This window comes from Streptomyces sp. NPDC006335 (assembly GCF_040612795.1).
Classification (GTDB): Bacteria; Actinomycetota; Actinomycetes; order Streptomycetales; family Streptomycetaceae; genus Streptomyces.
Genome location: NZ_JBEXQX010000005.1, coordinates 340,014 through 397,684, shown reverse-complemented (window position 1 = coordinate 397,684; position 57,671 = coordinate 340,014). Strand labels below are relative to the sequence as shown.

Genomic DNA, 57,671 nt, shown 5'->3' with positions numbered 1-57,671 from the left:
AGGTCCCGTGGCGGCAAATCCCGTTGCGGACGCGGGGGCCCGACGGCAGGCTTCAAGCGCCCGCCGCCCCTCCCCCTGACGGAGACCCGCTTGTCCCTCGACATCACCCCGCTCGCCGATCCCCATCCCTCCGCCTCCAGCCGCCGTCTGGCCTGGCTGGCCTCCGGCGACGACGGTGTCCCGCTCGGGTCGGCCTTTCTGCGGCTGTTCACGAAGGAGGGGCAGGAGCACCTCGCCGAACTCGAGCTCGCGGTGCACGGCGCCGAGCGTCGGCAGGGCGTCGGAACCCGGCTTCTGGAGGCCGCCGTGGACGCGGCGAGGTCGGAGCGGCGGCGCTCGGTGATCGCGCAGGCCGTCCAGGGCTCCCCCGCCGACCTGTTCCTGGCCGCACGGGGTTTCCGACAGGTTCTGTCGCTCGTCTACGCCCGGCTCCCGCTGGCCGACGTCGACCGTGCCGCCCTCGATGCGCTCGTCGAAGTGCCCCACCCCGGCTACCGGTTGACCGAGTGGGAGGGCACCGTGCCGGACGCCCTGGCGCGCTCGTTCGCCGCGTCCCGACGCGCGATGGACGACATGCCGATGGAAGGGACGGACTTCGGCACGGTCGTCTGGGACGTGGACCGGGTGGTCGCGGCCGCGGAGGCCGTCGCCCGGCGCGGCGAGCTGTTGCACACCGTCGCCGTCCTGGACGCGTCGGACGGCGGTGTGGTCGGGTTCTCCGAACTGGTCGTGCCCGGCGACGGGTCGGGCGACGGCCAGCACTACGGCACCGCCGTACTCCCCGAACACCGTGGCCGGGGGCTCGCCCGCTGGATGAAGGCCGCGGCCGTCCGGCACGCCCTGGAACAGCACCCGGCGCTGTCCGGCCTGTGCACCGACACGGCGGAGAGCAACAGGCCGATGCTCGCCGTCAACGACTCGCTCGGATACCTGCCGACCCACAAGGCCGTGGAGTACCAGCTCGACCTGTGATCACCGGGTGGTTCACCGGGTCGCGGCCCGCAGTGCCGCCAGACCGTCGCGGCTGGACGGGTACCTGGGCGTCCAGCCCAGCTCCCGCTCGGCCTTCGCCGCCGACACCCGCATGCTCGACGAGAACATCGTGTGCACGTAGGCCATCGGCCTGGTCGTCCACAGCGGGACCGTCATCGGCCTCGGCACCCCGAACTCCGCCGCCACGCACAGCAGATGGGCCCGGAAGCCGAGCGGGTCACCGTCCACGACGTTGTACGCCTGCCCGGGGCGCCCGTGTTCCACGGCGGCGGCCACCGCGCGAGCCGCGTCCGTGAGCTCGATCCAGGGCAGGACCCGGCCGTGGTCGGCGGGGGCGGGCAGTCGCCGCTTGCGCAACAGGGGCAGGAGCGCCTCGGTGCCGCCGGGGCCGTAGAAGAGACCGAAACGGAGCGCGACTCCCTCCAACCCGGTGGCCTCGAAGGTGAGTTGTTCCTTGGTGCGCATGCCGGCGACGTGCCGTTCGAGCCGCGGGTCGGTGCCGCGCGGTCCGAAGGCGTCGTCCTCGGTGATCAGACGGTCGCCGAAGTCGCCGTAGCCGTACCCGAAGACCATCGACTCGCTGACGAAGCGGCGGGCCCCGGTGGCCCGGGCCGCCTCGATCAGGTGGGCGGTGCCCTCGATGCGCAGGGCGTCGGTGGCGTACATGTCACGATGGCGCATGGGCGCCCTGCGCAGGGCGGTCGCCGCGTGCACGACCGTGTCGAAGTGCTGTCCGTCCACGGCACGCAGCAGGGCGTCGCGGTCCATGAGGTCGGCCCGCACACCGTCGACCGCGGTCCGGCCGAGACCGGTGACCTTGTGGCCCGCGTCGGTCAGCGCCTTGGTGATGTGGCGCCCGAGAACGCCGCTCGCGCCCGCGAGGAGGATGTTCTGGTTCTGGTTCGTCGTCATACCGGTGCGACGGATCGGGCGGGTCGGGATGTGACATCGGGATCGCCGACCCGCGTCGACCCGTCCGGTTCTACGGCTGGTACACGTGCGGCTGCGTGATCGTCAGCGGCGCGAACCCGAGGCGTTCCAGGATGGGGCGGCTCGTGGCCATCGCGTCGACCTGGAGGTAGCGGTATCCGCGCTCCACGGCGGCGCGGGCGCGGTGGGCGACCAGGGCCCGGTAGATGCCACGGCCGCGCCAGCCCTCCACGGTGCCGCCGCCCCACAGGCCGGCGAAGCGGGTGCCTGGCACGAGCTCCATCCGGGCCGCGCTGACGGGCACGTCACCGGCGAGCGCGACGACCGCGACCACGGTGTCGGGGTCGTCCCGGAGGCGGGCGAGCAGTTGGTGCCGCAGCCGGGAGCTGTCGGTGCCGAAGGCCTTCTCGTGCACGTCCGCCACGAGGTCGACGCCCGTCCGGTCGGTGACCGGGAGGAAGCGGATCCCCTCGGGCGGCTCGACGTCCAGGGTGAGGTCGGCGGCCTCGGCGATCATCAGCGTCTCCTCGGGCTCGGGGGTGAACCCGGCCGCTCTCAGCCGCTGTCCGAGATCGACGGGCAGGTCGTGGCCGTACAGCTTCCACTCGAACTCGTGACCGAGCCCGGTGTAGTGGGCGATCTGCTCGGCGATCGCCTTGTCGGCGCTCGCTTCGTCGAGATCGGACCAGACGACGCCGTTCCAGCCGTGCTCGGCGGCGACCTGGCGGACCACCCCGCCCACCCGCTCCACACGCGCGCCGGGACCGTCCGGCTGTGCGCCTTCGCGCATGTCCCGGTCGAAGAGGGCGAGTACCGCAACATGATCCATGCGCTCACTCCATCACCCGGACGTCTGCACGGCAATGGCGTTTACGGCCGCCCGCCGCCACGCGCACCGCCGCCAGGTAGGCGCTCAGCGGGTCGCGGTTGCGGGCCGGCTGGTCGCGGTCGCGGGCCAGGCGATCGATCCGGGCCCCCTGGACGCGCCGCCCTTCGGACGCGCGCGACGCTGATCCAGACGGCGCTGATCGACGCCGTGGGCCCGGAGCGGGCGGGCCCGGCCGGACGGCACCGCCGCTGGTCACGGGGCCCTCGCAGTGACCGCTCAGGGCCCGCGAAAGGCGTTTCCGTCGAAGCGTCGGCACTCCTAAGCTCGTGCCATGGTCGTGAAGGAAACCGAACTGCCGTATCTGCGCCGCTGCGTCGAGCTGGCCACCGAGGCGCTGGAGGCCGGGGACGAACCGTTCGGCTCGGTCCTGGTGGGCGCCGGTGGCGAGATCCTCGCCGAGGACCACAACCGCGTGGCCTCCGGTGACCGCACCCGGCACCCCGAGTTCGAGCTGGCCCGCTGGTCGGCGGCGCACCTGACGCCCGAGGAGCGGGCCGCGGCCACCGTGTACACCTCCGGCGAGCACTGTCCGATGTGCGCCGCCGCGCACGCCTGGGTCGGCCTCGGACGCATCGTGTACGTCGCCTCGTCCGCGCAACTGGCCGAGTGGCTGGAACAGTTGGGCGTCCCGGCGCCACCGGTGCGGACCCTGCCGGTCGACGAGATCGCCCCCGGTGTGATCGTGGAGGGCCCGGTGCCCGAGTTCACCGAACGTGTACGACAGTTGCACCACCGGTTCCACCGCCGCTGACGGCGATCTCCCGGGATGCAGGCCGTCACCCCCGTGCCTACGATCGAGAGATCCCGGACCAGGTGGAAGACCCGGTCTCCTCCAGCGGTCAGTGGGGGGAGGCGCTCGCCTTGCAGTCGGCACGTCGGCCGACGGCCGCCCATCTCTCTCTGGTCGCCGTCGCCACGCTCCTCTACATGACGATCCCCGCCGCGCGCACACCGGTGTGGGCCCTGATCGGTCTCTCCGGTGTCTCCGCCGTGCTCGTCGGCATCCGGCTGCACCGGCCCGCCCACCGCTGGCCCTGGTGGGCGCTGGCGGCGGGCCTGTTCACCTTCACCACGGGCGACACGTACTACAACGTCATGGAGGTGTACTTCGACGCCTCCAACCCCTTCCCCTCCCCCGCCGACGCCAGCTACCTCGCCACCTATCCGCTCTTCGCGGCCGGCCTGTACGGCCTGATCCGCTACCGCTGGGCGAGCCACGACCTGCCCAGCCTGCTCGACGCCCTGATCTTCACCGCGGGCCTAGCCCTGCCCGTGTGGGTGTACCTGGTGCAGCCGCTCACCGAGGTCGAGGGCCTGACCTGGCAGCAGCGGGCCATCAGCATCGCCTACCCCCTCGGTGACGTGCTGGTCCTCGCCCTGCTGGCCCGGCTGCTGGCCCCCAGCCCGGTGGACGGACCCAACCGCTCGGTGCAGCTCCTGGTGGTCGGCACGCTGACCCTGCTCGGCTTCGACATCGCGTACGGCATCCTCCAGCTCAACTCCCTGTGGCAGGCCGGCACCCTGCTGGACGCCGGGTGGATCGTCTTCTACACCGCCTGGGGCCTGGCCGCGCTCCACCCGTCGATGGCGGCGCTCACCGCCGGCGTACCCCAGAAGCAAAGCTCCCTCCCGCCGCCCCACCGGCTCGTGGTGCTGGCGGCGGTCACCCTCATCGCCCCGGGGATGCTGCTGTACGAGGCGATCAGCAACAGCGCCCACCACGCGGCGGTGATCGGCGCCTTCTCGGCCGTGCTGTTCCTGCTGGTCATCCTGCGGCTGGCGGGCATGGTCGTGGCCCACCGGGGCGCCGTGGCCCGCGAACTGGCCCTGCGCCGGGCGGCCGGGTCCCTGGTCTCGGCGGTCCGGCAGCAGGACATCGTGCTGTCCTGCGAGGCGGCCGTCGGCATGCTCCTGGGGCCGACGGTCCGCCACCGGACCCTGCTGCTGTCGGCCGAGGAGGCCGCGCCCCTGCATCCGCGCGAGGCGCGCCGGGTGCCCCCCGCGGACCTGGGCCCCGACGTCGCGGCTCGGCTGGACGCACTGCCGGCCGTCCAGGTGTGTCCCATGACCTCGCCCGACCGCCCGGCCACCCAGGACCCCGGCGTGCTGCTGGTCGCCGGCCCTCCGGGCCCGCTCACCGAGACACGCGGCTCCCTGGAGATCCTCGCCTCCCACGCCGGGCTCGCCATGGAACGGGTTCTGCTGCGCCAGGAGGTGATCCGCCGGGAGAGCGAGGCCTACTTCCGCACCCTGGTCGGCAACACCTCCGACGTCATCCTGATCGTCGAGGACGACGACACCATCCGGTACGCCAGTCCCTCCGCCGCGGCCGTGTTCGGCACCGCGGACCTCCTCGGCGCGTCCCTGCCGGACCTGGTGGATCCCCGGGACCGGCGCCGGGCGGCCCGTGAGCTGACCGCCGTACGCGACCACGGGCCGCGCGTCTCGCACGACCACTGGTGGGTGCGGCACCGGTCCGGGCGGGTGGAGGTGGAGGTGCGGTGCAGCGACTTCCGGGACGAGCGGACCGTGGCCGGTCTGGTGGTCACCCTCCGCGACGTGACCGAGCAGCGCAGGCTGGAGCACGAGCTGACGCAGCGCGCCTTCCACGACTCGCTGACCGGTCTGCCCAACCGGACACTGCTGCTGGAGCGGATCGAACGCGCCCTGCTGCGCGGCCGCCGCGAGTCGTCCCTGACCTGTCTGCTCTTCATCGACCTGGACGACTTCAAGGAAGTCAACGACACCATGGGGCACTCGGCGGGCGACCACCTCCTGCTCGATGTCGGCAACCGGCTGACCCGCACCCTCAGGCGCACCGACACCGCGGCCCGGCTCGGCGGCGACGAGTTCGCCGTACTGATGGAGGACGCCCGGGAGCCGCTCGACGCCGAGCTGCTGGCGGCCCAGGTGGTGCAGACCCTGACCAGGCCGTTCGTGCTCGGCGACGAGTCGGTCACCGTGTCCGCCAGCGTGGGCGTGGCCACCGCCCGCGACAGCACCGACGCCGAGGAACTGCTCGGGCACGCCGACCTCGCGCTGTACGCGGCCAAGGCGGCGGGCAAACGGCAGTGGCGGCGCTACCGGCCGATGCTGCACGCGCGCATGGTCGAGCGGCACGACCTGCAGAGCCGGCTCGCCAAGGCGGTCGCCGCGCAGGAGTTCACCCTGCGCTACCAGCCCGTCGTGGACATCGACGCGGGCGAGCTGGTCGGCTTCGAGGCACTGGTGCGCTGGCCGCAAGCCCCGCACCAGCCCGTCTCGCCCGAGCAGTTCATCAGCCTGGCCGAGGAGACCGGGCACATCGCCCCACTGGGCTCGTGGGTGCTGGAGAACGCCGTGAACGACGTCGCGGGCCTGCAACAGCTCCCGGGGCCCGCGGCTCCGCCGTACGTGAGCGTGAACGTGTCCGCGCGGCAGTTCCGCGACGCCGGGTTCGTGGACCAGGTCGGCCGGGCGCTGCGGACGCCCGGGCTGGCCCCCGGGTCCCTCCAGCTGGAGCTGACGGAGACGGTGCTGCTGCGCCGGGACGCCCAGATCCAGGCGGTGCTCCAGGCCCTCAAGGAGCTGGGGGTGCACATCGCGGTCGACGACTTCGGCACGGGGTTCTCCTCGCTGCGCTACCTGCGGGACTTCCCCATCGACGTGGTGAAGATCGACAAGTCGTTCATCGACGACATCACGCGCGACGCCCGGCAGGTCGCCCTCGTCGAGGGCATCGTCCGTATCGCCGACACCCTGGGCCTGCAGGTGATCGCGGAGGGCATCGAGGATCCGTCGCAACGGGACATGCTGGCCGCGATGGGGTGCCGGTTCGGGCAGGGGTTCCTGTTCGCCCGGCCGATGACGGTCGAGCAGAGCGAGCGGGTGCTGCGCCAGGACGGCGGGCGCTTCACTCCGGGTGCCGGGGGCACGAACGGGCGCCCGGCCCGCCGTTCCGCGCCCTCGGCCGTCGCGGAGAAGCGCGCGGCGGACCTCGAGCACCTGCGGCGCACCAGTCCGATGAGCGACGCGGTCATCGACGAGGTGCGCGGCCGCCGCATCCGCTGCCGCGGGCACTGGCTCACCGACTTCGCCTCCTGCAACTACCTCGGCTTCGACTGGGACCCGGAGATCGCCGCCCGTATCGATCCCGAGGTGCAACGGTGGGGCACCCACCCCAGCTGGTCACGGCTGCTGGGCAGCCCGCAGCTGTATCCCGCGCTGGAGGAGCGCCTCGCCGCGCTGCTGGGCGCCCCCGACACCCTGCTGCTGCCGACGCTGACCCTCATCCACGCCTCGGTGATCCCGATCCTCGCCGACGGCGGTCACGTCTTCGTCGAGGCGAGCGCGCACCGGACGGTGTACGACGGCTGCGTGGTCGCCCGCGGCCAGGGCGCCACCCTGCACCGCTTCCACGCCGAACGGCCCGAGGAACTGGACGCGTTGCTCTCCTCGGTGCCCGCGCGCACCACCCGGCTGGTCTGCATGGACGGCGTGAACAGCATGACCGGCAACCTCCCCGACCTGCCCGTGCTGGCCGCGCTGTGCCGCGACCGGGGCGCGACGCTGTACGTCGACGACGCGCACGGCTTCGGGGTGATCGGGGAGCGCGCCCCCGACGAGCCGTGTCCGTACGGTCGGCGCGGCAACAGCGTGGTGCGGCACACCGGGGAGTCGTACGACGGAATCGTGCTGGCCGGCGGGTTCTCCAAGGCGTACTCGTCGCTGCTCGCGTTCCTCGCGCTGCCCGCCGACCTCAAGAACCGTCTCAAGACGACCGCGGCCCCCTATCTGTACTCGGGCCCCTCGCCCACGGCGTCGCTGGCCACCGCCCTGGCCGGGCTGGAGGTCAACGACCGCCGGGGGGACGCGCTGCGGGCCGACCTGTACCGCAAGACCGTTCGGGTGCTCGACCATCTCGCGGACCTCGACGTGAGCACCCTCAACAGAGACCGGCTGCCCATCGTGGAGATCCCCCTGGCCGACCCGTCCGACCTCGACGCGGTCGCCGCGTTCCTGTGGCAGGAGGGCATCTACGTGACGCTCGCCGCCCATCCGCTCGTGGCCCGCGACCGGGTCGGTTTCCGGGCGCAGATCACGGCGCTCAACTCCGACGAGGACATCGACCGGCTCAACGCCACGCTGACGGCGCTGGCGGAACGCTTCCGGCTGCGGCCGAGGACCTGAGGAGGTGGAGGCGGTGGTGATGACGCACAACGACGACGTGGACTGGGACCGCTGGCCGGTCGCCGACTATCTCGCCGAGAACTACCGGGAACTGCACCCCTCGGACGCCGCGGTGATCGCCCACCACTGCGCGTTCTACCGACGGCTGGCTCCGGGCGCGGTCGCACGCTCGGTGGAGTTCGGTGCCGGGCCCAACCTGTATCCGCTGATCCTCGCGTCCGCGGCGAGCCGTCACGTGGACGCCGTGGAGGCCGGCGCGGGCAACGTGGCCTATCTGCACCGGCAGATCGTGTGCGGTCCGGACGCGAGCTGGCTGCCGTTCCACGCACTGTGCCGGCGCCTCAATCCCGACCTGCCGAGGACCCTCGCGGGCTCGCTGGCACAGGTGCACGTCGTGCACGCGGACGTCCGGGACCTGGAGCCCGGCGGGTACGGGCTGGCGTCCATGCACTTCGTGGCCGAGGGGGCCACGGAGGACTTCGCCGAGTTCGCCGACTTCTGCCGTGCGTTCGCCCGCTGTGTGGTGCCGGGCGGGTACCTGGTGGCCGCGTTCATGGAGAACATGCCGACCTACCGCATCGGACCGACCTCGCGCTGGCCGGGCTGCCCGGTGTCCCCGGAGACCGTCACGGAGGTCTTCGCCCCCCTCACCCGGACACTGTCCGTCACCCGCGTCGACACCGACCCGACCCTGCCGGACTACGGGGACTCCGGGATGGTGCTGCTCACGGCGGTGACGGAGGCGCCGCAGCGGCGACGGTGACCGGGCACCGAAGGCAAGGCCACGTCCTGTGATCCCGCTCGTCCGGAGGCGGGTCGTCGGGGGGCCGCTTATCGTGATCGAGGGCGCCGATGGGCGTCCTGGGAGGCATGGATGCTCGCCAAGGTGACGAGGCGGCGATGCGCCGTGTCCGGCGCCGTGGGGCTGGCCCTGCTCGGCGCCGGGCTGCCGGCCGTGGCCGCGGACGGCTCGGGTCCGGACCTGTCGCGCTTCTACCGCCAGAAGATCAAGTGGTCGAAGTGCGTGGGCATGGAGACCCCGAAGGATCTGCAGTGCGGAAAGGTCACCGTTCCCCTCGACTACGCGAAGCCCCGCGCGGGCACCCTCGATCTGGCACTCGCGCGCTACCGGTCCACGGCCAAGCACAAGCGGGGTTCGGTGGTGCTGAACTTCGGCGGCCCGGGCGGCGCGGGCGTGCCCGCGCTCGCGGCCGGCGGCGACGACTTCATGGGCCTCACGGACGAGTACGACGTGGTGTCCTTCGATCCGCGCGGAGTGGGCAGGTCCTCGCCGGTGAGCTGCGGCGCCGGTACCGACGAGGCGCTGGCGGCCACCGACGACGAGACGGCCATAGCCCAGGATCCGCGGTCGGTGCTCGGGAGGTTGCGGGACGCGGCCGCCCAGTGCGCGAAGCACTCCGGGCCGGTGCTGCGGCACATCGGCACGGTGAACGTCTCGCGCGACCTGGACGTCATCCGCCAGGCCCTCGGCGACAAGAAGCTCAACTACCTCGGCTTCTCCTACGGGAGCCGGCTCGGGGCGGTGTACGCGGCCCAGTTCCCCAAGAAGGTCGGCCGGCTGGTGCTGGACGGTGTGGACACCCTGACCGAGCCCCTGGCCGAGCAGGGCGTGGCGGGCGCCGCCGGTCAGCAGACGGCGCTGGAGGACTTCGTCGACTGGTGCGTGAAGGACATCGCCTGTCCGTTCGGCACGGACGCGCGCGGTGCCCGGGAGCAGGTCCAACGGCTCGTGGCGTCGCTGGACGAGGACCCGGTGCCGACGGATTTCGGCCCGGCCTTCACCGGGCAGGACCTCGTGGGCGCCATCAGCCAGGCCCTCTACAGCGAGGATCTGTGGCCCTCGCTGGAGCGGGCGCTCGCCGAGCTCGTGGAGGACGGCGACACGACGGGGGTCCTCGGCTTCGCGGGCGGCGGCTCCGGTTTTCTCACCCGCGCGCGCCCGCCCTCCGACGACCCGACCGACACCCCCCTGTCCGACGTGGAGGACGTGCCCTTCGACAATCTTCCGGCGGCGCTGATGGCGGTCAACTGCGCGGACGATCCCGACCGCCCCGGCGCCGACCGGATCGCCAGGAACCTGACCCGGCTGCGCGCCGCCTACGAGCAGGCGTCCCCGGTGTTCGGGCGCTACCGGCTCACCGAGTACCTCATGTGCTACGGCCGCCCGAAGGGCACCGACTTCATCCGCGAGAAGGTCCGCGACGTCCGCACCCCGAAGATGCTGCTCGTCGGCACCCGCGGCGACCCGGCGACGCCGTACCGCTGGGCCGTGGAGACCGCGAAGCGCCTGGGTGACTCGGCCGTGGTCCTCGACAACAAGGGCGAGGGCCACACCGGTTACGGCTCCTCCAAGTGCGTGCACCGCAAGGTGGACGACTTCCTGCTGTACGGCACCCTCCCGCCGAACGGCAGCTCGTGCGGGGCCGAACGCGACGACTGAGCACCGCTCGTGCCACCGTCGCCCTGCCTCTACGGCTCCCAGTGCGCGAGCCGGTGCATCGCTGCCGCCGCGCCGGTGAAGCCGTCGTCGCCCAGCAGCTCGCGCAGGTCGGCGTTGAAGCGGTCGATCTCCGGCTGGGCGGCCCGCAGGGCCTCGGTTCCGGAGTCGGTCAACTCCAGTACGACGGCCCGGTGTTCGCGCGGGTGCGGGGTCTTGGTGACGAGACCCGCCGCGGTGAGCCGTCCCACCAGGCCGGTCACCGCCGACTCGCGCAGTCCGAGCGTACGGGCGAGCCCCTGCTGGGTGATGCCCGGCTCCTCCCGCACGGCGAACAGCGCGCCGAGCTGGGCCGTGGTGACCCCCGCCGCGGCCAGGCAGCGCCGGTCCGCGGTGGTGCGCAGGCGGTGGGCGGCCCGCTGGAGCAGGAAGTAGAGACGCTGGTCGTCGGGCTCGGACATGGGCCGATGTTGACAGACGCGCCCGGGGCGCGCCAGTCTCACTTCACCAGTGAAGTGAGGTGGAGAGATGACTCGGACCCTGGACCCGGAGCTCGCCCGGAAGGTGCTGGCCGCGCAGCCCTTCAGCAGGCTGGTCGGCGCCCGGCTGACCGCATTCGAGGAGGGCGGGGCGACACTCGAGTTCGACATCCGCGACGACCTGCTCCAGCAGCACGGCACCGTGCACGGCGGGGTGCTCGGCTACGCGGCGGACAACGCGCTCACCTTCGCGGCGGGCTCGGTGGCCGGCCCGGCGGTGACGACCGCCGGTTTCTCCATCGACTTCCTGCGGCCGGCCCGCGGTGAGGTGCTGCGGGCCCGCGCCCGGGTCGTACGGGCCGGCCGCACCCGCGTGGTGTGCCGGTGCGACCTCGCCACCGTGGACACCGACGGCGTCGAGACCCTGTGCGCGGTGGCCCAGGGCTCGATCGCCGTCCTCGAACCACTCCCCGCGTGAGCCGTCGAGCCGTCAGAACTCCACCGGGTCCCGCACGATCGGGCAGGTGCACCTTTCGGAGCGCTTGCCAGGGTCAGACGCCGATCCAGCCCGGCGCCAGGGCGACGACGCCGAGGTCGGCCCCGGCGATCGAGAGGGCAGAGGACAGCGAGCTCGCGCGGGGAGAACACCCGTCCGCTCTGCTCCCCCGCGGGCCAAGTTGCCCCAAATGCCCGATCGGCCGATCGGTCCTATGGTGCTGTTATGGAGCACGCACTCAGCCCTGCGACCCTCTCCGAACTGCGCCGCCCGCGCACCTATCCGGCGGTGTCCGTGCTGACGCCGACCCACCGCCGTGAACCCGAGAACGCCCAGGATCCGGTCCGGTTGCGCAATGTGGTGGCCGAGGCCAAGAAGCAGGTGGAAGCCGACCCGGCGGTACCCCGGGAGCGGCGCATCGACGTCGTCCGGCAGCTCGACCAGGCCCTCACCGAGATCGATCTGGCGCACGCCGAGGACGGACTGGTGATCTTCGCCGCGCCGGGCGAGCACCAGGTGTGGTCCCTGGCCCGTGCCGTTCCGGAGCGCGTGGTCCTCTCGGACACCTTCCTGACCCGCAACCTCGTCTCCGCCCAGGCCTCCGAGCGGCCGTTCTGGGTGCTGTCGGTCTCCGTGGACCGGGTCACGCTGTGGAACGGCGGGGTCGACCGCGTCACCGAGCACCGCGCCGACGGATTTCCACTGACGAGGACCCGTGAGAACTTCGACGCCGAGCGCCTGGAGCGGGTCGGAGACATGCCGAGCGCCTTCCGGGACGAGGACACGCGGCACTTCCTGCGGGACGCCGACACCGCGATCGCGGGGCTCCTGCGCGAGGACCCGCGGCCGCTGTACATCACGGGCGAGACCGGGGCCCTTTCCGCGCTGGACGACGTCGGCAGTGTCACCAAGGAAGCGGTGCACGTCCCGCACGGCGGCCTCGCGCACGGCACTCCGGACGCGGTGTGGCAGGCGGTCGGTCCCCTGATGGCCGACGAGGCCCGCAAGAGCACCGAGGCGGTGACCCGGGAGCTCGAATCGGCACGCGGGCGGCGGGCGTTCGCGGCCGGCGTCGACGAGATCTGGCAGAACGCCCGGGAGGGCCGGGTACGCCTGCTGGCCGTCGAGGAGAACTACCGGGTGACGGTCCGCGACGACGACGGCGACCACCTGGTCCCGGCCGAGAGCGGCGACCTCGACGCCCGCGAGGACATCGTGGACGAGATCGTCGAACAGTGCCTGGAGACGGGCGCAGAGGTCCGCTTCGTCCCGGACGGCACACTGGGCGGCGCCGACGGGATCGCGGGCGTGCTGCGGTACTGAACGGGAGGACGGCCACCGAGCCGTCGTACCCCGCTCAGACGCTTCCGAAGAGGGCGCTGAGCCCCCGTTCGACGGCCTCGTCGAGGTCTTCCTGCCCGGCGCCGACCACCGCGTAGGTCCGCAGCAGGAAGCTGCGCAGGGTCGGCGTCCGGAACTGGAGGAGGGCGAGGCCGTACGGCGAGTGGAACTCCACGACCGTGACGTCCGCGCCGCACGGCCAGATATGCACGTCCCCGCCGCCGGCCGGTCCACCCAGCCCCTCCGCCAGCAGGGCACGGGCGAAGGTCCAGGTCACCTCCTGCCCGTCCAGGCAGACCTCGGCCGGGAAGTCGACGCACACCGCCAACGGGTCGGTGGAGTCGTAGCGCAGCGTCGCGGAGACGGGCAGTTCCTGGTTCTCCGCGATGATCAGGCGGGCGCGGGCGAGCTGCTCGAAAGTCGTGTCCATGTTCTTAGGAGCACGCACCCACCCTTTGCATTACGGCCGAGCGGGATTAATTTATGTGACCTGCATCACACATGTGTCGTCAGGGTCCAGCTGCGCCAAACTCCTTAGAACACAGGACCGTCGAACACATAAATGAAGAGCGGCACGGCCAGCCCGCCGACCCACCAAGTCACGTACGCCGCCTACGACTTGAGGCATCGAACAGCGTAGACGACGTGCCCTGTACGACCGCTCCGCGAAGACTGTGGCATATGCCAGAAGCACCACCGTATCGTGTGTTGCCAAACCTCTTACAGCGCGTGGCGGCCTGTGCAACAGTCGTAACGGTCCCTCCGTCCCGCCTTGGCCGAACCGTCCCCGCATCGGAGTGCGTCATGCCGTCCCACCTCTCCGCGGACCGCCCCGCCGCCCAGCCGCCCGGACGCGGCTCGGTCGACGCGCTCATATCGCAGGCGCGGCGGCTCAAGGGCGACGTGGACGCCGTCCGACGGGACGCGCCCGGCGACGACTCGGACCCCCAGGAGCGCTGGCAGCGCGCGCTGTGCGATCTCGCCATGCACCAACTCAGCGACCTGGACGCGCACTTGGCGCAACTGCGGGACGGCCCACCGCCCGTGCCGCCGGCACCCGGTGCGGAGTCCGCCGCGCGAACCGCGCCGCCCGCTCCCCGGCGCGGCTCGTTGCTCAGCCGGGTCGGCAGCGCGGAGTGGAACCTGCTGACGGACGAGGCCAGTTGGTCCGGGGAGCTGTACGAGATCCTGGGCCGCGACCGCACCGCTCCCCCGCTCACCCTCGACGAGCTCCCTTCCCTGGTGCTCGACGAGGACCGGCCGAAGCTGACGGTGATGGTCACGGGCTGCCTGGTCGACGCCCAGCGCATGGACGGCGAGTTCCGTGTCGTGCGCCCGGACGGCGAGGTGCGCACCGTGCACATGATGGGCGAGCCCGTGCTCGCCGCCGACGGCAGCACCGCCTCGATGTGGGCCGTGCTGCGGGACGTCAGCGAACTGCGCCGCAGTGAACGGGCGGTGAGCGAGACCCGTGACTCGTTACAACGCCACCGGCAGCGCGCGCAGAGCGAGCACCGGCTCGCGGTCGAGCTGCAGGAGGCCGTGCTGCCGCCGTGGCGCGGCTCCCTGCGGCTCCCGCACGGGGGCGCCGAGACCCTGGACCTGGCCGCCCACTACCTGCCGTCGTCGTCGAGCGCGCTGATCGGCGGCGACTGGTACGACGCACTGGAACTGGCCGACGGCGAGACCCTTCTCAGCGTCGGTGACCTCACCGGTCACGGCGTCGCCGTGGCCTCCGGCATGGCGACCCTCCTCGGCGCCGTGCGCGGCATGGCGATGGCGGGCACCCAGCCCGGCCAACTGATGTCCCTGCTCAACCAGTTGCTCGACGCCACCGTGCAGCCGGCCCTCGGCAGCGCGGTCTGCTGCCGCTACCGCCCCGAGACCCGCACCCTGGTCTGGGCCCAGGCCGGGCACCCCGCCCCGCTGCTGTTCCGGGGCGGGACGGGGCGCAGGCTGGACTCCCCCGACGGGGTGCTCCTCGGCGCGACCTCCGGAGCCGTGTACGCGCAGGCCGAGGAGACCCTCGAACCGGGCGACCTGCTCCTGCTGCACACGGACGGACTGGTGCCCGGGCATGACAACACGGCTGCCGTGAACCGTCTCCTGGACCTCGCCCCCCGGTTCGGCGGGGCGCGCACCGCGCAGGACTGTGTGCGGACGGTCGTGGAGGAGTTCGGTGAGACCGAGCGCGAGGACGACGCCTGCGTGCTCATCGCCAAGGTGACTTCATGAGAAGCGTGTCTTCATAACAGGATCACGCCCGTGCGTTGTCGCCACCCCTTCCCTTCGGCTTCGGCAGCGCCTGCCTGATCTCCTCGCGCAGTTCGTTGATCTTCGGGTAGCTGGAGTACTCGGCGGTGAGCCGGTACATCTGACGCAGTCGGTCCCAGGTGCGGTGGGAGGAGTTGGAGCCCATCGACACCAGCGCCAACCGCGCGTACCGGTCCGCCTGTTCGGGGTCGTCGGCGATGAAGCAGGCCGACGCCATCGACAGGAAGTCGAAGATCTTCGACCGCTGCCGTCCGTCGACCCTCAGGGCGAGGGCCTTCTCCGCGTAGTGCTGGGCGTGCGCGGCCGCACCGGGCTCGTGCTCCGCCAGCGTGCGGTAGGCCAGGGCCTGCATGCCGTACAGGTCCTCCTCCTTGAAGGTCTGCATCCAGCTCGGCGGCGGCACGTCGCTCTTGTCGGAGACGAAGAGGTCCTCCGCCTGTCCGAGGGTGCGGCGCATCGCCTGGCCCTTGCCCATGGAAGCCTGCGCCCAGGCCTCGATGGTGTACAGCATCGCCTTGGTTCGGGGCAGCACCTCTTCGCCGGAGCCGGACTGGGCGAGCTTCATCAGGTCGAGCGCGTCGTCGGGCCGGCCCAGGTGCACCATCTGCCGGGCCGCCCGGGAGAGCGCCTCGCCGGCGCGGGGCCGGTCACCGCCCTCTCGCGCGGCATGGGCGGCGATCACGAAGTACTTCTGGGCCGTGGGTTCGAGGCCGACGTCGTGGGACATCCAGCCCGCGAGGACGGCCAGGTTGGCGGCGACGCCCCACAGGCGCCGCTGGAGATGGTCGGGGTGCCGGTAGGCGAGCATGCCGCCCACCTCGTTGAGCTGGCCCACGACGGCCTTGCGTTGCAGCCCGCCGCCGCGGGCCGCGTCCCAGGCCCGGAACACCTCGACCGAGCGCTCCAGTTCCTCGATCTCCTGCGACCCGATGGGGGCGGCCTCGTAACGGTCGAACCCAGCGGGGTCGGCGTGCAGGGGGTCGTCGAACTGGGGGGCATCGGCGGTGAGGGCCGGATCGGTGTGCAGCCAGTCGTGCATGGCACTGGTGAGTGCGGATCCCGCGGCGAGCGCGGCACCCGCGCCCACCAAGCCGCGTCGGTTGAGCATGAGGTCCATTCCCGTGAATTCGGTGAGGACCGCGGCGGTTCGGTCGGGCGCCCACGGCATGCCGTCGGGATGTTCCGCGCTCCCGTCGCCCTGCCGTTTCCCCGTACGCCCGTGCCTGACCAGACCGAGGTCCTCGATGGTCACGACACGGCCGAGACGCTCGGTGAACAGAGCCGCCAGCACCCGCGGCACCGGATCGCGCGGGATCTCTCCCATGTCGATCCACCGCCGCACCCGGGAGGTGTCGGTCGAGAGCTGGGGATGGCCCATGGCCGCCGCCTGCCGGTTGACCAGCCTCGCGAGTTCACCCTTGGACCAGCCGGCCAGGCCGAACAGGTCCGAGAGTCGGGTGTTGGGTTGTCCGCTCACGTCAAGCCCCCAGGTTCTCGGCTGAGTTGACAGTAGCCCCGGGTCAGTTGCTCCGGGACTATTCGCCAGGGTTCGCCAGGGTTCGCCAGATGGTGTGCCACGCGGCATATGCGGTGAGGTAGGAAAGCGCCACCCCGACCCGGGCCGCACAGGGACATTCCCCAGGGTGCACCCGGTGATCCGGGTCGGGCGGCGCGCTGCTTCTCCAGGCACAGCAGGCACACGAAGGGATCTGTCTCGCCCATGTACGCAGCATCGTCCTCCGTGTCCGCCCCGCCCCGGTCGCCGCATCTCCGCCCGGGCGGTGGCCCCTACCTCGACCCCGCGCGGCCGACGGCCCCCGTCCCGGGTACGGGCAGGGCACGGCGCGTTCCGGGGCTCGGCACCCAACCGCTCAGCGGGAGACTCGACTTGTCCGGCCCTCAGGGCGCCCAGCTGCGTACGGCGATCGCGTCGGTGCACCGGATCTGTCCGGAGTTCGCCCCGGTGCAGGTGCTGCGCCGCAGCGGACGCTCCGTGCTCCTGGTGGGTACGACGGGACGCAGCACGGCCGTCGCCAAGTGTTTACTCGACCACTCCCCCGTATGGGCCGAGCGGATCCGGCACGAAATAGCCGCATACCGTTCGTTCGTCCGCCACCGGCCTCCGGTGCGCGTGCCGCGGCTGATCGCGGCGGACCCGGACAACTGCACCCTGGTCATCGAGCGGATGCCGGGCCGGGTGGCGGCGCTGCACCGGCATCCTGCGGAGGCCCCGCCGCGCGCGGACATCAGGGCGGCGCTCGGCGCGGTCTGCCGGCTCAACGCCTGGCGTCCGCCCGCGGGCACCTTCGACGCTCCGCTGGACTACGCGTCCCGCATCTCCCGCTACCACGAGCTGGGGCTGCTGACCGACCGGGACATGGGCGACCTCCAGAAGCTGCTGCACGGCATCGCGCACTCGGCGGGCCGGCACGGCATGGGCCAGTTCTGCCACGGCGACGCACTGCTCTCGAACATCCTGCTCTCACCGGCCGGTCCAGTGCTGGTGGACTGGGAGCACGCGGGCTGGTACCTGCCGGGGTACGACCTGGCGACGCTGTGGTCGGTCCTCGGCGACGCCCCGGTGGCACGTCGTCAGATCAGCCAGATCGCCCAGTCGGCGGGCCCGGCCTCACGGGACGCCTTCCTGGTGAACCTGATGCTCGTGCTGACCCGTGAGATCCGTACCTACGAGACGGCCGTGCAGCGTTCGATGCACGACTCGACCCCGGCGGCACCGGGCGCGGCCCACCCCGGTGCTGCGCCGTCCGGCGAGGAACAGCGGCTGCTGCTGAGGCGGCTGCACGACGACTGCCAGCTGGCCCGTCGGGCCGTACGCGCGGCGGTCGGCACTCGCTGACGGGGACGGTGGTCCGCGGTGCGCCCGGTGGAACGGCGCGCCGCGGACCGTCGTATGTCCGGGCCCTTCGCGGGACCCGGTCAATGGTGTACGCCACTGACGCCCCGCAGGCCCGTGGGGCGTCCGCCACGAAACTCCCGTGAACCGGGATTGACATGGGAAATCCCCTACCTCTGGGCATGATTGACGGATCGTCGACAAGCCGGTAGCACTGACGCACGCCCGGCCCCGCTCGGCTCATCTCGCTCGATCGTCCCTGGAGGCTGCATTGCGAGGATCCGTCACCGACCCCAACAGAGCCGCCCGGAGGGTGCTCGGCACGATGGCCGGCACCGCCCTGCTGCTGCCCCTGCTCGGCGCGGCCCCGTCGCAGGCCGGGGACTCCTCGGCCGGTCTCCAGCGGGCCTTCGCCGCGGCGGCCGCCGAGTACCACGTGCCGCAGAGCGTCCTGCTGGGTGTCTCGTATCTCCAGTCCCGCTGGGACACGCACGCCGGCGCGCCGAGCGTGACCGGGGGCTACGGCCCGATGCACCTGACCGACGCCCGCACCGCGCTCGCCTCGGCGCCGCACCACAGCGAGGGCACCGAGGACGCGCGCGGCGACAGCGCCCGCCCCGCCTTGCTGCCGGAGACGAAGGTCCCGGAGCCCGCCGACCTTCCCGCCCGGCTCGAGACCCTGCCGAAGGCCGCCGAGCTGACCGGCCTGAGCACCCGGGACCTGCGCACCGACCCCGCGGCCAACGTCGCCGGCGGTGCCGCGCTGCTGGCCGCCGCGCAGAAGGAGCTGGGCGAGCCGCTGAGCCAGGACCCGGCGGACTGGTACGGCGCGGTGGCCCGTTTCTCCGGGGCGGACGACAGCGCGACCGCCGCGGCGTACGCGAACGACGTCTTCGACGTGCTGCGCTCCAGCGAGGAACGCACCACGGACGCCGGGCAGCGGGTCGCCCTGGCCGCCCGGCCGGAGCTCACCCCGGACACCGCCCAGCTCGCCCGGACGGGCCTGCGGAAGCTGACCGCGCGCAACACCGAGTGCCCGAAGACCGTGTCCTGCGAGTGGATCCCGGCACCGTACGAGGAGTTCGGGGACAACGACTACGGCAACCACGACCTGGGCGACCGTCCGGCCTCGCAAAGCATCAAGTACATCGTCATCCACGACACGGAGGGCGCCTGGGAGGGTGTCCTCAACCTGGTGCAGGACCCGACCTATGTGTCGTGGAACTACACCCTGCGCTCGACGGACGGTCACATCGCCCAGCATGTGAAGGCCAAGGACGTGGCCTGGCACGCGGGCAACTGGTATGTCAACGCCAAGTCGATCGGTCTGGAGCACGAGGGCTTCCTGGCGAACCCGGACGCCTGGTACACGGAGGCGATGTACCGGTCCTCGGCGCGGCTGGTGAAGTACCTCTCCGCGAAGTACGGCATCCCGCTGGACCGGCAGCACATCCTCGGCCACGACAACGTCCCCGGCCCGACGACCTCGACCGTAGCGGGCATGCACACCGACCCCGGCCCGTACTGGGACTGGCGGCACTACTTCGAGCTGCTGGGCCACCCGTTCAAGGCCACCGCACCCAAGCGGGGCGGCCTGGTGACGATCCGGCCCGACTACGCCACCAACCAGCCGACGTACACGGGCTGTGTCACCAAGGGCGAGCCCTGCGCGCCCCACGGTTCGAGCGAGGTTCGGCTCTACTCGGCGCCCGACGAGGGCTCGGCTCTCATCACGGACATCGGTCTGGGCGGCAGGGCCCCGACGATCGACGTCAACGACCTGTCGTCGCGGGTCTCCACCGGCCAGCAGTACGCGGTCGCCGGGCGCGACGGCGACTGGACGGCGATCTGGTACCTGGGCCAGAAGGCCTGGTTCAAGAACCCCGCGGGCAGCCCGACCGCGGTGAGCGCCGCCGGCCTCGTGGTGACCCCGAAGGACGGCCTCGACAGCGTCCCGGTGTACGGCCGTGCCTACCCCGAGGCCTCCGCCTATCCGACGGGGGTGCCCGCGCAGGCGGTGTCGCCTCTGCCGTACAAGGTGCTCAAGGGCCAGACGTACGTGGCCGGGGACAGGGTGCCCGGCGAGTACTACTACGCGGTGACCTTCACGACGGACTCGCACAAGGTCGTGGTCGGCAAGGACCTGTACTACGAGATCCAGTACGGCCACCGGGTGGCGTTCGTGCGGGCGGCGGACGTCGAGCTGAAGCCGTCCGGCCGGCGGTAGCGGGGCGGCTCTGCGGCGGGGCATGCCGTCCCGCCGCACGAGGCCGGCTGTCGGAGAATGTTCAGCCCTGCTGGAAGAGCTCGGCCGGCAGTGGCTTGAGGAGGGCGTACAGGTCGTCCGTGATCGGGCGGTCCCAGGCGGCGATGGTCACCAGGACGTTGTCGCTGCGGTCGAACTGGACGCAGGAGATCCGGCTCTCGGAGAGCTTGAGGCGGCGCACGATCAGGAGGTTGTCGCCCTGCATGACGGGCACGTCCTCGGTGTCGGTGACGGTCACCTCCTCGTCGTTCTCCAGCGCGATCAGCAGCTGGGCCACCTCGAAGGGGACCTGGCCCTCGGGGACCTCGCGGGCCGGGGAGCCCTCGGGGAGGTTGCCGATGATCATCGCGGGGCCGCGGCCGCCGAAGAGGTCGTAGCGCAGGAAGACGCCCTGGCAGGTGCCGTCGGGGGCGGGCAGGAGTCCCGCGCCGAGGTTGCCGGGCCAGTCGCCCGGGTCCATGGCCAGTACGTCGAAGTCTGGACCGGCGGGGGTGGCGCTGCGGCGGCGGAGGAACGACATGCGCCCATGGTAATGGGCGTTCACGTGGTCGTGCGGGGGCAGGTGCGTGGGGTCGGCCGCGCGGCTTCCCGCGCTGCCACGGAGGATCACTCACGGTTCGCGGGCCGGTGCGGTCCGTTCCCGGCCGGACGCCCCTGCCTGCTGTCGGCCGGCCGTCGCGAGCGCTGCTAGAAGAGATGTTCGTACAGCACGGTGAGGAAGTAGACCATCCCGCCGAGGGCGACGATCCCGACCAGCGCGGCGCCGTAGCGCGTGGCGACGGTCGCGGCGGCGTCCAGGCCGCACAGGGTGAGCGCGCTGACGCACCCGAAGGCGAGGAGGGCGAGCCCCATCACCGTCATGGTCGCCCAGCCGGCGACCGCCCTGAACCCGAGCGTTTCGAGCCCGGTCAGCGGCTGGTCGCGCACCGGGATGGTGGCTCCGACGCGGGCGTCGGCCTCGATGACCGCGTCGGTGTCGACCAACCGGCCGTCGGCCGAAAGGAGTTGGCCACGGCATTCGGTGACCGGCTTGTTGTTGTACGGCCTCACCACAGCGCACGAGTCGACGTGCAGCCGACCCGCGGTCCCGGACAGTCCTGTCGCGCCCGCGAACATCAGGCCGGAGTAGCCGGTCAGGAGCACGCCACACACGAGCAACATCAGGGCGGCCATGGCCGAACGGAACCGCTCGCCCCGCCGAGTCACCGCCTCCCCGCGCAGCGCATCCCGGAACGCCCGTAGCCGGTCGGCCTTCTTGAACCGCCGCCTGGCCGCCTTCGACGTCATGGCCCCTCCCCCTGCCTCCTGTGCCGCTCATGATGGCGTGCCACCCGGGCGCGGTTGCCGCAGGAGGGCTTGCACCACTCCTGCCGCGGATGGTCCTTCAGGAAGTAGCGCACGCAGCGCGGGGCGTGGCAGGCCCGCAGCCGTCGCCGGTCGGCTCCGGAGAGAAACGCGATCGCGGCCTGCGCGAGTACGGCCGTGAGGTCGGTCCCCGGCGCGGCCGGCTGCCGGTGTACGACGGGTTCGGCGCCGTCGGTCCAGTGCAGCACGGGGACGGTCGGGGTGCGGGCGGCGGCCGCGTTGAGGCGGGCCACGGCCTCGGGCACCGGCAGGAGGCGTGCGGCGTCGGCGGGGCTGGGGTCGCCGGGACGTACGGCGTGGGCGAACAGGGCGCGGACGGCGGCCCGCAGGTCCCGCACCGCGGCCAGGGCACGCTCGTCGAGGACGAGGTCCGGGGCGTCCGGCAGCGTCTCGGTGTGCTCCCGGACCCAGGCGGTGAGACCGGCCAGGTCGCCCAGGTCGTCGGCGACCCCGCCGTGTCCGTCGTGCCGGACGGTCAGGGCCAGGTCCAGGGCGAGCCGGGTGTCGCTGTCGATCGTGTCCCGCATGCGGCTGATGCTAGAGGGCGGGCCCGCCCGTCGGCTGCTGGAGGGCGGTCCCGCCCGTCGACTGCTGAAGGGCGGTCCGCCCGTCGACGCGGCCCAAGCCGCCTGACGCACAGGACGGACCCGCCGGCTCCTCAGTCCTCCGGGAGGTCCTGCGGCTCCACCGCCCCGGGCGGTACCACCGCCACCGGGCTCGCCGCGTGCAGCAGGACGGCCTGGGTGACGGACCCCATCATGCGGGCCGGCGCCAGCAGGCGGCGCCGGTGCCGGCCGACGACGACCAGGTCGGCCCCCCGGGAGGCCGCGACCAGATGCCCGGCCGCGTCGCCCGGGGGCACGTAAGGCTCGGCCACGACCCCCGGGTGGCAGGCGCTGTGCGGGGCGAGGAAGCCCTCGGCGAGGGCCCGGGTCTCGTTCTCCACGGCGTCCTGGTCGATCATCGGCGGGATCGTCTCGGCCGGTGCTGCCCAGCTCCGCAGGGGCCACTGGTAGGCGGCGACCACCTGGAGGCGGGCGCCGCGCAGGCCGGCCTCGGCGAACGCGAAGTCGAGGGCGGCGTCGTCGGGACTGTCCACGTGCAGGCCGACGACCACGCGCGGGCCCGGCCCGGCAGGTGCCTCGCCGTCGACCTGGCGCCCGGGGCGGGGCACCACGACCACGGGACACTCGGCGTCACGGGCGGCGGCCATGCCGTTGGAGCCGAGCAGCAGACTGGCGAAGCCGCCGCGGCCCCGGGACCCGAGCACCAGGAGCTGGGCGGTGGAGCCCAGTTCGGGCAGGACGGCACCGGGCGCGCCCTCGACACCGAGGTACTCCGTCCGGGGCAGGTCGGGGCCGTCGAGGCGGTCGGGGCGCTCCTCCAGATACGTCCGCACCCGGTCGAGGACCGGATCGTCGTCCGCGTCGGGCGCACCGGCGACGAGGACGTCGGGCTGGGCCCAGGCGGCGTACTGCCGTACGTGCGCCACCCGCAGGGGCGCTCCGCGCCGACGGGCCGCGTCGAGCGCCCAGTCCAGGGCGCGCAGGCTGTCGTCCGAACCGTCCACCGCGGCGATCACCGGCAGGGTGCTCATGTGTTCCTCACTTCCGGAAAAACGACCCTCCCCCTCCTGGGGTCAGCCTCGCTCAGGCGTCGGCCCCGGGAAGGTGCTCGAGGTCGCGTGTCCGGAAAAACGGAAGGGACACCGTCGGATCGGCCGTCGGTTCACGCCCCGTCCGTGTGCTCACCGTCAGGTGAGGTCAAACTCTCCTTCCCGCGCCCCTGACACGAACGCGCCCCACTCCGCGGGGGTGAAGATCAGGGAAGGGCTCTCCGGGCGGCCGCTGTTGCGCATCGCGATGAACCCCTCGACGAAGGCGATCTGGACATCCCCCAGACCGCGGCTGCTCGAGTGCCAATCGGCGTTGCTCAGGTCCAGCTCCGGCTTCTCCCAGCCCATGAGCGGCTGCTGCTGGATGGTGGTCTCGGCCACGTCCTGCTCCTCCCGATCGCTTCGTCCGCGGCCAGCCTAGCGATCGACTCCGACCGCCGACAGGCCACGTGAGGGGGACCTTTCGGGAGTCGGTTCACGCATCAGGGGGCTCAGACCCCACGAGCCACATGGAGAAGAACTGGGACCCGCCGCCGTAGGCGTGTCCGAGCACCTTGCGGGCGCCCTCCACCTGGTGTTCCCCGGCCTGTCCGCGCGCCTGGAGGGCGGCCTCGGCGAAGCGGATCATGCCGGAGGCGCCGATCGGATTGGTGGACAGCACCCCGCCCGACATGTTGACGGGCAGATCCCCGTCCAGCTCGGTGACCCCTGCCTCGGTGAGCTTCCAGCCCTCGCCCTCGTCGGCGAAGCCGAGGTTCTCCAGCCACATGGGCTCGTACCAGGAGAAGGGCACGTACATCTCCACGGCGTCGATGTCCCTGCGCGGGTCGGCGATGCCGGCCTGGCGGTACACGTCGGCCGCGCAGTCCTTGCCGGCCTGGGGCGACACGGCGTCCTTGCCGGCGAACAGCGTGGGCTCGCTGCGCATGGCACCGCCCAGCATCCAGGCGGGCGGCCTGGGCGCGCGGGCGGCCCCGGCCCGGTCGGTGAGCACCATGGCGCAGGCGCCGTCGGAGGAGGGGCAGGTCTCGGAGTAGCGGATCGGGTCCCAGAGCATGGGCGAGGCCTGGACCTTCTCCAGGGTGATGTCGTGCTCGTGCAGATGCGCGTACGGGTTCTTGAGCGCGTTGCGGCGGTCCTTGTACGCCACCAGGGAGCCGACCGTGTCGGGGGCACCGGTGCGCCGCATGTACGCGCGCACGTGCGGCGCGAAGAAGCCGCCCGCCCCGGCCAGCAGGGGCTGCTGGAAGGGGATCGGCAGGGACAGGCCCCACATGGCGTTGGACTCGGACTGTTTTTCGAAGGCGAGGGTGAGGACGGTGGAGTGCACCCTGGCCGCGACCAGGTTCGCGGCGACCAGGGCCGTGGAGCCGCCGACGCTGCCCGCCGTGTGCACCCGCAGCATCGGCTTGCCCACCGCGCCGAGGGCGTCGGCCAGGTACAGCTCCGGCATCATCACGCCCTCGAAGAAGTCCGGCGCCTTGCCGATCACCACGGCGTCGACGTCGGCCCAGGTCAACTCGGCGTCGTCGAGCGCCCGTCGGGCGGCCTCCCGGACGAGCCCGGCGATCGACACGTCCCGGCGGGCCGCGACGTGCTTGGTCTGGCCGATGCCTACGACGGCCACGGGCTCCTTGCTCATCGGGGATCCCCTTCGAGTACGGCGACCAGGTTCTGCTGGAGGCAGGGCCCGGAAGTGGCGTGGGCGAGGGCCCGGTCGGACTCGCCCCGGTGGATGCGGGCGGCGGCCTCGCCGATGCGGGCGAGTCCCGCGGCCATCATCGGGTTGGCGGCGAGGGCGCCGCCGGACGGGTTGACCCGCGTGGCGTCGTCGAGCCGCAGGGCCTTGCGCAGGACGACCTCCTGCGAGGTGAACGGCGCGTGCAACTCGGCGGTGTCCACGGGTCGTTCGAAGGCTCCGGCCCGCTCGGCCGCCAGCCGCGTGGAGGGTGAGTCGGTCAGGTCGCGGACGCCGAGCGAGTGCGCCTCGATGCGGTGGTCGATGCCGCGGATCCAGGCGGGGCGCTCACACAGGTCCCTGGCCCGCTCCCCCGCCGCGAGGACCACCGCGGCGGCTCCGTCACCGATGGGCGGGCAGTCCCCGGTGCGCAGCGGTCGTACGAGGTAATCCCCTTGCGGGACGGGCCCCTTGAGCTGGGCGCGCGGGTTGTCGGTGGCGCGGCTGCGGGCGCCGATCGCCGCCAGCTCGCGTTCGTCCGTGTCGCCCGCGTCGATGAGCGCCTGGGCCTGGAGGGCGGCGAGGGCGACGGAGTCGGGCCAGAGGGGGGCGACGTAGTACGGGTCGAGCTGGCGGGTGAGCACGTCCCGGAGGGAGCCGGGCGAGGACTTGCCGTACGAGTACACGAGCGCGGTGTCGGCGTCGCCGGACAGCAGCTTGGTCCACGCCTCGTACAGCGCCCACGCGCCGTCCGTCTCCACATGCGACTCGGAGATGGGCGGCCAGGCGCCCACGCCGTCGAGGGCGAGGGTGAACGAGAAGGCGCGCCCCGCGAGGTAGTCGCAGGAACCGGAGCAGGTGAAGCCGATGTCGGCGGTCTTCAGGCCGGTCTGGGCGAGGACGTCGTGCAGGACCGGCATGAGCATCTCCACCTCGGACACTTCCTCGGTGGAGCGCAGGGTGTCGGACTGGGCGAAGGCCACGACGGCGATGTCGCGGGGCTCCGGGGCTGCGTCGCTGGTCACAGGAGCTCCTTGTACGTCTCGTAGTCCGCGTCGGGTTCGCCGGTCGGCCGGTAGTGGTCCGGGTAACGGCCGCCCTCGGTCCACACCGGCTCGACCCTGAGCCCCATGCGCACCTGGTCGTACGGGATGCCGCCGATCCGGCCGTGCAGCGCGAGGTCGGCGCCGTCGAGGGCGATGTGGGCGTAGACGTACGGCACGTCGATGTCGAGGTTCTTGGCCTTGATGTTGACGATGCAGAAGGTGGTCACTGTGCCGGCCGGCCCCACCTCCACCTGTTCCGATGTGGCCACGCCACATGTGGGGCAGGCGCCCCTCGGCGGCACGTACACCTTGCGGCAGGACGGGCAGCGCTCGCCGACCGCCCGTCGTTCAGCGAGGGCGTTGATGTAGGCGGTCTGGGCGCGGCCCGGTGAGTAGGTGTAGTCGAGACGGGCGTGGGCGACGATGCCGTGGACCGGGTCCTCGAACTCGCCCGCGTGGACAGTGACTTCCGAGTCGTCTCCGTCGTACGGCTCGAAGCAGGCGATGTCGGTGATGGCTCCCGTGCGCTCCTCGGCCCAGCGGACGCGGACCCGCATGCCGGTGCGCACGGCCTCGGGGCCGGGGGCGTCGAGGCCGTGGAGCAGGGCGGTGTCGGCGCCGTCGAGCTTCACCAGGACCCAGGCGAACGGTGTGCCCAGCGGCTGTCCGCGACGGGGTTCGTGGTTCCAGGCCCAGGTGGTGACGGTGCCGGTGACACCGACGTGGACGAGGTCCCGGATCTCCTCGGCGGTGACCGGGTCGTACTCGACCGGCGGGACCAGGGTGCGGCCGTCCCGGGTCTTCACGCCGAGGATCACACGTTCCCGGAGCCCGGTCAGGAAGGCACTCTGCACGGGGCTGAGGGAACGGGTGAAGGGGAATTCGACAACCAGGGGGGCTTTGAGTACGTCGGGCATAGGGGGCGTAACTCCTTCGGAGACGGTGCGGGGCGCGCCCTTTGGGGGCGCGGGGAACTGCGCGACCAGCCACAACGGACCCGCAGCCAGGAACCGGCCGAAGCCGACGCGGCGCTACGCGCGCTTGTAGACGGGCGGCCGCTTCTCCGCGAAAGCACGGGCCCCTTCCTTCGCATCGGCCGTGTCGAAGATCGGCCACCCCCGCTTCAGCTCGGCGGCGAGTCCCTCGGTCTCGGTCATCTCCGCCGTCTCGTAGACCGACGCCTTCACCGCCTCGACAGCCAACGGGCCGCAGGCGTTGATCAGTTCGGCGATCTCCAGGGCCTTGGCGAGTGCCGTGCCGTCCGGGACGACGTGCCCGACGAGGCCGATGTCGGCGGCCTCGCGCGCGGTGTACGGGCGCCCGGTGAGCAGCATCTCCAGCGCGTGGGTGCGCGGGATCTGGCGTTGCAGCCGGACCGTCGAGCCGCCGATCGGGAACAGGCCGCGCCTGACCTCGAAGAGGCCGAAGGTCGCGGACTCGCCCGCGACCCGGATGTCGGTGCCCTGGAGCATCTCGGTGCCGCCCGCGACGCAGTGGCCCTCGACGGCCGCGATTACCGGTTTTCGGGGGCGGTGGTGGCGCAGCATCGCCTTCCAGTGCAGGTCCGGGTCGGCGGTGAGCCGGTCCCGGTACTGCTCGCCGCCGGTGTCCTTGCCCGCGAGGGCCTTGAGATCCATGCCGGCGCAGAACGAGCCGCCCGCGCCGGTGAACACGACCGAGCGGATCGAGTCGTCCGCGTCCGCCTCCACCCAGCCGTCGTACAGGCCGACCAGCATCGGCAACGAGAGCGCGTTCTTCGCCTCGGGCCTGTTGAGCGTGAGCACCAGTGTGGCGCCCTCGCGCTGGATGTCGAGGTGTTCCGTCCCACCCATCGACCGTCTCCCCTCTGCCAGAACGAGAACAGGTTGCAGGAGGCGCCGACGCACTTCAAGAGTTTTCTGACAGACAGTCAGATTTCTTCGCGCGAGCCCTTCCCACGCACGCCACCCTTTGCTCTGATGACCGGCGAACCGTCACAGCGCGGGGCCGGGACCAGTTCAGGAGGAACGGTGGAGTACAACCTTGCCGACCTGTTCGAGTCGGTCGTCGACGTGGTGCCGGACCGCGAGGCGCTCGCGTACATCGACATTCCCGGTACGGGGGCGGAGCGCCGGCTGACGTACGCCGAACTGGACGCCGCGGCCAATCGCATCGGTCACCACCTGCTCGACAGCGGGGTACGAGCCGGTGAACACGTCGGACTGCACCTCTACAACGGGGTGGAGTACCTGCAGACCCTGCTGGGGTGCATGAAGGCGCGGATCGTCCCGGTCAACGTCAACTACCGCTACGTGGAAGAGGAGTTGGTCTACCTCTACCGGGACGCGGATCTGGTGGGACTGGTCTTCGACGCGGAGTTCACGGACCGGGTGGCGGCCGCGCTGCCGCACACGGAACGGCTGCGGCACCTGGTGCGGGTCGGGGAGGCGCGGCCGGGCGGGCTGTCCGCGGTGGACTTCGCGGACGCCGAGGCCTCCGGAGCGCCCGAGCGCGGGTTTCCGGCACGTTCGGCCGACGACCAGTTCATCATCTACACCGGCGGGACCACCGGGATGCCCAAGGGCGTGATGTGGCGTCAGGAGGACCTGTTCTTCTCGGGGTTGGGCGGCGGGGCACCGACCGGGGAGCCGGTCGGGCGGCCGGAGGAACTCGCCGAGCGGGTCGCGGCGGGCGGGGCCGGGATCACGTTCTTCCCCACTCCCCCGCTGATGCACGGCACCTCGACCCTGACCGCCCTCATCGGGTTCAACTTCGGCCAACGGGTCGTCCTGCACCGCAAGTTCGTGCCCGAGGAGGTGCTGCGGACCGTCGAACGGGAGAAGGTCAGCGCCATGTCCCTGGTCGGCGACGCGATGCTCCGGCCGCTCATCGACGCCCTGGAGGGCCCCATGAAGGGCACCGACATGTCGTCGGTGTTCAGCGTGTCCTCGTCGGGCGCGATCATGTCGGACACGGTGAGCCGGCAGTTCCGGGCACTGGTCCCGAACGCCATGCTGCTCGACAACTTCGGCTCCTCCGAGTCCGGCTTCAACGGAACGGCGACCGAGGACTCCGGCCCCGAGCGGGGCTTCCGCGTCCGGGTCAACTCCCGCACCCAGGTGGTCGATCCGGCCACGCACGAGCCGGTGGCCGTGGGCGAGGTGGGCCGGGTCGCGCAGTGCGGCCATGTGCCGCTCGGCTACTACAAGGACCCGCGGAAGACCGCCGAGACCTTCTTCGAGAAGGACGGTGAGCGCTGGGTGCTGCTCGGCGACATGGCCACCGTCGACGAGGAGGGCGTCGTCACCGTCCTCGGGCGGGGCTCGCAGTGCATCAACACGGGCGGCGAGAAGGTGTACCCCGAGGAGGTCGAGCAGGCGCTCAAGGCGCATCCGGACGTGTACGACGCGCTCGTGGCCGGGGTGCCGGACGTGAAGTGGGGGCACCATGTGGCGGCCGTCGTGCAGTTGCGCCGGGGGGCGGCACGGATGTCCCTGGACGAGCTCCAGAGGCACTGCCGGACGCGGCTCGCGGGGTACAAGGTGCCGCGCCGGCTCGTGATCGCGGAGTCCATCCGCCGGTCGCCGAGCGGCAAGGCGGACTACCGGTGGGCGCAGAAGGTGGCGGCGGGGGCGGCCGGCGGATGACGGGCGGCGGGTGACGGCCCGAACCGGGCCCCGTGCGATTGAACCGAACGTGGCATGCGACCGTACTGGTGGTGGCAGGCTCGGTGAGCGGGCCCCGTTCGTCATGCCGTCGAGGCAGGACCGCACGTCACAGCACGGCCGGACGTCACAGCACGATTCGGACGTCACAGCACGACCGCACGTCACAGCACCACCGCACGGAAGGACCACCGGGTGTCACTCTTCACTCGCTCGCGCCAACTGCCGGACACCACTGGGGGCGACGCGGATGCGGATGGTGGGGGTGCCACGGGGGACGACGGGGCGGAGGAGGCCGTAGAGGAAGCTGAGGCCACCGGGGCCGCCGAGAAGGCGGTGTCATCGGAGGCCGGTGACGGGACGGCTACGGCGCGGAACGACTCCCCGCGCCCCGGCTGGTTCGGCTGGCGCCGCCGCTACCCCCGTACTGCGCGTGGTGTGTCCGTGGGGACGAGTGTGCTGGCCGGGCTTCTGGTGCTGCTCGTGCTGCTCTTCCCCAACCGGCTCGACCACATGAACCTCCGGTCGTTCTTCCGGCTCCCGGTCGAGGCGATCGTCATCGCGGCCGTCCTCCTCGTGCTGCCACCGAAGGCACGTCGGATCGCGGCGGTCTTCTTCGGGGTGTTCCTCGGACTGTTCACCGTCCTGAAGTTCCTCGACATGGGCTTCTACCAGACCCTGGCCCGGCCGTTCGACCTGGTCTTCGACTGGATCATGCTGGGCAACGCGACGGACTGGCTCCGCGAGTCCTTCGGCCGCACCGGCGAGGTGCTCGCGGTGACCGGGGTGATCGTCCTGTTCCTCGCCCTGCTCGCGCTGAGCACGTGGGCGGTGGTGCGGCTGGCGGACGTGATGTCCCGGCACCGTCCCAGGGCCGTCGGAACCACCCTCGTCCTCGGCACGGTGTGGGTCACCTGTTTCACGGTGGGCGTGCAGTTCGGCGGTGTCTCGTTCGCCACCAAGGGCAACACCGAGTTCCTCGCCAACCGTGTGCAGCACGTACGCAACGGACTGGGCGACGCCAAGGTGTTCGAGAAGCAGTCCGCCGTCGACGCCTTCGCCGCCACCCCTCCCGACCAGCTCCTGACCGGACTGCGCGGCAAGGACGTCCTGTTCACCTTCATCGAGAGCTACGGCCGGGTGGCAATCGACGACCCGGCGATGGCACCGGAGATGGACGCGACCCTCAAGAAGGGCGACGCGACGCTCAAGGCGGCCGGCTTCGCGTCGCGCAGCGGCTGGCTGCGGTCCCCGGTGACGGGCGCCGGGAGCTGGATGGCCCACTCGACGTTCCTGTCCGGACTGTGGGTCAAGAACCAGCAGCGCTACCTGAACCTCACCTCCAGTGACCGCGCCACCCTCACCAGCTACTTCCAGAAGACCGGTGACTGGCGCACGGTCGGCATCGTGCCGGGTGTGCGGAAGTCGTGGCCCGAGGGCAAGTACTTCGGGCTCGACCACATCTACGACTCCACGCACCTCGGCTACAAGGGCCCCTACTTCAGTTGGACACCCGTGCCGGACCAGTTCAGCCTGGAGGCCTTCCAGAAGCTGGAGCACGGCAAGAAGAACCGCGACCCGATCATGGCGGAGATCATCCTGGCCTCCAGCCACAACCCGTGGTCGCCGATCGCCCACACCATCGACTGGGACGACCTCGGTGACGGTTCGGTCTTCGAGCAGATCAAGAAGGAGGGCACGAACCCGACCGAGGTCTGGAAGAGCCAGGAGCGGGTGCGCACCGAGTACCGCAAGGCCATCCAGTACTCCGTGGACAGCCTGACCCAGTGGATGCAGCGCTACGGCGACGAGAACACGGTCCTCGTCTTCCTCGGCGACCACCAGCCCGTCCCTACGGTCACCAAGGGTTCCACCAGCACGGACGTGCCGGTCACCATCGTCGCCAAGGACCCGAAGATCCTGGACCGGGTCGACGACTGGAACTGGACGGACGGCCTCAAGCCCGCCGACGACGCGCCCGAGTGGGGCATGGACAAGTTCCGCGACCGCTTCATGACGGCGTTCGCGAAGTGACGTCCGGCGGCGCGTCCAGGAAGGGCACGATGACTGCCAGGAACTCCTCCGGCCTGGCCTCGTGCACCAGATGACCGCCGCCGACGGTCACCATGTGGGCGTCGGGGAGCACTGAGGCCAACAGGGCGACCTGCTCCTGGGGGATCGCACTGGTGGTACCGCCCCCGATGACCAGCGTGGGCATGGTGATCCGCTCCATGTGGTCCCACCACACCGGGTCCGGAGCGTTGCGCTGGGCGTCGGTGGCCAGCAGCATGGCCCAGTCGAAGGGCGGGGCGGTGTCCGGGGCGGGGGCGGGCGGTCGCGGCGGGTCGAGGGGCATCGGCGCGGGGACGTCCTCCAGGACCAGCCGCCGTACGGCACCGGGCGCGTGCTGTGCGAGGAGGTAGGCGACAGCCCCGCCGAGCGAATGGCCCACCACGTCGGTCCGGTCGACACCGAGCGCGTGCAGGAAGCCGAGGATGTCGTCGCGCATGGCCTCGTACGCATACGTTCCCGGCCAGTCGCTCAGGCCGTGGCCCCGCAGATCGGGCGCGTACACGCGTCGCGGGCGCGCCCCCACGGCAAGCCGCTGCGCGATCCCGGTCCAGTCCGACCCGTCCGCACCACGGCAGTGCAACAGCAGCACGGGCGGCGCGTCCTCGGGCCCCCAGGACCGGTACGCGAGGCTGACGCCGTTCACCTTGACGAAGTCCATGCCGCGAACATATCCGGAGATCTGATCATCAGCGGCCCTGCTCTGCCCAGGGCAGAGGGCCGGCTGCCCAGTGAAGTCGTACGTGTCCGGTGACTTCTCCCTGACCCGCGCGGGCCCCTTGCCTCCGTCCCGCTCGCCTGGATTACTGATCCCCAGCACCTCGACCGAATGATCGGTCGCCCGTGGTGACGTGGTGGGCGAAAGGGACCTTCCGATGGCGGATGCGGCGGAGCTGCTGGACTCGGGGGAACGGCTGGATGCCGGGGCGTTGCGGGCGTTGCAGCTCGAGCGGTTGCGGGCGTCGCTGCGGCACGCGTACGAGCATGTGCCGTTCTATCGGGAGTCCTTCGACAAGGCGGGTGTCCGGCCGGACGACTGCCGGGGCCTGGGCGACCTGGCCAGGTTCCCGTTCACCACCAAGGCCGACCTGCGCGAGAACTATCCGTACGGGATGTTCGCCGTGCCCCGGGACCATGTGCGCCGCATCCATGCCTCCAGCGGCACCACCGGACGCCCCACGATCGTGGGCTACACCGAGAACGACCTCTCCCTGTGGGCCGACCTGGTGGCCCGTTCCCTCCGGGCGGCGGGCGCCCGGCCCGGGGACGTCGTCCATGTGGCGTACGGGTACGGGCTGTTCACGGGCGGACTCGGCGCGCACTACGGCGCCGAACGGCTCGGCTGTACGGTCGTCCCCGCGTCCGGCGGCATGACGGCCCGCCAGGTCCAGCTCATCCAGGATCTGGAGCCCGGGATCATCATGGTGACCCCGTCGTACATGCTCACGCTTCTCGACGAGTTCGAGCGGCAGGGCGTGGATCCGCGCGGCACTTCCCTGCGGGTGGGTGTCTTCGGTGCCGAGCCCTGGACCGAGGAGATGCGCCGGGAGATCGAGGAGCGGTTCGCGATCGACGCCGTGGACATATACGGGCTGTCGGAGGTGATCGGCCCGGGCGTCGCACAGGAGTGCGTGGAGACCAAGGACGGGCTCCATGTGTGGGAGGACCACTTCTTCCCGGAGATCGTCGACCCGATCACCGGGGAGGTCCTGCCGGACGGTGAGAAGGGTGAGCTGGTGTTCACCTCGCTCACCAAGGAGGCGATGCCCGTCATCCGCTACCGCACCCGGGATCTGACGCGGCTGCTGCCGGGTACGGCCCGGGTGTTCCGGCGGATGGAGAAGGTCACCGGCCGCAGCGACGACATGGTGATCCTGCGCGGGGTGAACCTCTTCCCCACGCAGATCGAGGAGATCGTCCTGCGCACCCCGGGTGTCGCGCCCCACTTCCAGCTCCGGCTCACCCGCGAGGGCCGCCTGGACGCCCTCACCGTGCGCGCGGAGGCCCGGCCCGGCGCCACGCCCGAGGCCCGCGACACCGCCGCGCGGGCCATCGCGGCGGCCGTCAAGGACGGCATCGGGGTGTCGGTCGGCGTCGAGATCGTCGAACCGGAGTCCCTGGAGCGGTCCGTGGGCAAGATCCGCCGGATCGTCGACCTGCGTCCCCGCTAGCCCCTCACGAGGAGAACCGGTCCCGCAGCTCCCGCTTGAGGATCTTGCCGCTGGCGTTGCGGGGCAGCTCGTCCACGAACACCACCCGCTTGGGCGCCTTGAAGTGGGCGAGCTTCTCCCGGGCGTGGTCGAGGAGTTCGGCCTCGGTGACCTCGCCGCGCGGGACCACGACCGCGGTGACCGCCTCGATCCACCGCTCGTCGGGCAGGCCGATCACGGCGACCTCGGCGACGCCCTCATGCGTGTACAACGTGTCCTCGACCTGGCGTGAAGCGACCAGCACGCCGCCGGAGTTGATGACGTCCTTCACCCGGTCGACGATCGTGAAGAAGCCGTGCGCGTCCCGCACCGCGAGGTCGCCGGAGCGGAACCAGCCGTCCCGGAAGGCCGCTTCGGTCTCCTCGGGCTTGTCCCAGTAGCCCTCGCACAGCTGCGGCGACCTGTAGACGATCTCGCCGGGTGCACCGTCCGGCACGTCCTTGCCGTCCTCGTCCACGACCCGCGCGTCCACGAACAGGACGGTACGGCCGCAGGAGTCCATCCGCCCCTTGTGCTCGTCGGGCGCGAGGACGGTGGCCAGCGGGCCGATCTCGCTCTGCCCGAAGCAGTTGTAGAAGGCGAGCTTCGGCAGTCGTTCGCGCAGTCGTTCCAGGACGGGCACGGGCATGATCGAGGCGCCGTAGTACGCCTTGCGCAGTCCGCTGAGATCGCGGGTGGCGAAGTCGGGCCGGTTGGCCAGTCCGATCCACACCGTGGGCGGCGCGAACAGGCTGTCCGCGCGGCCCTGTTCGATCAGGTCGAAGAGCCGGTCGCCGTCCGGCGCGTCGAGGATGATGTTCGTGGCGCCGACCGCGAGGTAGGGCAGCAGGAAGACGTGCATCTGCGCGGAGTGGTAGAGCGGCAGCGAGTGCACCGGGCGGTCGCCCGCGCTCAGGTCGCAGGCGGTGATCGCGCTCAGGTATTCGTGCACCAGGGCGCGGTGGGTCATCATCGCGCCCTTCGGCAGGGCCGTCGTCCCCGAGGTGTACAGCAGTTGGACGAGGTCCTCGCTGCGCGGTTCGGGCCCCTCGTACGGCGGTGTCGCCTCCAGGCGTGCCAGCAGGGAGTCGTCGGAGTCCCGCAGCGGCAACGTACGGACGCCGTCGGGTAGTCGCCCCGCGAGGTCGGGGTCGGTGAGGACGAGGGTGCTGCCCGACTGGCCGACGATGTACGCCAGGTCGTCGCCGGTGAGGTTCTGGTTGACCGGCACATGGACCAGCCCCGCCCGGGCGCAGGCGAGGAAGGCGATCAGGTACGCGTCCGAGTTGTGGCCGTAGGCGCCGATCCGGTCCCCCGGGTCGAGGCCCTGGTCGAGGAGCAGGCGCGCCGCGCGGGAGACCGCGTCGTCGAGTTCCTCGTACGTCCACGCTCGCTCGCCGTACTCCACCGCGACGCGCGCCGGGGTGCGCCGGGCGCTGCGCCGCAGCACCCCGTCAACCGTACTGCCGTGTCCAGGCGTCATACGGGACAACCTACCGGTTGGTACGCTCAACCGCTCCTTCCCTCAATGACGTTGGGAGGCACGATGCGCACCCGCCCCAGACGCGCCGTCGTCGCGGCCGTGGTCCTGTTCGCCGCCGTCGGCACGCTGCCGGCCGCAGCCGCGCAGGACCAGCAGAGATAGGAACGCCCGTCCCACGGCGGTCTGTCCGCCACCATCCGCTACACCGAGTACGGCATCCCGCACATCCTCGCGCGGAACTACGCGGACCTCGGATTCGGCACCGGGTGGGCGCAGGCCGCCGACCAGGTGTGCACGCTCGCCGACGGGTTCGTGACCGTCCGCGGTGAGCGTTCGCGGTTCTTCGGGGCCGACGCGGCCTCCGACTCCGCGCTCTCCTCGGCCACGAAGAACCTCTCCAGCGACCTGTACTTCCGCGGGGTGCGGGAGGCGGGGACGGTGGAGAAGCTGATGGCCACGCCCGCGCCGCGCGGTCCGAGCCGTGACGTGAAGGACCTGATGCGGGGCTTCACCGCGGGCTACAACGCCTGGCTGAAGAAGAACCGGATCACCGACCCGGCGTGCCGGGGCGCCGAGTGGGTGCGTCCCGTGTCGGTCCAGGACGTGGCCGCGCGCAACTTCGCCCTGGCCGTGCTGGGCGGTCAGGGCCGGGCCGTGGACGGCATCACCGCCGCGCAGCCGCCCGCGTCCACCACTTGGACGGCCGACGCGCCGGACGCCCGCGACACCGCCCGCGCGGCCCGGGAACTGTTCGCCGCCGACTCCGCCGACATGGGCTCCAACGCCGTCGCCTTCAGCGGGGCCACGACGGCGAACGGCCGCGGACTCCTGCTCGGCAACCCGCACTACCCCTGGCAGGGCGGCCGTCGCTTCTGGCAGTCGCAGCAGACCATCCCCGGTGAACTGAACATCGCGGGCGGCTCGTTGCTCGGCTCGGCGACGATCTCCATCGGCCACAACGCCCAGGTGGCGTGGAGCCACACGGTGGCCACCGGCATCACCCTCAACCTGCACCAGCTCACCCTGGACCCGGCCGACCCGACCACCTACCTGGTGGACGGCAAGCGCGAGCGGATGACCGAGCGCCGGGTGACCGTCGCCGTCCAGGGCGGCGCACCGGCGACGAGGACCCAGTGGTGGACGCGGTACGGCCCCGTCGTCACCTCGCTCGGGGCCGCGCTGCCGCTGCCCTGGACGACCACGACGGCGTACGCGCTCAACGACCCGAACGCCACCAACCTGCGCGCCTCCGACACGGCCCTCGGCTTCAGCAAGGCCCGCAGCACGGCCGATGTGCTGGGCGCGCTGAAGCGAACCCAGGGGCTGCCGTGGGTCAACACGGTCGCCGCCGACTCACGGGGGCACACGCTGTTCACCCAGTCTCAGGTGCTCCCCCGGATCACCGACGAACTGGCGCAGCGCTGCTCCACCCCCCTGGGGAAGGTCACCTACCCCGCCTCCGGGGTCGCGGTCCTCGACGGCTCGCGCGGCGACTGCGCCCTGGGCAGCGATCCGGACGCCGTACAGCCCGGCATCTTCGGGCCCGCGAAGATGCCGGTGCTCCAGGACGCGCCGTACGCGGAGAACTCCAACGACAGCGCCTGGCTGGCCAACGCCGAGCGGCCGCTGACGGGTTACGAGCGGGTCTTCGGCACCGTGGGCACCCAGCGCTCGATGCGGACGCGGGGCGCCGTCCAGGACGTGTCCGCGATGGCGGCGCGGGGGAAGCTGACCGTACGGGACCTTCAGGCGCAGCAGTTCGCCAACCGGGTGCCCGCCGGTGACCTGGTGGCGGCCGACGCGGCGAAGGCGTGTGCGGCCCTGCCCGGCGGCACGGCGACGGGCAGCGACGGCAAGGCCGTCGACGTCCGCGAGGCCTGTGGGGTGCTCGCGGCCTGGGACCGCACCGCGAACACCGGCAGCCGGGGCGCGCTGCTCTTCGACCGGCTGTGGCGGAAGCTGCCCGTGGCCCAGTTGTGGAAGGTGCCGTTCTCGGCGGCCGACTCGGTGGGCACCCCGAACACGCTCGACACCGGCGCGCCGGCCTTCACGGCGGCCCTCGCGGACACCGTCACCGAGCTGCGGGCGGCGGGCATCGCGCTGAACTCCCCGCTCGGAGAGCACCAGTTCGTCGTGCGGAAGGGACAGCGCGTCCCCGTTCCGGGCGGCACCGAGTCGCTGGGCGTGTGGAACAAGGTCGAGCCGGTGTGGAACCCGGCCGGCGGCGGATACACGGAGGTGACGACCGGGTCCAGCTACGTCCAGGCGGTGGGCTGGGACGGCGGCCGCTGCCCGGTGGCCCGGACCCTGCTGACGTACTCCCAGTCCTCGAACCCGAACTCACCGCACTTCAGCGACCAGACGCGGCTGTTCTCGGCGGAGAGGTGGGTGACGTCACGGTTCTGCGAGAAGGACATCATGTCGTCGCCCGCGTTGCGGGTCGTCCGGGTCCGTTCCTGAGGTTTCCGAGGCTCACACCGGTCGCGAGCGCCCCTTCCAGTACGGGTCCCGCAGGCGGCGCTTGTACAGCTTGCCGTTGGGATCGCGGGGCATCTCGGTGATGAAGTCGACGCTCTTCGGGCGCTTGTAGCCCGCGAGCCGTTCGGCGCAGTGGGCGAGGATGTCGGTAGCCAGGTCCGGCCCGGGTGTGTGGCCCGGGGCCGGTTCCACCACGGCCTTGACCTCCTCGCCCCAGTCGTCGTGCGGAATGCCGAAGGCGGCCGCGTCGGCGACGGCGGGGTGTTGCAGCAGCACGGACTCGATCTCGGCGGGGTAGATGTTCACCCCGCCGGAGATGATCATGTCGATCTTGCGGTCGCGGAGGAAGAGGTAGCCGTCCTCGTCGAGGAGTCCGAGGTCGCCGACGGTGAAGAAGTCGCCGATGCGGTTCTTCCGCGTCTTGGCCTCGTCCTTGTGGTAGGCGAAGCCGCCGGTGTTCATCTTCAGGTACACGGTGCCGAGTTCGCCTGGCGGCAGCCGGTTGCCGTCGTCGTCGAAGATCGCGAGCTCGCTGATGGGCCAGGCCTTGCCGACCGTGCCGGGCTTCTTCAACCAGTCCTCGGCGGTGGCGAAGGCTCCGCCGCCCTCGCTGGCCGCGTAGTACTCCTCCACACAGGGGCCCCACCAGTCGAGCATCGCCCGCTTCACATGGTCGGGGCAGGGGGCGGCGCCGTGGATGGCGTGCCGCATGGACGAGACGTCGTAGCGCGCCCGCACGTCCTCGGGCAGGGCCAGCAGGCGGTGGAACTGGGTCGGGACCATGTGGGTGTGGGTGCACCGGTGCGCGTCGATCAGCCGCAGCATCTCCTCGGGCGTCCACTTGTCCATCAGCACCAGCCGGTGCCCGATGTGCAGGGACGCGGCGGCGAACTGGAGGACGGCCGTGTGGTAGAGCGGCGAGCAGACGAGGTGGACGTTGTCGTCGAAGGGCCGGATGCCGAAGATGCCGAGGAAGCCGCCGAGGTACGCCTCCTCGGGCAGCTTGCCGGGCAGCGGGCGGCGGATGCCCCGCGGGCGGCCCGTCGTGCCCGAGGTGTAGTTCATGACCCAGCCGAGCTCGCGGTCCGCGGGCGGCGACTCCGGTTGCCCGTCGAGGAGTTCGGCGTACGGCCGGAAGCCGTCGACCTCGCCGACGGCGTACCGGTGGCTCGCCGGGAGGCCCGCTTCCTCGGCCGCCTGCCGGGCCGCGTCGGCGAAGCGTTCGTGCGCGAGGAGCACCTTGGCTCCGGAGTCGGCGACGATCCAGGCGATCTCGGGGGCGACGAAGTGGTGGTTGATCGGGACCAGGTAGAAGCCGGCCTGGCTGGCGGCGAGGTGCGCGGTGAAGAACTCCGCGCTGTTGGGCAGGACGACGGCGAAGGCGTCCCCGCGTTCGAGGCCGGCGGCGCGCAGGCCGTGCACGAGCTGGTTGGCGGCGGCGTGGAGACGGCCCGCGGTCCAGGGCGAGCCGTCGGGGGCGATGAGGACCGTGCGGGAGGGGTCCTGGGCTGCCTGGACCCAGAAGCCCGCGGGAGGTGTGCTCGTCACTGGCCGCTCCTTCCGGCGATGCGGTTGACGCGATCGAGGGCTTCCTCGAAGCCGCGGGTGAGGTCGTCGAAGACGGCCTGGACGCTGCGTTCGCTGGTCATCCGGCCGACGATCTGGCCGACGGGCGTGCCCAGGAGGGGCTCCACCTCGTACTTCTGGATGCGCGAGACGGCGTCGGCGACCAGCAGGCCCTGGAGGGGCATGGGCAGGGTGCCGGGCCCGTCGGCGGAGTCCCAGGCGTCGGTCCACTCGGTACGGAGCTGGCGTGCGGGCTTCCCGGTCAGCGCGCGGGAGCGGACGGTGTCGCCGGAGCCGGCCGCGAGCAGCTTCTCGATCAGCTTGGGCGAGGGCAGTTCGGCCTCTGTGGTGGTCAGCCATATGGAGCCTAGCCACACACCTTGGGCGCCGAGTGCCAGTGCGGCCGCCACCTGCCGGCCGCTGCCGATGCCGCCGGCCGCCAGCACCGGCAGCGGGTCCACGGCGTCGACGACCTCGGGCGTGAGGACCATGGAGGCGATGTCCCCGGTGTGGCCGCCGGCCTCGTAGCCCTGCGCGACCACGATGTCGATGCCGGCCTCCTGGTGCTTGACCGCGTGCCGGGCGCTGCCCGCGAGGGCGGCGACCAGGACGTTTCGTTCGTGCGCCCGGGCCACCACGTCGGCGGGCGGGGAGCCCAGGGCGTTGGCGAGCAGCCGGATCGGGTAGTCGAAGGCGACGTCGAGCTGGTTGCGGGCGACCTGCTCCATCCAGCCCGTGATGCGCCACCCGGACGCCTCGCCCTCCGCGAGTTCGGGCACGCCGTACTTGGCGAGGGTGTCCTTGACGAACTGGCGGTGCCCCTCGGGGATCATCGCCTCGACGTCCGCCTCGGTCACCCCCTCGACCTTCTTGGCGGGCATGACGACGTCCAGGCCGTACGGCTTGCCGTCGACGTGGGCCTCGATCCAGTCGAGGTCGCGTTTGAGTTCGTCGGGGGCCGTGTAGCGGACCGCGCCGAGCACTCCGAAACCACCGGCCCGGCTGATGGCCGCGGCGACGGCGGGGAACGGCGTGAAGCCGAAGACGGCGTGCTCGACTCCCAGTGTCTTGCTCAGCTCCGTCTGCATGGGCGCAGGATGCCGCAGACCTCCGGACGACGGAAGAGGTTTTCTGATGCTCCGTCAGATTCAGGTCCGGGCGAACACCCTGCGAACCCCGCCCGTTCGGCGGCTCAGCCGGGGACGTCCAGTCGCTGGGTGCCCACGACCGACAGCAGCCGGAGCGCCTCCTCGGACCGGGAGCCGGGAGCGGCCGTGTAGATCACGACCCGTTGGTCGCGGTCGGCGATGTCCAGGACGTCGCAGTTGACGGCGACCGGGCCGACCACGGGGTGGTCGAAGGTCTTGCACAGCGTGGGACGGGCCGTGACGTCGTGGGCGGCCCACAGCCGGGCGAACTCCTCGCTCCCGTCCAGGAGTTCCGCCACCAGGCCGGTCAGCTCGGCGTCGCCGGGATAGCGGGCGGAAGCGGCGCGGAGCTGCTGCACCGCGGAGACCGCGAACTCCTCCCCGTCCGACACCCCGTACAGTCGCCGTCCCTCGGGGTGCGGGCCGAGGAACGCGCGCCGGACGAGGTTGCGGTCGCGTCGGGGCAAGGCGGAGAAGTCCTCCATGAGGGCCGCGGCCAGGTCGTTCCAGGCGATGACCTCGTAGGTGGCCGAGATGACGATCGCGGCGGCCTGCGGCAGCCGGTGCAGCAGGTCGACGATGCTCTGGCGCACCTCACGGGAGGGGCCGGGCGGCGGGCCCGGCGGGGTGCCGGCGAGATGGTGGAGGTGGTCGCGTTCGGCGTCCGACAGGCGCAGGGCGCGGGCCACCTGCGCCAGGACCTCCAGGGAGGGACGGGGTGCGCGCGCCTGCTCCAGCCGGGTGTAGTACTCGGTGGAGATGTACGCCAGGTGCGCCACCTCCTCGCGGCGCAGTCCCGGGGTGCGGCGGCGCGCTCCGGCGGGCAACCCCACCTCCGAGGGGGTGATGCGCTCGCGCCGGCTGCGCAGGAAGTCGGCCAGTTCTCGTCGGTCCACGTTCCCAGTGTGCGCGGACGGGTCGGCGCCCAGCCAGGTACTGCCGGTGCCTGGATGAGCCGCGGCCTCGTCGGCAGGCTCGTCGGCATGAACAACACCACGACCACCAATGCCCTGCTCGCCGACAAGGTCGCCTTCGTCACGGGTGCCGGACGCGGTATCGGCGCGGCGGCCGCCCGGCTGTTCGCCCGCGAAGGTGCCCGGGTCGTCCTCGCGGCCCGAACGGAGGCCCAGCTCAAGGCGGTGACCGAGGAGATCCGCGCGGCGGGCGGCACCGCCGAGTACGTCCGTTGCGACCTGGCCGACCCGGCGAGCGTCCAGGCCGCCGTGGACCGGGCCGTCGAGCTGTACGGCCGGCTCGACGTCGCCTTCAACAACGGGGCCACGATCCAGCAGCCCGGCCCGATGGACCAACTCCCCGAAGCCGACTTCGACCATGTCCTCGCCGTCAACCTCAAGGGCCCCTGGCTGGCGATGAACGCCGAGATCGCCGCGATCCGCGCCACCGCCGGGACCGGCGCGATCGTCAACAACTCCAGTGTCGGCAGCCTGATGGCCAACCCCTGGCTGCCCGTGTACGGCGCCGCCAAGCGGGCGGTCAACAGCCTGACCGCGTCGGCCGCCGCCACGTACGGCCCCGAGGGCATCCGGGTCAACGCCGTCGCCCCCGGCACCACGCTGACGGAGATGATCGACGAGTGGGAGACGAGCTCCCCGGGCATCGTCGAGCACCTCGTCGCGCAGACCCCGCTGGGCCGTGGCGCCGACCCGGCCGAGATCGCCGAGGCCGCGGCCTGGCTGCTGAGCGACCGGGCCTCGTACGTCACCGGGGTGGTGCTCAGGGTCGACGGCGGAAGCCGGGCCTGACGGGCCCGGGGAAGGTCAGTCCCCGAGTTCCTCCAGCACCGCCATCGCCGCGTTGTGCCCCGGCACCCCGCTCACCCCGCCGCCGCGCACCGCACCCGCCCCGCACAGCAGGACGTTCGCGTGCCGGGTCTCCACGCCCCAGCGCCCGGTGCCCTCCTCGGCGTAGGGCCAGGACAGTTCGCGGTGGAAGATGTTGCCGCCGGGCAGCCGCAGGTCCCGTTCCAGGTCGAGCGGGGTCTTCGCCTCGATGCAGGGCCGGCCGTCCGCGTCCGTCGCCAGGCAGTCGGCCAGCGGCTCGGCGAGGTGGGCGTCGAGCTGGGCGAGGGTCGACTTGAGGAGTTCCTCGCGCACGGCGTCGTTGTCCCGGTCGAAGAGCCGGGCCGGGGCGTGCAGGCCGAACAGGGTGAGGGTCTGGTAGCCCTGCTCGACGAGGTCCGGGCCGAGGATCGTCGGGTCGGTCAGCGAGTGGCAGTAGATCTCCGAGGGCGGGGCGTCGGGGAGACGTCCTGCGGCTGCCTGGGCGTGGGCGGTGGCCAGCTCCCGGTAGCCCTCGGCGATGTGGAAGGTGCCGGAGAACGCCTCGCGCGGGTCGACGTCGCTGTCGCGCAGCCGCGGCAGGCGCTTGAGCAGCATGTTGACCTTGAGCTGGGCGCCCTCGGCGGGGGCGGGCGGCCGGTCGCCGGTGAGGGCGGCGAGCTCCTGCGGCGAGGCGTTGACCAGGACGTGCCGGGCCGCGACGGTGCCCTCTCCCTCGGCGGTGCGGTACGTGATCTCCGCCGAGCTTCCGTCCGTGGAGATCCCCACGACCTCGTGTCCGGTGGCGAGGACCGCGCCGGCCTGCCGTGCCGCGGTCGCCAGGGCGTCGGTGAGGGCGCCCATGCCGCCGACGGGCACGTCCCAGGCGCCGGTCCCGCCGCCGATCACGTGGTAGAGGAAGCAGCGGTTCTGCTTGAGGGAGGGATCGTGGGCGTCGGCGAAGGTGCCGATGAGCGCGTCGGTCAGGACCACGCCCCGGACCAGGTCGTCGGCGAAACGGTCCTCCACGGCCACGCCGATCGGCTCCTCGAACAGGACCCGCCACGCCTCCTCGTCGTCCACCCGCACGCGCAGTTCGTCCCGGGTGGGCAGGGGCTCGGTGAGAGTGGGGAAGACCCGCTGCGCGACGCGGCCCGTCATGTCGTAGAACCGCTGCCAGGCCCGGTACTCCTGCTCGCCGCCGGTGAGCCGGGCGAAGGCCTCCCGGGTGCGGCGCTCCCCGCCGCCGACGAGCAGTCCGGTGGGCCTGCCGTCGCGCTCGACGGGGGTGTACGAGGAGACGTTGCGGGTCCGGACGCGGAAGTCCAGGCCGAGATCGCGGACGATCTTCCTGGGCAGCAGGCTGACCAGGTACGAGTAGCGCGACAGCCGGGCGTCCACCCCCGCGAACGGCCGCGTGGACACCGCGGCTCCCCCGGTGTTCCCGAGCCGCTCCAGGACGAGCACGGACCGTCCGGCCCGGGCCAGATAGGCGGCGGCGACCAGTCCGTTGTGGCCCCCGCCGACGATGACGGCGTCGTAGCGGCGGCTGTGTCCCTCGTGTGCAGGCATGGTTCTTCGTAACACGTGATGATCTAGGTCGGCCAGAGGTGGGCGGCAGTCGACCCACACCGCCGCTCCCGGGTCACCCCGCTCCGGATGCCCCCTGCTGCCGCAGCGCCGCGACCCTGCGGTAGAGCGCGACCGCCTCCGCACCCCGGCCCAGCTGCTCCAGGCAGTGGGCCTCGTCGTTGCGGCTGGCGAGGGTGTCGGGGTGGTCGGCGCCGAGGACGCGTTCGCGAGCGGCGGCCACGGTGCGGTACTCGGTGAGGGCGTCCGTCCAGCGGCCCAGCCAGCCGAGCCCCACGGCCACCTCGCGGCGGCTGACCAGGGTGTCCGGGTGGTCGGGGCCGAGGACGCGCGCGCGGATCGCGCACACGTCCCGGGACTCGGCGAGGGCTTCCTCCCAGCGGCCGAGGCGGCCGAGGTTGACGCCGAGGCCGTGGCGGGCGCGCAGGGTCTCGGGGTGGGCGGGGCCGTGGACGCGGGTGCGGTCCTCGATCAGGTCGCGGTAGAGCCGGAGCGCGTCCGCGCTGCGGCCGAGTCGGCCGAGGCTGATGCCGACCTCGTAGCGGGCGGCGAGCGTGTCGGGGTGATCGGGTCCGAGGGCCTGGGCACGGGCCTCGGCGACCTCGTGGTACGTCTGCAGGGCTTCCGTCCAGCGGCCCAACTGGCCCAGTGCGTAAGCGACTTCGTAGCGGGTGACGAGGGTGTCGGGGTGCTGGGGGCCCAGCACCCGGGCGCGGGCGGCGGCCACCTCGCAGGCCATGCGGTAGGAGTCCTCCAGGCGGCCGAGCCGGGAAAGGTTGAAGGCGAGGTTGTGGCGGCAGCGCAGGGTGTCGGGGTGGTCCGGGCCCATCTCGCGCTCGCGGGCGGCGAGCACCGAGTTGTAGACCTGGTGGGCGTCGAAGTGGCGGCCCAACTGGCCGAGGACGTAGGCCATCTCCTGGCGGGCGGCGAGGGTGTCGGGGTGGTCGGGACCCAGGGTGCGGGTCCTGGTCGCGGCCACGTGCTTGTACTCGCGCAGGGCGTCGGCGGCGCGGCCGGTGCGGCTGAGGGTGAAGGCGACCTCGTAGTGGCTGGCGAGGGTGTCGGGGTGGTCGGGGCCGAGCAGGTGCTCGCGTTCGGCGGCGACCGCGCGGTGCACCTCGCCTGCCTCGGCCCAGCGGCCCAGGCGCCCGAGGCTGAGCCCCGCGTTGTGCCGGCCGGCGAGTGCCGTCAGGGCCTGCACGGAGGGCACGGGCGGCTCGTCCGGCACGGGTTCCTCTACGCGGCCGCCGGCGGGGCGGGCGATCCACTCGCCGGTGAGACCGGCCCCGGCGTCGGGGGGTGTGATGACGAGGCCGGCGCCGGTGGCCTTGTGGCCGGTGGTCATGCCGCGGGTCCAGGACGGCAGCCGGGTCTCGTGGGCGAGATCCGGCTGAGGCGGCCGGAAGTCGGGCCGCGGGGTCACCACGGTGGGCACGTACGCCGGTGTGGTGCGGCCCAGGGTGATGCGGCGGCCCAGCTCGCGGGCGTCGTGCGGACGTTGTTCGGGCTGTTTGGCGAGCAGGTCGAGGATGACCTTGTCGAGGTACTCGGGGAGTTCGGCGCGGTGGCTGCGCGGCGGCCGGGGCGGGGTGTCGCGGTGGCCGACGAGGATCGCCCAGGCGTCCTCCAGGTCGAACGGCGGTGCCCCGGTGGCGATCTCGTACAGCACGCACCCCAGGGAGTACAGGTCGCTGCGCTGGTCGACCTCGGAGCCCCCTATCTGCTCCGGTGACATGTAGTGCGGGGTGCCCATCGCGATGCCGGTGCCGGTCAGCCGGGAGGTGAAGTCGACGTCGTGGCCGAGCCGGGCGATGCCGAAGTCGCAGATCTTCACGGTGCCGTCGGTGAGCCGGACGATGTTCGCGGGCTTCAGATCGCGGTGCACGATGCCCTGCTGGTGGGTGTAGGCGAGGGCGGCGGCGACCTGGTCGGCGATGTCGATGACGTCGGACACGGGCAGGGGGTGCTGTTTGTTGTCCTCCAGGAGCTGGCTGAGGTTGCGGCCCTCCAGGAGTTCCATCACCAGGTAGAGGACCCCGTCGTACTCACCGAAGTCGTGCACGACGGTCACCCCGCGGTGGCTGAGCGCGGCGGCCACCCGGGCCTCGCGCCGGAACCGCTCCCGCAGGACCCTGGTGAAGGTCAGGTCGTGGTGCCCGCCCAGCGGCTTGAGGCACTTCACGGCGACATGGCGCCCCAGCGACTCGTCACGGGCCCGCCACACCTCGCCCATGCCCCCGCGCCCGATCAGATCGAGCAGTCGGTACCGCCCCTGGATGAGCCTGCTGTCCCCCATCTTCCGCGACCGCCCCCGTAAAGTTCGTCCCGCCCTCCCCTGGCTCGTCCAGTATGGCGACCTATCGTCCGAGTTTGTACGGGGCGGGACGGCTGCCCGGACCGAGCCGTGCCATGGCGCGCAGGATGTGTTTGGGCGGGAGTTGCCAGCGCAGACGTGCGGGAACGCAGCGCAGCAGGGTGCCGGTGACACGCAACTGGCGGTCGACGGTGGTGGGTTCGGGGGCTCTCCTGCCGTACAGCTCGTGGGCGTACGGCGGCAGGGCGGCGTACGCCAACCGCGCCACGCGCCGCCACAGCACCTCACGCGCCGGGACGAGGAGGGGGTGCGTCGGCGGGCGGAGCAGGAAGTCGTCCACCGCGCGGGCCTCGGGCGTGGCGGCGAGTTCGGGGAGCACCTTCTCGAAGTAGGCGGTCATCTCCGCCTGGTTCGCCGGTACGGCGTCGGGGTCCAGGCCCACCAGGCGGGCACTGGCCCGGTGTTCGGATATGTAGCGGTCCGCCTGCTCGTCGGTGAGGCGGAAGCCGGAGCGGCGGGCGACCTGGAGGTAGGAGTCGATCTCGGCGCAGTGCACCCACAGCAGGAGCTCCGGTTCGTCGACGCCGTAGCGTTCGCCGGTGCCGGGATCGGTCGCCCCGAGCATGCTGTGGATCTTCCGGACCCGGGCGCCGGCCTTCTCGGCGGCCTCGGTGGTGCCGTAGGTCGTGGTGCCGACGAAGTTGGCGGTGCGCATCAGCCGGCCCCAGGCGTCGCGCCGGAAGTCGGAGTTCTGCATGACACCGCGGACCGCACGCGGGTGCAGGGCCTGGAGGTAGAGCGCGCGGATGCCGGCGACCCACATCATCGGGTCGCCGTGCATCTGCCAGGTCACGGACGATGGACCGAACAACCCCGGATCACCCGTCATGCCGGAAGGCTAACGCCGTACCCGCGGCATACCCAGACCGATCCACGAGATGATCTCCCGCTGGATCTCGTTGTTGCCGCCGCCGAAGGTGAAGATGACCGCGGAGCGGTAGCCGCGTTCGAGTTCGCCGTGGAGGACCTCGCCCGCCGAGCCCTCCTTGAGCGCGCCGGCCGCCGCGACGATCTCCATGAGCCACGCGTAGGCGTCCCGGCGGGCCTCGGAGCCGTAGACCTTGACCGCGGAGGCGTCCTGCGGGGTGAGGGTGCCGTCCTCCACGGCGTTCACCATCCGCCAGTTGAGGAGTTTGAGGGCGTCGAGCCGGGTGTGGGTCCGGGCGAGGCGTTGGCGCACCCAGGGCAGGTCGATCACGCGGCGGCCGTCGGCCAGTTTGGTCTCCATGGCCCAGCGCTGGACGTTCTGCAGGGCGCGGATCGCCATGGTGCCGTGGGCGGCCAGGGTGACGCGCTCGTGGTTGAGCTGGTTGGTGATCAGCCGCCAGCCCTGGTTCTCCTCGCCGACCCGGTGGGAGACGGGGACGCGGACGTTCTCGTAGTAGCTGGCCGTGGTGTCGTGCGAGGCGAGGGTGTTGATGACGGTGCACGAGTAGCCGGGGTCGGTGGTCGGCATCAGGAGCATGGTGATGCCCTTGTGGGGCGGGGCGTCCGGGTCGGTGCGCACGGCGAGCCAGACCCAGTCGGCGGTGTCGCCGTTGGTGGTCCAGATCTTGTGGCCGTTGACGACGTACTCGTCCCCGTCCCGTACCGCGCGGGTCTTCAGGGAGGCCAGGTCGGTGCCCGCGCCGGGCTCGCTGTAGCCGATCGCGAAGTCGATCTCGCCGGAGAGGATGCGCGGCAGGAACCAGGACTTCTGCTCCTCGGTGCCGTAGCGCATGATCGTCGGCCCTACCGTGTTGAGGGCCATCAGCGGCAGCGGGACACCGGCCTGGGCGGCCTCGTCGAAGAAGATGAACTGTTCCATCGCGGTCAGGCCGCGGCCGCCGTACTCCTTCGGCCAGCCGACGCCGAGCCAGCCGTCGGTGCCGAGGCGGCGGATGGTGTCGCGGTAGAAGCGTTTCTGGGCGTCCCGGTCGGTGAACCGGGCGTGCGCGTTGTCCGGGACCAGGTCGGCGAAGTAGGTGCGCAGTTCGGTGCGCAGCCGCCGCTGCTCGGGTGTGTGGTCGAGATGCACGGCGCCTCCAGGCTCCCCGGGACCGGTCCTGACGGCGCACACCGTAGAACGTGTTCCAGAAATAGGGAACGCTCAGGAGGGGTCTCTCCGATGCCGGAGGGGCGGAGTCAGACCAGGGTCGCCATGAAGTCCGTGCATGCCTGGGCGCACTCGCGGCACGCCTTGGCGGCGTCCTCGCAACCGGCGTGCCGGTCGAGGACCTGCGCGCACTCCAGACACACCGACCTGCACCATTCCAGTTGGACGCGGATGCCGGCCTCGTCGAGATGGTTCTCCTCGGACAGCACCCGGCAGGTCGCGTCGCACACCTCGGCGCACATGATGCCCTTGCGCCGCAGTAGTTCCTGTTCCTCGGTCCCGTCCGGATCGACCAGGCTCGCACGCAGCGCACAGGCACGCGCGCACTCGGTGCACGCCTGGGCACACGCGAAGCGGTCCTCCAGGAACCGGAAGAGCTCCTGTTGAGAAGTCGAAGTCGTCACAGGGGGCGGGTAGCCGCGGTCCGGGCCGTCAAACCCGGAGTTCCCGGCGGTTTCGGGCACTCGGTGGTGGTTGGTTCGCTCGGGGGTCCGGGGGTACTCGCGTGGCATGAACCAAGCCCTGAACAGCGAATGGATGGACCTGGCCGCGGGCCGGGGCGGCCTCGCCGCCGGAGTGATCGCGGCGGGTGTGGTGGTCGTGGCGGTACTGATCGGCGCCTTCTTCCTGGGCTCCCGTGTCAGGCGCCGCGAGTCGCGTCCGCCCACTCCCGAGGAGCAGCCGAGGCTGCCCGAGGGCGGGCCGGTCCGTGAGGTCAGGGAGCACCGGGAGCCCGACGAGGTGCCCCGGAGCGACACGCGCCTGACCCCGCACGATCTGCCCAACCACGGAAACAGCCCCACCCGGACGGGGTCGGGACAGGACCGGCCCCGGTGGAACGAGGGCAGCAGCGGCTCGTTCGGCAGCGGCGGGCCGGGAGGCGGCTGACGTCCGCCCTCATGGCGCGGACCATGGCGCGCAGGCCCCGCGGTAACCGTCCCGAACAGCCCTGGAACTGCTGGAGGCGGACGCCCGCTCACTCACCGAGCCGGGCGGCCGCCTCCAGCAGCAGTGCGTGGACGAACGCCTGCGGGAGGTTGCCGCGCAACTGACGCTGGGCGATGTCGAACTCCTCGGCGTACAGCCCCGAGGCCCCGCAGGCGCCTCGGTTGCGTTCGAACCAGCGGTACGCCTCGACGGTCCGGCCCTGCTGGTGTTCGGCGAGCGCCATGACGAACCCGCACAGCAGGAAGGCGCCTTCGGCCTCCTCCAGGGGGCGGTCGTCGTGTCGGAAGCGGTACAGGAAGTGGTCGTCGGCCAGTTCCCGGCGGCACGCGGCGAGGGTGGCCCGGGTGCGCGGATCGGTGGCGGGCAGGGCCCCGCGTACGCCGGGCAGCAGCAGGGCGGCGTCCACGGACGGGTCGTCGGGGGTGCGCTGCCAATAGCCGTCGGGGCGGAGACAGGTCCGCTCGGCGGCGTCGAGGAGGGTGTCGGCCAGGGCGGTGCAGGTGTCGGCGAGCGGATGGCGGGGCGCCGCCGCCGCTACGGCCCGTAGGCCCGCGACACAGATGAGCCTGCTGTGGGTCCACGTCCGGTCGTTCAACTCCCAGATGCCCGCGTCGGGTTGGCGCCACCGGTCGGAGATGGCCCGCACGGCGATCTCCACGGCCTTCCAGTGGCCCTCGTCCAGGCGCCCGTGGCGTTCGCCGGCCGCGAGCAGCAGGAGGGCCTCGCCGAAGCAGTCGAGCTGGAACTGCTCGCGGACCTGGTTGCCGACGCGGTCGAAGCCGCCGGGGTAGCCGGGCAGGTCGAGGCCGCGCTGGGCGGGCACGGGGTCGCCGTGCACGGTGTAGGCCGGTACCAGGCGGGAACCGTCCGCGTGCAGGCGCGCGGTGACGAAGCCGACGGCCGAGTCGAGGAGCTCGTGGGCGCCTACGGCGGCGGCGGCCTGGCCGGCGTAGCTCTGGTCGCGGATCCACACGTACCGGTAGTCGTAGTTCCGGCCCTCCTCGGCGCGCTCGGGGAGGCTGGTCGTGGCCGCCGCGACCATTCCCCCGCCCGGTGTGGTGAGACCGCGCAGGACGGCGTACGCCCGGCGTGCGTCGCGGGGGGCGACGGTGTTGTCGAGCGCGGGGACCGTGTCGTGCCAGGCTGCTTCGGTGGCCGCCCAGGCCCGTTCCGGCTTCGGTGGCTCGGCCGGCAGGGGGGACACGGCGCACTCCAGGACCAGGTCGTGCCGCTCGCCGGGCTTCAGCTCGATCTCCGCGGTCAGCCCCCGCTCCCCCGGGACGGCGTGCGGCGCGCCCTGCCAGCGCAGTCGGTGCCGGCCGGTGCGCAGCTCCCACACCCCGTCCTCGCCACGGCGGACCGAGCCCGCGTCGATCGGTGTCGCGCCGTACCCGCTGTGCGGGTCGAGGACGACACGGACGCGGGCGGGGCCGTCCACCGCGCGGAGCTGCCGCAGCAGGACGAGCCGGTCCGCCTCGCCGGGGAAGGCCAGCGCCTCGCGGCACTCGACGATCCCGTCGTCGGTGACCCAGCGGCTGCGCCAGATGAGCGTGCCCTCTTCGTAGTAGCCGCCGAAGACGTACCGCCCCGCGGGGGTGACGGCGTACACGCCCCGCCCGCCGACCAGACCGGCGAAGACCGCCTCGTCGTGCCAGGTGGGCGCGCACAGCCACGCGATGGCGCCGTCGGGCCCGATGAGCGCCCCGCGCTCACCGTCGGCCAACAGCGCGTAGTCGTGCAGTGCGTGGGGCGGGAAGGGGGTGCTCATGGCCTGCGGGTACCCAGGCGGTGACATGGTCAACTACCAGCCTCGCATCGCCCCTGCCGCGCTGGAACGGGGTGCGGCTACCGGCAGGGGCCGCGTCCCCTGGTCCGTCGGCGGCCGCCCAGGACCCGCCTGAGCGGCGCCGCAAGGGTCAGTCGGCGCTCCCCCGCCCCTCACCCCCGTCGCTTCCCGACACGGCCACGACCACCCCGGCGGACGCCGCCGTTCCCGCTGCCCGGCTCGACGCGGCGATCTGCGTGTGACCCGCCCCCGCGCCGCGGCGCAGCAGGACGAGGGCCACCACCGCGGCCAGCAGGGTGAGTGAACCCGCGACCGTCAGGCAGAGCCGAAGCCCGTCCAGGAAGGCATCCGCCAGGGCGCCCATGGCTCGCCCGGTGTCCGCTCCGAGGTCGAGCCCGGCGACCGCGCTCAGGCCCCCTTGGTCCGCCGCCGTGACGATCCGCTCCCGCGCCGCCCCGCTCAGCCCGGCGTCGGCGAGGTGTCCGGGGAAGCTGTCCAGCGCCCTGGTGGTCAGCAGCGCGCCCAGGACGGCCGGGCCGAGCGCACCGCCGAGCTGGCGGAACGCGTTGTTGCCCGCTGCGGCCATCCCGGCCAGGTGGTGCGGTACGGAGGCCACGGCCGTCGCGGTCATCGGGGTCATGACGGCCCCCAGTCCCAGCCCCAGCGGCGCCAGCCGCCAGGCCAGGCCCAGGAAGGAGGTGTCCGCGCCGACACCGACCAACGAGAACAGCGAGGCGGAGACGACCAGCAGACCGCCCGTGATCAGCACGCGCGCGGAGACCCGGTGCATGAGGCGTCCCACGGGCCCGCCGACCAGGATGGCGCAGGCGGTGATCACCAGCATCCGCCAGCCGGCTTGCAGGGTGTCGAGCTGCTGCACCATCCCGAAGTAGAGGCTGAGCAGGAAGAAGAAGCCGATCAGGCCGAGGAAGGTGATCATCGCGACGAGGGTGGTCGCGGTGAAGGCGGGGCTGCGGAACAGCGCGAGGTCGAGCATCGGACTGTCGCTGCGCCGCTCGGCGAACACGAAGCCGGCACCGCCGACGACGGCCACCGCGAGCGCCGTCAGCACCTTGGGAGCGGTGAAGGAGTCCGCCCCGCCCTCGATGACGCCGTAGACCAGCGCGGTGACCGCCACCGTCGCGGTGATCTGGCCGGGCCAGTCCAGCCGCCGCCCGTAGGGCGCGCGCGAGTCGGTCAGCAGCCGTGCCGCGAAGAGGGCGGCGAGCAGCGAGACGGGGATCGCCAGGAGGTAGATCCAGCGCCAGGCGAAGTGGTCGAGGATCACCCCGGCGACGAGCGGTCCGACGGCCAGCGCCGCCATGAGCGAGGTGGCCCACAGGCCGATGAACTTGCCGCGCTCCCGGGGATCGGGCACCGCGTGGCTGATCAGCGCCAGCGTGGTGGGCAGCAGCGTGGCCGCGCCGAGTCCGGCGAGTGCCTGCCCGATCCACAGCACCTGCACCGACTGCGCGGTGAGCGCGACGACGCCACCGGCCGCGGAGGACAGCAGCCCGGCCTGGAACACCTTCTTGCGCCCGTGGACGTCCCCGACGACACCGGCGGTCAGGATGAACGCGGCCATGGGCAGGACGAACGCGTCCTGGACCCACGCCAGTTGGGCGGTCGTCGCGCCCAGCGCCGACTGGATGGCGGGCAGACTCACGGCGACCGTGGTGACCGGCAGATAGGCGACGAAGACGCCGAGGCAGGCCATGACGAGCGTGGCCGCCCGCCGGTCGGCCGACCGGATCGCCGGGGTCGTGACATTCACGGGGGACTCTCCTCTACGGCGACGCGCGCCGCGGTCGTTCACTGTTTCTCGGGCGCCTCAGCATCAGCGAAGGCGAGCCGGATCCCCAACGTCACAGCCCGAAGCGGGCACAAACATCCACACTGGCTCCCCGTACTGTCAGACTTCCCTCATGCTCGACGAGACCGACAGAAAAATCCTCCGCGCGCTGCACTACTACCCCCGCGCCTCCTTCCGGCTCCTCGGCGAGGTCGCCGAGGTGTCGGAGCAGACCGCCGCCCGCCGCTACCAGGCCCTGCGCCGCGAGGGGATCATGCGGGTGGTGGGCCTGATCAACCCGGAGGTGCACGGCCTGGCCCGCTGGATCACGCGCATCCGCTGCCGCCCCGACCGTGTCACCCCGCTCGCGGACGCCCTCACCCGCCGGCCCGACATCGCGTACGTGGGCCTCGCCTCCGGCGGCTCGGAGATCATCTGCATGATCCACGCGCCGTTCGACGCCCCCCGCGAGGACATCCTGCTGCGGCAACTGCCCAAGGCGGCCTCCGTGCTGGACGTCAGCATCGACCTGCTGATCCACCCCTTCGGCACGGCGGGCACGTCCGAATGGTCCGCATACGGCGGCCATCTCACCCCCGACCAGGTGGCTCGGCTCACCGCGGACCGGCCCCCCGCGCCCACCGGCCCCGCCCAGCCGCCCACCGCCGCGGACGCCCCGCTGCTCGACGCCCTCGCCGAGGACGGACGGACCACCCACACCCGGCTCGCCGAACTCACCGGCTGGTCGAAAGCGCGCGTCGCCCGACGGCTCGACGCCCTGGAGTCCTCGGGCGCCCTCTCCTACGACATCGATCTGCTCCCCGAGCGTCTGGGCCACCACCTCAACGCCACGCTCTGGTTGCGGGTGGCCCCGAGCCGTCTCCACCGCGTCGGCGAGGAGTTGTCCGGCCACGACGAGGTGGCCTTCGCCGGCGCCATGAGCGGCGACCACAACATCATGGTGGTCGCCAACTGCCGTGACGCGGAGGACTTCTACCGCTACCTCACGACACGCGTGGCGGCCGTCCCCGGAATCGACGCCTACAGCGTCAGCATCCGCGTCCGCCGCCTGAAGCAGGCCGCGTCCCTCATCGCCCACGGCAGGCTGATCCCTTCGGGCCCGGCGTAAGACAGTTCCCGGAGTCGGCACCCGCCCACGCCCGAGCGCCCGGAGAGACCTGCCGCCCCGGTCCCGCCGCCCCCGATCCCGCCGCCGGCCCCAGGTCGCGGGCCGACAGCCGCAGACCGGCGACCGGCGACCGGCGACCGGCGACCGCAGACCGCAGACCGCAGACCGCAGACCGCAGACGAGCGGACCCCGTGAACTCGCCCCGCTCCCCCTGCCGTGCCGAGCGCACCCGACCCACCTCAAGACAGAGCCGACCACACCTCGCAGCCCCAGCACCCCAACTACTGCTCCCCTCCCAGCCGTTGACCCGCCTCCGGCCCGCCAGCAGAATGATGCCGCCCCTTTGAGAGCGCTCTCAGACACCCTGAGGCGCTCTCGGACACCCGGCCCGCACCTCCCGAGGAGACCCATGACCGGAAGCCCCCGCCCACCCCTCAGCCGCCGCACGCTCATCGGGACCGGCCTCGGCATCGCGGCCCTCGCCGCGACCGGCAGCGCCACCGGCACGGCCCAGGCGGCGGACAAAGCGGCGGCTCAGGCCACACCCGCGACCTCCGCGCCCCGTCGCGCGCGGGCCTTCCTGGCCGCCGCCATGGACGCCTACCCGGACCACGGCACGATCCGGCTCACCCAGAGCTACACGGACCAGGCGGGCCTGTTCAGCACGGCGTTCACCTACGACAACGCCCTCGCGATCCTGGCCCACCTCACCTCCCCCGCGGGCGAGTCGCGGGCCGTGGCCCTCGGTAACGCGCTGCTGTACGCCCAGACCCACGACCCCGTGTACGACGACGGCCGACTGCGGCAGGCCTACAACGTCGGGCCGTACACGTTCTACGACGGCTCCCCGCAGCCGGACGGGTTCGTCAAGGCGGACGGCACGGCCAACGTGGGTACGCAGTTCGGCTTCACCGGCACCGCCGTGGGCGACATGGCGTGGGCCGGCATCGCGCTCGCCGCGCTCGCCGGGCGGACCGGTGAGCGGCGCTTCCTCACCGGCGCGGTGCGCATCGGTGAGTGGATCGAACGGGTGGGACGGACCGACGAGCCGCTCGGCGGCTACAAGTTCGGCGTCGACGGGGCCGACCAGAAACTGCCGTTCACCTCGACCGAGCACAACACCGACCTGGTCGGTCTGTTCGGGCGGCTCGCCCGGCTGACCGGGGACCGGGTCTGGCGGGAGCGCCGGGCGCGTGCCAGGGCCTTCGTCGAGAAGATGTGGGAGCCGTCGGGGGGCTTCTTCTACACCGGCACCAACGACGGCGTCACGATCAACAGGTCCCCGGTCCCGGAGGACACCCAGACCTGGACCCACCTCGCCCTCGCCTCCCGGGCCCACTCCCGCTCCCTCGACTGGGCCGCGACCGAGCTGGCCGTACGGGACACGGCCGACCGCCCCAACAGCACCGTTCCCTCCGGTCAGTCCTATGAGGGCGTCACCTTCAGCTCCGCGAGCCTGCTGGCGGACGAGGGCGCTCCCATCGCCGACGGCCAGCCCAGGCCGGACCGCAACGGCGTCTGGTTCGAGGGCACCGCGCACCTCGCGCTCGCGCTGCGCCACCGGGGACACGCCGGCGACGAGATGCGCGCCCGCCGCCTGCTCGGCTCGATCGAACGCGCCCAGGACCACCTCGGCGCCGCCCAGACCGTCGGCGGCACGGTCCTCCCCGCCCGCTCCGGGGTCGTCTCGGCGAGCAGCCCGCTCGACACCGGTTTCGGGTTCGGCTACTACCCGTACCGGCACACCGGCGCCACCGCCTGGTACCTCCTGGCCGCGGCCCGCGCCAATCCACTGCGGGGGTGACGGGCGACGGCGCGGTCGCCGCGGGAGCCTCACACCTCCTCGGCGCACAAGGCGCCTGGACGGCACCCGCGGCGACAGGCTTCGACCGGCCCACCGACGTCACGCCTCCCGCTCACGGCACGACCCGAGCCGACCCGCGCCCCCCTGATGACGATCTTTGCTACCCCGTTGCACGGAGATGACCGGATAACTGCTGATCCATGACCGGATAGCTGCCTACCTGCACTCATGATGGTCGGCGTAAGTAAGGCGTGCCTACGCTAACCAGCGACGCGGCGGGCCTTGAACGGCTGTCAGGAAGGGTCGCAGCACCCATGTGGGACGACGCGTTTCCGAGCTTCCTCATCGGACTGAGGGAGGGCCTGGAGGCCGGGCTGATCGTCTCCGTGCTCATCGCCACGCTGGTGCGGTCCGGCGCCCGGTCCCGGCTGCCGCAGGTGTGGACGGGCGTCCTGGCCGCGATCTCCCTCGCCCTGAGTTTCGGCGCCGTGCTGACCTTCACGGCCGCGTCCCTGTCCGCGACCGCCCAGGAGGCGTTCGGCGGTGCCCTCAGCGTCGTGGCCGTCGGGTTCGTCACCGCGATGGTGTTCTGGATGCGCCGCTCGGCGCGCACGTTCTCCGGCGAGATCCGGGAGAAGATCACCGGCGCGCTGGGCATGGGCGCGGGCATGCTGATCGTCACCTCCTTCCTGGCGGTGGGCCGCGAGGGCCTGGAGACCGCGCTGTTCCTGTGGACCACGGCCCGCGCGGCGGGCGAGTCCGCCGGCCCTCTGACCGGTGCCGCCATCGGCCTGGTGCTCGCGGCGGGCCTGTGCTGGGGGCTGTACCGCCGCGTGCTGCACATCAACCTGACCAGGTTCTTCACCGCCACCGGCGCCGTCCTCATCGTCATCGCGGCGGGTGTGCTCGGGTACGGGTTGCGCGACCTCCAGGAGGGCGGGGTACTGCCCGGCGGGACGTCGTACGCCGTCGATCTCGGCGGCAGCGTCGACGCGGGAGCCTGGTACAGCACCCTCGTACAGGGCGTGCTGAACCTGACGCCGACCATGACCTGGCTCCAGGTGGCCGGGTACGCGGGCTATCTCGCGGTCGTGATGCCGCTGTTCCTGCGCGGCGCGCCGACCCGGCCGACGGCACCCGCCCCGCCGGCCCGGGAGGCGGGGCCGGTGCCGAGGACGCGGGAGGCGAAGCCGGTCCGGCCGGTGCCCCTTCGGCGTCGCCCCTCCTGGGTGGTGCCGGTCGCGGTCGTCGCCGTACCCGCGGTGCTGGCGGGAGCGGCCGTCGCCCTCGGCGGTTCGCGGCCCGCCGACGCCCAGACCGTGGCCGTGTCCGGGACGGACTGCGGCAAGGGCTTCACCGCGCCGAAGCCCGGCCGCCGCACCTTCCGGATGCACAACACCGGCGACAAGACGTCCGAGGTGTACCTCATCGACCCGGGCACCGGCGCGGTCTACGGCGAGGTCGAGGGCCTCGCCCCCGGCACCACCCGCGATCTGGCCGCGACCGTCACCGGCGGCACGTACGCCTGGCGCTGTGTGCCCAGCAGCGGCAAGGCGGTCACCTCCCGCGCGGTCCGGGTCGCGGGCGCCGGTGGGACCGCGGCGGCGGTCGTCCCGGTCTCCGCCGCCGATCTGGCCGCGCCGCTCAGGTCGTACAAGGCCTACGTCGAGCGGGGCCTGGCCACCCTCGTCACGCAGACCCGACGGCTCAGTGACGACGTCGGGGCCGGCCGTCTCGTGGCGGCCCGCACCGACTGGCTGGCCGCGCACCGCACCTACGCCTCGCTCGGCGCCGCCTACGGCACCTTCCAGGACTACGACCAGAAGATCAACGGCAGGCCCGACGGACTGCCCGGCGGAGTGCACGACAAGGACTTCTCCGGCTTCCACCGGATCGAGTACGGACTGTGGCACGGCGAGTCCGCGAGTGACCTGGCCGCGCCCG

At 72.2% G+C, this 57,671-nt stretch carries 44 protein-coding genes and 1 pseudogene (1 of these 45 only partly in view); 19 read left to right on the top strand and 26 right to left on the bottom strand.

What is annotated here, in order from left to right; translation table 11 throughout:
- Positions 1-90: 90 nt before the first annotated feature.
- Entirely contained in the window at positions 91-972 is an 882-nt protein-coding gene (locus tag ABZ098_RS17980) for a GNAT family N-acetyltransferase (RefSeq protein WP_356592089.1), read from the top strand.
- A 12-nt stretch (positions 973-984) separates the two neighbouring features.
- On the opposite strand, the gene ABZ098_RS17975 is transcribed toward ABZ098_RS17980, so the two are convergent.
- Together ABZ098_RS17975 and ABZ098_RS17970 are read right to left on the bottom strand one after the other, a co-directional pair.
- Positions 985-1,905, bottom strand: a complete 921-nt coding sequence (locus tag ABZ098_RS17975) for an NAD(P)-dependent oxidoreductase (protein ID WP_356592087.1) — start codon at positions 1,903-1,905, stop codon at positions 985-987.
- Between the two features lie 70 nt (positions 1,906-1,975).
- Positions 1,976-2,752, bottom strand: a complete 777-nt coding sequence (locus tag ABZ098_RS17970) for a GNAT family N-acetyltransferase (RefSeq protein WP_356592085.1) — start codon at positions 2,750-2,752, stop codon at positions 1,976-1,978.
- Between the two features lie 331 nt (positions 2,753-3,083).
- Between ABZ098_RS17970 and ABZ098_RS17965 the strand changes: the two genes are divergently transcribed.
- From ABZ098_RS17965 to ABZ098_RS17950, 4 genes are all read left to right on the top strand, one after another.
- Positions 3,084-3,563, top strand: coding sequence for a nucleoside deaminase (locus tag ABZ098_RS17965; RefSeq protein WP_356592083.1), 480 nt, complete (start codon positions 3,084-3,086; stop codon positions 3,561-3,563).
- A gap of 176 nt (positions 3,564-3,739) precedes the next feature.
- Positions 3,740-7,981 carry an aminotransferase class I/II-fold pyridoxal phosphate-dependent enzyme gene (locus ABZ098_RS17960; RefSeq protein ID WP_356592347.1) on the top strand — a complete coding sequence of 1,414 codons (4,242 nt, stop codon included), beginning with the start codon at positions 3,740-3,742 and terminating at the stop codon, positions 7,979-7,981.
- A 19-nt stretch (positions 7,982-8,000) separates the two neighbouring features.
- The gene (locus ABZ098_RS17955; RefSeq protein ID WP_356592081.1) at positions 8,001-8,744 is read left to right on the top strand and encodes a class I SAM-dependent methyltransferase; all 744 of its coding nucleotides are present in this window, start codon (positions 8,001-8,003) and stop codon (positions 8,742-8,744) included.
- 111 nt (positions 8,745-8,855) lie between these two features.
- Positions 8,856-10,442, top strand: a complete 1,587-nt coding sequence (locus tag ABZ098_RS17950; protein WP_356592079.1) for an alpha/beta hydrolase — start codon at positions 8,856-8,858, stop codon at positions 10,440-10,442.
- 29 nt (positions 10,443-10,471) lie between these two features.
- Here ABZ098_RS17950 and ABZ098_RS17945 read toward each other — a convergent pair whose 3' ends face one another.
- Positions 10,472-10,900, bottom strand: coding sequence for a MarR family transcriptional regulator (locus ABZ098_RS17945; RefSeq protein ID WP_356592077.1), 429 nt, complete (start codon positions 10,898-10,900; stop codon positions 10,472-10,474).
- Between the two features lie 67 nt (positions 10,901-10,967).
- Between ABZ098_RS17945 and ABZ098_RS17940 the strand changes: the two genes are divergently transcribed.
- Positions 10,968-11,396, top strand: a complete 429-nt coding sequence (locus ABZ098_RS17940) for a PaaI family thioesterase (protein WP_356592075.1) — start codon at positions 10,968-10,970, stop codon at positions 11,394-11,396.
- 243 nt (positions 11,397-11,639) lie between these two features.
- Positions 11,640-12,737: a chemotaxis protein gene (locus ABZ098_RS17935; protein ID WP_356592073.1), complete on the top strand. Its 1,098-nt coding sequence runs from the start codon at positions 11,640-11,642 to the stop codon at positions 12,735-12,737.
- Between the two features lie 34 nt (positions 12,738-12,771).
- Here ABZ098_RS17935 and ABZ098_RS17930 read toward each other — a convergent pair whose 3' ends face one another.
- On the bottom strand, positions 12,772-13,185 hold the full coding sequence (locus tag ABZ098_RS17930) for an SsgA family sporulation/cell division regulator (protein WP_356592071.1): 414 nt from the start codon (positions 13,183-13,185) through the stop codon (positions 12,772-12,774).
- Positions 13,186-13,559: 374 nt separating this feature from the next.
- Here ABZ098_RS17930 and ABZ098_RS17925 point away from each other — a divergent pair, with 374 nt between their 5' ends.
- Positions 13,560-14,990, top strand: coding sequence for a SpoIIE family protein phosphatase (locus tag ABZ098_RS17925; protein WP_356592069.1), 1,431 nt, complete (start codon positions 13,560-13,562; stop codon positions 14,988-14,990).
- Between the two features lie 22 nt (positions 14,991-15,012).
- Here ABZ098_RS17925 and ABZ098_RS17920 read toward each other — a convergent pair whose 3' ends face one another.
- Positions 15,013-16,506 carry a hypothetical protein gene (locus ABZ098_RS17920; protein WP_356592067.1) on the bottom strand — a complete coding sequence of 498 codons (1,494 nt, stop codon included), beginning with the start codon at positions 16,504-16,506 and terminating at the stop codon, positions 15,013-15,015.
- 243 nt (positions 16,507-16,749) lie between these two features.
- Here ABZ098_RS17920 and ABZ098_RS17915 point away from each other — a divergent pair, with 243 nt between their 5' ends.
- Both ABZ098_RS17915 and ABZ098_RS17910 read left to right on the top strand, forming a co-directional pair.
- Positions 16,750-17,886: an aminoglycoside phosphotransferase family protein gene (locus ABZ098_RS17915; protein WP_356592065.1), complete on the top strand. Its 1,137-nt coding sequence runs from the start codon at positions 16,750-16,752 to the stop codon at positions 17,884-17,886.
- Between the two features lie 268 nt (positions 17,887-18,154).
- A complete protein-coding gene (locus tag ABZ098_RS17910; RefSeq protein WP_356592063.1) occupies positions 18,155-20,110 on the top strand; it encodes a peptidoglycan recognition family protein in 1,956 nt (651 codons plus the stop codon).
- A gap of 61 nt (positions 20,111-20,171) precedes the next feature.
- Here ABZ098_RS17910 and ABZ098_RS17905 read toward each other — a convergent pair whose 3' ends face one another.
- The 9 genes from ABZ098_RS17905 to ABZ098_RS17865 all read right to left on the bottom strand — a co-directional run bounded on the left by ABZ098_RS17905 (position 20,172) and on the right by ABZ098_RS17865 (position 27,685).
- The gene (locus ABZ098_RS17905; protein WP_037718541.1) at positions 20,172-20,669 is read right to left on the bottom strand and encodes a hypothetical protein; all 498 of its coding nucleotides are present in this window, start codon (positions 20,667-20,669) and stop codon (positions 20,172-20,174) included.
- Between the two features lie 167 nt (positions 20,670-20,836).
- On the bottom strand, positions 20,837-21,436 hold the full coding sequence (locus ABZ098_RS17900; protein ID WP_356592061.1) for a hypothetical protein: 600 nt from the start codon (positions 21,434-21,436) through the stop codon (positions 20,837-20,839).
- Complete coding sequence (locus tag ABZ098_RS17895; RefSeq protein ID WP_356592059.1) at positions 21,433-22,041, bottom strand: CGNR zinc finger domain-containing protein; 609 nt, start codon at positions 22,039-22,041, stop codon at positions 21,433-21,435. Before ABZ098_RS17895 ends, ABZ098_RS17900 begins: the two co-directional genes overlap by 4 nt.
- Before the next feature lie 131 nt (positions 22,042-22,172).
- Positions 22,173-23,111, bottom strand: coding sequence for a universal stress protein (locus ABZ098_RS17890; RefSeq protein WP_356592057.1), 939 nt, complete (start codon positions 23,109-23,111; stop codon positions 22,173-22,175).
- A gap of 156 nt (positions 23,112-23,267) precedes the next feature.
- Complete coding sequence (locus ABZ098_RS17885) at positions 23,268-23,510, bottom strand: DUF397 domain-containing protein (protein WP_007379863.1); 243 nt, start codon at positions 23,508-23,510, stop codon at positions 23,268-23,270.
- Between the two features lie 94 nt (positions 23,511-23,604).
- Complete coding sequence (locus tag ABZ098_RS17880; RefSeq protein WP_356592055.1) at positions 23,605-24,771, bottom strand: thiolase domain-containing protein; 1,167 nt, start codon at positions 24,769-24,771, stop codon at positions 23,605-23,607.
- Complete coding sequence (locus ABZ098_RS17875) at positions 24,768-25,832, bottom strand: thiolase domain-containing protein (protein ID WP_356592053.1); 1,065 nt, start codon at positions 25,830-25,832, stop codon at positions 24,768-24,770. Before ABZ098_RS17875 ends, ABZ098_RS17880 begins: the two co-directional genes overlap by 4 nt.
- Positions 25,829-26,770 carry an OB-fold domain-containing protein gene (locus ABZ098_RS17870; protein ID WP_356592052.1) on the bottom strand — a complete coding sequence of 314 codons (942 nt, stop codon included), beginning with the start codon at positions 26,768-26,770 and terminating at the stop codon, positions 25,829-25,831. The genes ABZ098_RS17875 and ABZ098_RS17870 overlap by 4 nt, the downstream gene beginning before the upstream one ends.
- A 114-nt stretch (positions 26,771-26,884) precedes the next feature.
- A complete protein-coding gene (locus ABZ098_RS17865; RefSeq protein ID WP_356592050.1) occupies positions 26,885-27,685 on the bottom strand; it encodes a crotonase/enoyl-CoA hydratase family protein in 801 nt (266 codons plus the stop codon).
- 177 nt (positions 27,686-27,862) lie between these two features.
- On the opposite strand from ABZ098_RS17865, the gene ABZ098_RS17860 reads away from it, so the two are divergent.
- Entirely contained in the window at positions 27,863-29,479 is a 1,617-nt protein-coding gene (locus ABZ098_RS17860) for an acyl-CoA synthetase (protein ID WP_356592048.1), read from the top strand.
- Positions 29,480-29,692: 213 nt separating this feature from the next.
- Positions 29,693-31,531: a sulfatase gene (locus tag ABZ098_RS17855; RefSeq protein WP_356592046.1), complete on the top strand. Its 1,839-nt coding sequence runs from the start codon at positions 29,693-29,695 to the stop codon at positions 31,529-31,531.
- On the opposite strand, the gene ABZ098_RS17850 is transcribed toward ABZ098_RS17855, so the two are convergent.
- Entirely contained in the window at positions 31,509-32,228 is a 720-nt protein-coding gene (locus ABZ098_RS17850; RefSeq protein WP_356592044.1) for an alpha/beta hydrolase, read from the bottom strand. The two genes, ABZ098_RS17855 and ABZ098_RS17850, sit on opposite strands and share 23 nt — an antisense overlap.
- A 214-nt stretch (positions 32,229-32,442) precedes the next feature.
- On the opposite strand from ABZ098_RS17850, the gene paaK reads away from it, so the two are divergent.
- Entirely contained in the window at positions 32,443-33,738 is a 1,296-nt protein-coding gene (gene paaK, locus ABZ098_RS17845; RefSeq protein ID WP_356592042.1) for a phenylacetate--CoA ligase PaaK, read from the top strand.
- Between the two features lie 4 nt (positions 33,739-33,742).
- Here the strand turns inward: paaK and ABZ098_RS17840 are convergent, their stop codons facing one another.
- Positions 33,743-35,239, bottom strand: a complete 1,497-nt coding sequence (locus ABZ098_RS17840) for an acyl-CoA synthetase (RefSeq protein ID WP_356592040.1) — start codon at positions 35,237-35,239, stop codon at positions 33,743-33,745.
- A gap of 63 nt (positions 35,240-35,302) precedes the next feature.
- On the opposite strand from ABZ098_RS17840, the pseudogene ABZ098_RS17835 reads away from it, so the two are divergent.
- A pseudogene (locus tag ABZ098_RS17835) lies at positions 35,303-37,699 on the top strand (penicillin acylase family protein).
- A 12-nt stretch (positions 37,700-37,711) separates the two neighbouring features.
- Here the strand turns inward: ABZ098_RS17835 and ABZ098_RS17830 are convergent.
- The 3 genes from ABZ098_RS17830 to ABZ098_RS17820 all read right to left on the bottom strand — a co-directional run bounded on the left by ABZ098_RS17830 (position 37,712) and on the right by ABZ098_RS17820 (position 41,327).
- Positions 37,712-39,265 (bottom strand): acyl-CoA synthetase, encoded by a 1,554-nt coding sequence (locus ABZ098_RS17830; RefSeq protein WP_356592038.1) that lies wholly within the window; start codon positions 39,263-39,265, stop codon positions 37,712-37,714.
- A complete protein-coding gene (locus ABZ098_RS17825) occupies positions 39,262-40,371 on the bottom strand; it encodes a nitronate monooxygenase (protein WP_356592036.1) in 1,110 nt (369 codons plus the stop codon). Before ABZ098_RS17825 ends, ABZ098_RS17830 begins: the two co-directional genes overlap by 4 nt.
- A 104-nt stretch (positions 40,372-40,475) precedes the next feature.
- Complete coding sequence (locus tag ABZ098_RS17820) at positions 40,476-41,327, bottom strand: helix-turn-helix transcriptional regulator (protein WP_356592034.1); 852 nt, start codon at positions 41,325-41,327, stop codon at positions 40,476-40,478.
- Between the two features lie 87 nt (positions 41,328-41,414).
- Here ABZ098_RS17820 and ABZ098_RS17815 point away from each other — a divergent pair, with 87 nt between their 5' ends.
- On the top strand, positions 41,415-42,194 hold the full coding sequence (locus ABZ098_RS17815; protein WP_356592032.1) for a glucose 1-dehydrogenase: 780 nt from the start codon (positions 41,415-41,417) through the stop codon (positions 42,192-42,194).
- 15 nt (positions 42,195-42,209) lie between these two features.
- Here the strand turns inward: ABZ098_RS17815 and ABZ098_RS17810 are convergent, their stop codons facing one another.
- The 5 genes from ABZ098_RS17810 to ABZ098_RS17790 all read right to left on the bottom strand — a co-directional run bounded on the left by ABZ098_RS17810 (position 42,210) and on the right by ABZ098_RS17790 (position 48,672).
- Positions 42,210-43,781 (bottom strand): NAD(P)/FAD-dependent oxidoreductase, encoded by a 1,572-nt coding sequence (locus ABZ098_RS17810; RefSeq protein ID WP_356592030.1) that lies wholly within the window; start codon positions 43,779-43,781, stop codon positions 42,210-42,212.
- 73 nt (positions 43,782-43,854) lie between these two features.
- Entirely contained in the window at positions 43,855-46,095 is a 2,241-nt protein-coding gene (locus tag ABZ098_RS17805; RefSeq protein WP_356592028.1) for a serine/threonine-protein kinase, read from the bottom strand.
- Positions 46,096-46,156: 61 nt separating this feature from the next.
- Positions 46,157-47,002, bottom strand: a complete 846-nt coding sequence (locus ABZ098_RS17800; protein ID WP_356592026.1) for an oxygenase MpaB family protein — start codon at positions 47,000-47,002, stop codon at positions 46,157-46,159.
- Between the two features lie 9 nt (positions 47,003-47,011).
- On the bottom strand, positions 47,012-48,190 hold the full coding sequence (locus ABZ098_RS17795) for an acyl-CoA dehydrogenase family protein (protein ID WP_356592024.1): 1,179 nt from the start codon (positions 48,188-48,190) through the stop codon (positions 47,012-47,014).
- A gap of 107 nt (positions 48,191-48,297) precedes the next feature.
- On the bottom strand, positions 48,298-48,672 hold the full coding sequence (locus tag ABZ098_RS17790) for a ferredoxin (RefSeq protein WP_356592023.1): 375 nt from the start codon (positions 48,670-48,672) through the stop codon (positions 48,298-48,300).
- 106 nt (positions 48,673-48,778) lie between these two features.
- Between ABZ098_RS17790 and ABZ098_RS17785 the strand changes: the two genes are divergently transcribed.
- Positions 48,779-49,156 carry a DUF6479 family protein gene (locus ABZ098_RS17785; protein WP_356592021.1) on the top strand — a complete coding sequence of 126 codons (378 nt, stop codon included), beginning with the start codon at positions 48,779-48,781 and terminating at the stop codon, positions 49,154-49,156.
- A gap of 88 nt (positions 49,157-49,244) precedes the next feature.
- On the opposite strand, the gene ABZ098_RS17780 is transcribed toward ABZ098_RS17785, so the two are convergent.
- Positions 49,245-50,984, bottom strand: a complete 1,740-nt coding sequence (locus ABZ098_RS17780) for a glycoside hydrolase family 15 protein (RefSeq protein WP_356592019.1) — start codon at positions 50,982-50,984, stop codon at positions 49,245-49,247.
- 148 nt (positions 50,985-51,132) lie between these two features.
- Positions 51,133-52,719 carry an MFS transporter gene (locus ABZ098_RS17775; RefSeq protein WP_356592345.1) on the bottom strand — a complete coding sequence of 529 codons (1,587 nt, stop codon included), beginning with the start codon at positions 52,717-52,719 and terminating at the stop codon, positions 51,133-51,135.
- 208 nt (positions 52,720-52,927) lie between these two features.
- Between ABZ098_RS17775 and ABZ098_RS17770 the strand changes: the two genes are divergently transcribed.
- The 3 genes from ABZ098_RS17770 to efeU form a co-directional block, all read left to right on the top strand.
- The gene (locus ABZ098_RS17770) at positions 52,928-53,923 is read left to right on the top strand and encodes an Lrp/AsnC family transcriptional regulator (protein ID WP_356592017.1); all 996 of its coding nucleotides are present in this window, start codon (positions 52,928-52,930) and stop codon (positions 53,921-53,923) included.
- A gap of 409 nt (positions 53,924-54,332) precedes the next feature.
- Entirely contained in the window at positions 54,333-55,727 is a 1,395-nt protein-coding gene (locus tag ABZ098_RS17765; RefSeq protein WP_356592015.1) for a Tat pathway signal sequence domain protein, read from the top strand.
- A gap of 314 nt (positions 55,728-56,041) precedes the next feature.
- On the top strand, positions 56,042-57,671 hold the 5' portion of the coding sequence (gene efeU, locus ABZ098_RS17760) for an iron uptake transporter permease EfeU (RefSeq protein ID WP_356592013.1). The gene runs 431 nt beyond the window's last position; only the first 1,630 of its 2,061 coding nucleotides appear in the window; it begins with the start codon at positions 56,042-56,044; its stop codon lies off the right edge, out of view.

Excerpts from the sequence above, each read along its gene's own strand:
- ABZ098_RS17975 (WP_356592087.1), bottom strand. The coding sequence starts at position 1,905 with ATGACGACGAACCAGAACCAGAACATCCTCCTCGCGGGCGCGAGCGGC.
- ABZ098_RS17970 (WP_356592085.1), bottom strand. The coding sequence starts at position 2,752 with ATGGATCATGTTGCGGTACTCGCCCTCTTCGACCGGGACATGCGCGAA.
- ABZ098_RS17965 (WP_356592083.1), top strand. The coding sequence starts at position 3,084 with ATGGTCGTGAAGGAAACCGAACTGCCGTATCTGCGCCGCTGCGTCGAG.
- ABZ098_RS17960 (WP_356592347.1), top strand. The coding sequence starts at position 3,740 with ATGACGATCCCCGCCGCGCGCACACCGGTGTGGGCCCTGATCGGTCTC.
- ABZ098_RS17955 (WP_356592081.1), top strand. The coding sequence starts at position 8,001 with ATGACGCACAACGACGACGTGGACTGGGACCGCTGGCCGGTCGCCGAC.
- ABZ098_RS17950 (WP_356592079.1), top strand. The coding sequence starts at position 8,856 with ATGCTCGCCAAGGTGACGAGGCGGCGATGCGCCGTGTCCGGCGCCGTG.
- ABZ098_RS17945 (WP_356592077.1), bottom strand. The coding sequence starts at position 10,900 with ATGTCCGAGCCCGACGACCAGCGTCTCTACTTCCTGCTCCAGCGGGCC.
- ABZ098_RS17940 (WP_356592075.1), top strand. The coding sequence starts at position 10,968 with ATGACTCGGACCCTGGACCCGGAGCTCGCCCGGAAGGTGCTGGCCGCG.
- ABZ098_RS17935 (WP_356592073.1), top strand. The coding sequence starts at position 11,640 with ATGGAGCACGCACTCAGCCCTGCGACCCTCTCCGAACTGCGCCGCCCG.
- ABZ098_RS17930 (WP_356592071.1), bottom strand. The coding sequence starts at position 13,185 with ATGGACACGACTTTCGAGCAGCTCGCCCGCGCCCGCCTGATCATCGCG.
- ABZ098_RS17925 (WP_356592069.1), top strand. The coding sequence starts at position 13,560 with ATGCCGTCCCACCTCTCCGCGGACCGCCCCGCCGCCCAGCCGCCCGGA.
- ABZ098_RS17915 (WP_356592065.1), top strand. The coding sequence starts at position 16,750 with ATGTACGCAGCATCGTCCTCCGTGTCCGCCCCGCCCCGGTCGCCGCAT.
- ABZ098_RS17905 (WP_037718541.1), bottom strand. The coding sequence starts at position 20,669 with ATGTCGTTCCTCCGCCGCCGCAGCGCCACCCCCGCCGGTCCAGACTTC.
- ABZ098_RS17900 (WP_356592061.1), bottom strand. The coding sequence starts at position 21,436 with ATGACGTCGAAGGCGGCCAGGCGGCGGTTCAAGAAGGCCGACCGGCTA.
- ABZ098_RS17895 (WP_356592059.1), bottom strand. The coding sequence starts at position 22,041 with ATGCGGGACACGATCGACAGCGACACCCGGCTCGCCCTGGACCTGGCC.
- ABZ098_RS17890 (WP_356592057.1), bottom strand. The coding sequence starts at position 23,111 with ATGAGCACCCTGCCGGTGATCGCCGCGGTGGACGGTTCGGACGACAGC.
- ABZ098_RS17880 (WP_356592055.1), bottom strand. The coding sequence starts at position 24,771 with ATGAGCAAGGAGCCCGTGGCCGTCGTAGGCATCGGCCAGACCAAGCAC.
- ABZ098_RS17870 (WP_356592052.1), bottom strand. The coding sequence starts at position 26,770 with ATGCCCGACGTACTCAAAGCCCCCCTGGTTGTCGAATTCCCCTTCACC.
- ABZ098_RS17865 (WP_356592050.1), bottom strand. The coding sequence starts at position 27,685 with ATGGGTGGGACGGAACACCTCGACATCCAGCGCGAGGGCGCCACACTG.
- ABZ098_RS17850 (WP_356592044.1), bottom strand. The coding sequence starts at position 32,228 with ATGGACTTCGTCAAGGTGAACGGCGTCAGCCTCGCGTACCGGTCCTGG.
- paaK (WP_356592042.1), top strand. The coding sequence starts at position 32,443 with ATGGCGGATGCGGCGGAGCTGCTGGACTCGGGGGAACGGCTGGATGCC.
- ABZ098_RS17840 (WP_356592040.1), bottom strand. The coding sequence starts at position 35,239 with ATGACGCCTGGACACGGCAGTACGGTTGACGGGGTGCTGCGGCGCAGC.
- ABZ098_RS17825 (WP_356592036.1), bottom strand. The coding sequence starts at position 40,371 with ATGCAGACGGAGCTGAGCAAGACACTGGGAGTCGAGCACGCCGTCTTC.
- ABZ098_RS17815 (WP_356592032.1), top strand. The coding sequence starts at position 41,415 with ATGAACAACACCACGACCACCAATGCCCTGCTCGCCGACAAGGTCGCC.
- ABZ098_RS17810 (WP_356592030.1), bottom strand. The coding sequence starts at position 43,781 with ATGCCTGCACACGAGGGACACAGCCGCCGCTACGACGCCGTCATCGTC.
- ABZ098_RS17805 (WP_356592028.1), bottom strand. The coding sequence starts at position 46,095 with ATGGGGGACAGCAGGCTCATCCAGGGGCGGTACCGACTGCTCGATCTG.
- ABZ098_RS17800 (WP_356592026.1), bottom strand. The coding sequence starts at position 47,002 with ATGACGGGTGATCCGGGGTTGTTCGGTCCATCGTCCGTGACCTGGCAG.
- ABZ098_RS17785 (WP_356592021.1), top strand. The coding sequence starts at position 48,779 with ATGAACCAAGCCCTGAACAGCGAATGGATGGACCTGGCCGCGGGCCGG.
- ABZ098_RS17780 (WP_356592019.1), bottom strand. The coding sequence starts at position 50,984 with ATGAGCACCCCCTTCCCGCCCCACGCACTGCACGACTACGCGCTGTTG.
- ABZ098_RS17775 (WP_356592345.1), bottom strand. The coding sequence starts at position 52,719 with ATGGCCTGCCTCGGCGTCTTCGTCGCCTATCTGCCGGTCACCACGGTC.
- ABZ098_RS17770 (WP_356592017.1), top strand. The coding sequence starts at position 52,928 with ATGCTCGACGAGACCGACAGAAAAATCCTCCGCGCGCTGCACTACTAC.
- ABZ098_RS17765 (WP_356592015.1), top strand. The coding sequence starts at position 54,333 with ATGACCGGAAGCCCCCGCCCACCCCTCAGCCGCCGCACGCTCATCGGG.